The sequence below is a fragment of the Terrisporobacter mayombei genome, assembly GCF_020748465.1.
GTDB lineage: Bacteria > Bacillota > Clostridia > Peptostreptococcales > Peptostreptococcaceae > Terrisporobacter > Terrisporobacter mayombei.
In genome coordinates, this window is sequence record NZ_JAHZMP010000001.1 from 1 (window position 1) to 57,671 (window position 57,671).

Here is a 57,671-nt window from a genome sequence, read left to right on the forward strand (position 1 = left end):
GTGTCCTTCTAACGGATAGTATACCATCTTCTATTCTTAACCCACAGTTCTCAGTAGATGGTGGATCAACTTTCCAACCATGGACAGGAAACCTTAATTTAGGAACATTATCGCCAGAAGATGTAAGGACTATCATAATAAGAGGAACAGTAAGTCCAACAGCAACAGGCATGATTATAAATACAGCAACAGTAAGCTCACCTACACCAGATCCAAATCCAGATAATAATGTTTCTACTGTAGAGACTCCAGTATCAGCCGTAGTAGCAGACATTGCTGTAACAAAGCAAAGTAATGAGCCAGTAGCTATTCCAGGAGAAATATTCAGCTATACGATTATAGTCACAAATTTTGGACCATCTAATGCGCAGAGTGTCCTTCTAACGGATAGTATACCATCTTCTATTCTTAACCCACAGTTCTCAGTAGATGGTGGATCAACTTTCCAACCATGGACAGGAAACCTTAATTTAGGAACATTATCGCCAGAAGATGTAAGAACTATCATAATAAGAGGAACAGTAAGTCCAACAGCAACAGGCACGATTATAAATACAGCAACAGTAAGCTCACCTACACCAGATCCAAATCTAGCTAATAATACTTCAACGGTAGTGGTAGAAGTAAGTCCATCAGTAGCCGTAGAAGCAGACATTTCTGTAGTGAAATTAGCAAATAGAGAAAAGGCTTGTGTAGGAGATAGCTTGGAATTTACAATAATAGTATCAAATGCAGGCCCAGCAGATGCTCAAGACGTTACTTTGATAGATAACGTTGCAAATATTCTTAGGTTAGCAACATTTTCATTGGATAAAGGAGCAACCTGGAATCTATGGAATGGACGCATAGTAATTGGTACATTGCCAGCAGGCAGTACAAGAATTATACTTTTAAAAGGAAGAATAAATCCAACTTGTAACTGTGAATTAATAAATATTGCAGATGTTATTTCAACAACAGCAGATCCGAATACTAATAATAATACATCAGTAGTTTTGGTAGATATTAAAAGAGAATGTTGCGATAAGAAAGAATGTTGTGATAGGAAAGAATGTTGCGATAAGAAAGAAAGTTGTGGCAAATCTTGGTTTTAATTTAAAATAATGATTTTGTGTAAAGTCAGTAGCATACTGCTACTGGCTTTTTTATATTTAATCTTCTTCTAAATCATCATCATTTACATAAGTTAAATCATCTTCTAAACTTGATATACTTAGCTCTTCATGATTGATAGAACTATTTTGCATCAATAATTTTATTTTATCCGTTGCCAAAAATCTATTTTTCTTATAAACATAAAAATTTCGTAAGCTATTGATAATCAATAACTTACGAATATTATTCTAGATTGGAACCTACGACACACTGTTTAAAACATGAATAAAGTAGGATCGAAAATTATATATAAATAAATATGTAAAAAATGTTACTGAAAAGGTAATTACATACAAGTCCAATATTTCAAAAACTTCTTAAGAAGCATAATATTGGTCAATCTATGTCTAGAATATGTAATTGCTGGGATAATACACCGCAAGAATTTTTCTTTGGGCAAATTTTTTCCAATAGCATTAATATTTTCTATTTATTTTAACTGTCATAAATTTCTGATATTTTACATAATTTAGAAAAATATAAAAATCTTTTTATTTATTTACTTCTTCATAAGCATATTTTTCTAATGTATCGCTTCCTATATAATATTCACTCATACGATAAGTTTGTGTATTTACCAAATATGATACTAGATAACACCATTCATTATTATAAAAAACAGGTCCATCAACTATACATGCTCGTTCATCTTCGCCTTTTTCAAGTATTTTATTTATTTCATCTTTAGAATACTTGCCCTTCTTATCTGAATTACTTGAAGTACTCTTATTTGAAGTTTCTTTCTCCTTGGAAACTTCATTCTCATACTTTGCACTTTCCCCTGATTTCTTTACATATTTTATTCTTTTTTTATTTCCATTAGGAGAATATTTATATAAAGTAAAGTCATTAGCATCAACTAAGTAGATAAAATCATTTATAGTAAGCATTTCTCCATGTTCATCTAAGTACACTCCTCCAAATACGTAATTTTGCAACTTAAACTCTTCATCTTCTTCGCAATAACTTCCACTTGGTGAGTAAACATAATATATCTCATTCTTACTTTCTTTTGTTTTCTCATAAAGTTTTTCTCTTGCTTTGTCTATATCAGATTTTATTTTATCTAAGTCTAAGTTGGAAGCTTCTTTGAAGTTTGTAGCTAGCATATTTTCTAGCTCAACTTCGTTTATAGTTGATTTGATTTTGTTTTCACATTCATCCTTGCTTAATAAATTCTCTTCTATTAAATAACTTTTATTCTCACGATTATTTAGTGTAAACTTTATCTCATCTTTATTTTCTTTATTTAATAATACATTTAACTTATATTCACCTTTTGAATCAGACTTAAAAGTATAATCAATTTCATAACCATCTTTACTTAATTTTGTGTTAGCTAATTGTAAACATTCTTCTTTATCTTCTTTTATATAATAAAGTGTAGTTTTTTCATTATTAAATGCAAAAATAAATGTCTTTTCTACACCATAAGCATATTCTTTATTATCCCATCTATCACTTGCAACTCTATAGTACAGATACTTATTGTTTATCTTCTCACATACTAAATTTTCTGGTTGTGCTACTTCTTTTGCACCTTCTTTGCTACATCCAACAAATAAAATCATCAACATTGAAACTAAAAATAATATAACACTTTTTTTCATGACTTCTTCCCCTATTTTCCCTTTATTAATATTTTCAGAATACATTATATTTTGCTATATACTTTGCTTTATATATATTTTATTATTTAATCATTTCTAACTTAGTTAACTTATATGTTTTATCAATTTCGTTAAATATAAATTCGTATTTGTTGTTAAATATTTTTTCTTTATACTCATCATCTTGTGTTATTTCATATACTTCTTTTACAGTTACACTACCTTTTCCTTCGTCCTCATTATAATCAAAATTAATGATTTCATGATTAACATATCTTTCACTTACACCTTTTTCATAGAACTTAGGTACATTATTCTTTTGCTCATTATATAAATCACTGCCAACACTAAGGAAGTCTTCTATATATGAAAAATCATTATAATTTACTGCATCTGCAAAGTAATATAAATAATCATACATTAATGTGGAAACAGCATCTTTCACTTCGTCTGATGATGGTGGCTTAGTATATTCGTAGCTTAAGTATATATCTAAACTTTCATCAACTTGTACCACATTACTTTTTATGTTCTTTCCTTTGTGTTTTAAAATACCATATACAGTGTCTCCATTTTTTAGTCCTGATATTGTATTAATTTCTCTAGCCGTATTACCTGTGCTTTTGCTGTTTACGTAAACAATAGCATCTGGTTCATCGCTATTTATTTTATTGTTGTTAATAGTTCCATCTATATTTATGTAGTTTTTTAATTCTCCGTAGAAAAGATCTATTTCTTTAGATGCTTTTGTCTTTGCAAATTCATTATTACATGATATCACTAGCTTATATTTTCCTGGTAAAAGTGGTCCTACTTCTCCACCTTTTAAATTTTCTTCTATCAATTCTTCGCCATTATATAGCTCAATTTTTACATCTTTATATGGTGATTCTAATTCTATATATCTAGGGTTTAAACCAATATAGCATTTTTCTTTAAACAATACTTTCTTCTTAACTATAGTAAATGGATTATTATTTGTAGCTCCTTCCACTGGGTACATTTCTCTTAAGTATTGGATATCATTATTTAAATTTGAAGGATTCTCTTTATAATATTCTATTATTGATCCTAGGCTATCTTCTGTTATTTTTAATCTTTTGTCACTGGAAATCATTATTTTTTTTAGCTTAGAAGGATTGTTGTTTATTATTGCTTCCTCAAATTGATTTATTACTTTTTCTTGGGTTTGTGGTATTGAAACAACTGTTACCCCTGCAATAAATAGTACTGAAATTGAAAGTATTAGAGTTTTTTGTAGTTTGTTTAAATTTTTAACTTTATCTATAACTTTTTCACTTTTTTCTTTTAGAAATGACGTTGCTTTTTTAGAATTTTTAGATACCTCTGTACCTATATGACTAAATGTTGTATCTTCAACATTTTTGTATGTATTATTAGTATTTGTATTACCATGATTATCATTTTCTTTTTGTAAATTTATACTGCTTGTATTTTCTATTTTATTACCACATTTATAGCAGTATTTTTCGTTGTTGTTTACTTCTGTATTACATTTATTACACCTCATAAATATATCCCCTTTCCAAGTATTTTAAATTTTATTAAGTATCAATTAAAAAGGACATTGAACGTTAAATTCAATGCCCTTATAATTTCATTTTAATAGTAATAAGACATTGCCCCAAACATTGAGCCAAATATAACTACAGATAAAAATAAGAGTATGATTGCTATAATTGCTGGTATTAAAAGTAATACTATTGGAAGTACAATATTAGTACCACCATTTTTGTTTATCAATGCCTGTCTATAACTACTATCTGCACAATTGATTTCTTGGAACTTTTTATTTATGTGGTCTAAATATAATGAATTGGCAAAAGTACCTACCCCTACCCAAAGGCATATATCCAGTACCCATCCTATAACAGGAACAAATGATAATAATAAACTTGCTAAAAAGTATAATATCCCTTGTACATACATTTTTCTATAGAACATCCAATAAGCACCAGCTAAGAATGCTGACCAGTTCCAAGTTTTTTTATCTCCAGTCATTCTAATTTGATCAAATTTTTCTAAATAGAACATTTGATTTTTAGAGATAAATGTGTTCATTTCTTCTTCACTACAATCAGCGCTAGAATAACTGCTTCTAGAGTTTTCCCCTTGTGAATTATTTTTGCTAAGTTCTACTTTTTTTAGAGGCTTTCCACAACTATTACAAAATGAACTTGTAGCTTGATTTTCTTTGCCGCACTCCGTACAAAAAACAACGCCTGAATCTGTTGATTGCATATACATCTTCCTTTCTTAATAAATTACTTCAAAATAAAGCTATAAATTTTTATATTAATTATCTACTGAAAATGTTACAACTTTATTAACCCGAGAGTATAATAGCATATATTACTTTCTAAATTTGTCGTAATTTGTATTTTTTTCATATTTTTTTAATAAAAACAATGTTTAATATCGTAAATAGTTTTATTTTAGCAAATAAATATCCAGCCTAATAGTTTAAGCTGGATATTTTTCTTCTATATTAATTAGTTTTCTTCTTCTCCTCACTTGTAGGATAAATCTTTGTTGTTACATTCATATTTTCATCTAACTTTTTCTTATTATCATTTAATGTTTTTAGCAATGCTCCCTTGTTATTTTGATCATACTCATTATTAACTAGCATCATTGTATCTTTTATGTAGTCCTTCATAACCTTAGCTATATCATATATATCAGCATTATCAGGGTCTGATTTGCTGGCAATGTATGATGCCAAATAATAATTATCTTCCAAGTCATCTGCTAATTTTTCATTTTTGTACTGATCAATTAAGTAATTCATTGCTTCTTGTTTTATATCTTTTGACGTATTACTGTATAAATCATCTAAGGCTACTAATTTATCAATTATCTTCACTTTATCTTCTGTTTTTTCTAAATCTGAAGTTATTTCTTTTGATTTGTTAGCGTATTTAGCCACTTCATCAAAAGAGTTTATATTTAAATCCTGAAGTTTTTCTTCATTTTCTAATTTGTCTTTGTTTGCTTCGTATGCTTTGTTCACTTCTTCTGGTGTTTTTAAGTCTGCTAAATCAGTACTTGAATTAGTGGAGTTACATCCTACTAAGCCTAACATTAAAATACATAATATACTTTTTTTAAAAATTGATTTCATAACATCCCTCCATTTTTTTCCAAATTATGTTATCTAACAATTATTATATCATTATGTGCTAATTATTATGGGAGTATTTATAGTATTACTACTTTGTATACTAACTTAATAACTTTACTTCCAAAATTTAAGGGTGTATCTTTTTTCATACACCCTTACATACTTTATTATAAACAGCTAATTCTTAAGTACCCAGCCAAAATATATGCATAAATTACTGCTATAGCAACTACCGTAATAAACATTACTAATAATGCCCATATACTAACTCCACCTTTTCTAAGCAGCTCACGTTCTTTATCCTTAGGATCAAGATTTATTATTTTACTTAACTTCCTATTACAATGATTTAAGTAAAGATAATCACCAAAAATACCACAAATTAAGAATAATATCCAATTAATCCCATGTACATTAAAAAGGCTATTTAGCAATATTTGTAATACTATTACACCTATACCAAGGGCATACATCTTTCTGTATACAAACCAAAATACACTAACTAAAAACGCTGCCCAGTTCCAACTATATGGCTTATTTTCTTCTCTCATCTTTTCAAACTTATTCATATATGTTTGTGCATTGTCTTGAATAAAATTAACCATATCTTCATTTTGGAAATTCATTTCTATTTTTTCTTTCATAATTGCACCCCCTTTATATAATAGTAGGAGTCTGTTTTATATTTAACAACTTACAATATTGTAAAAAAAATAGACCTTAGCTATAATAGCTTTTGGTCTACTTCCTTTTTATTCATCTTTATATTTATATGTTTTAATTTCTATTTTAGTTTAAATGTTAATTTAACAGGATTATGATCACTATACATAAAATCTTTATCCACATTTTCAGCCCTAGCTTCAACATTGTCAGATACAATAAATCCATCTAAAACTGAAGTATAGTTAACACCTTTTTCATAAGGAATATCGCAACTTCTACAAGTTGGAACTTCTGTATTATTTAAAGATTTTACAACACTCATTCCTTTTACAATATTCTCGTCATTTAGCTTAAATACCCAATCAGGAATTTTTTGTTTACTCTCAAATGCATTTATAGTTTCTCCTAAAGCGTGATTAAAATCTCCGCCAACAATTACGTAGTTTCCTTTTTTATATTCTTCTTCCATGACTTTGTTAAGCAACTCCAGCTGACGCGCTCTTATAGCACCGCCTTTATCATAAGCAGACATATGATTATTTATAAGAACTAGCTCCTTATTATTTTCTACTGGATAACGTACCATTGTAAAGCAACGATCCAAGTCGAAGAATTTAGTAAAAAAGCTTTCATCTACTGGATAACTTTTTCGTGTTGCTGACATAGCTTTGTATTTTGACATAGTAAGTAGTCCTGCCTCAACACTTCCATGTGGTTCATTTAAAGGATATAACATATATGGTGCATGAAAATTCAGTGCAAATATGCTTGAGTAATTTGGAAGTTTTTTCTCGAAACTTTCCTTTTGGTTTATATTGTAACTACGAGTTGCATTTACATCCACTTCCTGTAATAATGCAAAGTCTGGTGAAAGTTCTTTTACTATTTCTGTAGATCCATTTGTATTTTTTAAAGCATTTTCTTCGCTTACTGCTCTTGAATGTTTTCCAACAACGGCAGTTCCATCTTCCATTTCTCCAGTATCCATAAAGAAGGAATAATCCTGGTCATAAGCTCCAAAGCCAATGTTATATGTAACAGCTGAGTAATCTTCACCTGTTTTTAGGGTTTCTTTTTTATTGTTTGTTATTTCTAATGATTGATTGTCTTCTATTCTATAGTAGTTAATTTGCATATAAGCTATATAACCTACTACAAAAATTACAAGCGCTAGTAGTAAACCACCTACACCAATAAATACTTTTTTTAAGACTTTTATGTTCTTCGCCCCCCTATTGATTTTTTCTAATACCATTATTAATATTATACCAGCAAATTCTTATGGAATATAAAAAATTTAATACGAAATATATAGCAATGATTTTACACTATATCTATGATAAAATATGACTAAGATATTCACAAATATTAGTAGGAGGGATTTTGATTGGCTAGAAGAGATAGAATCAATTATTATGTGGATTTGGCTGATGTAGTATCTAAGCGTTTTACTTGCTTGAGAAGACACTATGGTGCTGTCATTGTAAAAAATGATGAGATGCCTATTTTTGTGAAAGTTGTAGAAAAATAATAATAGATATTTCAACTGACTAAATATAATAAGTTTTATTTAAGCTAATAGAAAGAGCGCTTACCCAAAAAGGTAGGTGCTCTTTCTATTTCATCAATAACTTCAGATAATCAATTGAATATGAATAAAGTTCATATAGAAAATAGTACCGAAACTAATCCTACATAAAAAAGACATCTAAATTTTAGATGTCTTTTTTATTAGTTATCTGTTTTCTGGAATAAATGATTAAAATCATCTTCTGATAAATTACTTATATCTAATTTATTTTCTACATTATTACTTAAAAGATACTTTAGTGCAGAAATATGATATACACCCTTATCCCAATCTTTACCTGTTAATTCTAAAAGTTCGTTTGAAACAAAAAAGTCAACTCTATGATTCACATTCGGCTTAAATTCTACTAATGTTGATGCTAATTCTAATAAACCTTCTTGTTGATCTTCATTTATTTCTTCATAAGTATATACACTTACAACGATTAAATTCCTTTCATCATCCCATATTTCTCCATCTTCATACGCAGGCTTCAAATAGCTAAAATCATCTAAAGTTCCTGCTCGTCTGCAATCTTCTAATACTATAAATCCAATTTCAGTACTGTTAGATTCATGTTCCTCTTGAATCTTAAATATCATATGATTTATAGAGTTAAAATCTAATTGTAATAAATAATAATATTTTCCCAAATTTAACTACGCTCCTTTTATACAAATGCTAAAAATGCTCCCCCAAGCATGTATTGAAGTTATTGCAAAAAAAAGCTATTCCTACAACAGGTATGAAAATTCCTATAGCTATTATAATATTTTTCTTAAAATTTTATAATAATAAAATTATGAAACATCATATTTTATAAATGACATAACCTATCTATTTGCTTTTACTGAAATATGTTCTATACTAATTCTGATTACTTTAGTAGCTTTACTTGCCTTTTGCATGTATTCTTTTCCCTGTTCAATATAATCTGGTGCATACCTATTTAATATTTCTAAAAAAGCCATATTTTTTTCATCATCAGAAACTTCAGCTGCCCTTCCAAATACAATTACACTCTCATATTTTGTAGTAAATTTATCAGGTAGAATTTGAGTTTGACCAACTACGCAAAAAGATACTTTATCATTATTTTTTATATTATCTAATTTATGTCCTTTTATAGCACAATGAAAATATATTGAACCATTAATGTAAATATGATTTATTGGTACGCCATAAGGATACCCATCTTCCCCTACAGTTGAAAGAACACCATAAGTATTGCTATTTAAAATTTCGATAGCTTCATCATCTTTCATTTTTCTATCTTTTCTTCTCATTTCTCTAATCATTATAACTCTCCTTATCATTTTAAAAATTTCTTCAATAACTTTACAGTATAAGTATCCTGTACCTCTAGAAACTTTTTTAACTTCTTTAATCCATAATTAATAACTTAAAAATACACCTTTTGTAACTCTACTAAATGATTCTTATGAGCCTGTAAATATTCTAAAGTAGTGATAGCCTTTAAATCAATTCCTTTAGATACTTTATCCACTTTTAACTCACAATATATTAAATTTGTTCGTAGAATCTAATCGATAAATTGAAATTTATCTCTGTATAGAATAAAGGAAATGTAACATATCCCCATTATAATACTGTGTAATAAATTCATCCTCTTTTACCATGCCAATACTTTCAGCAACTCTTATAGAATCGCTATTATCAGCTTTAATGATTGAATAAACCTTGTCCTTATTAAGATGTTCAAAGGCGTAAATTTTACAGCCTGTTGCAGCTTCTCTTGCGTAACCACAATGCCAGAAATCCTCATTTAATAAATATCCTATTTCAAGCACTTCATTATCTTTATATGGTTGCATTGTTAAACCTGCTTGTCCTATCATGCGACCTGTTGATTTTAATATCATAGCCCATAAACCAAACCCGTATTGATTATACCGATTTTTTTGACGGTCAAGCCATATCTGCACATCTTCGTCTATAAAATCATGTTCATAAGCATACATAACTTTAGGATTTTGCAGAATTTCTGCTAAGTCTTGAAAATCATCCTGCTCCATCTCTCTTAAAATTAAACGCTTCGTTTCGAAAATCATTTATATTCCTCATTTCCAAATTCCTATTTATCAATATAGTAGCAAAAGTATCATTATTAAGCATTCTATTGAAATTGTAAAATAACTCTATCTTAGTACTCAAGCAACTCTGAAAGCGTTATTTTTATTTCTCATACTAATTTTTCTAATAAAATTTTCCTGTTAGCTCATCAATAGCTATTTCGATAATTCCTGTCCCTTTTATTCTTCCTTCAGATATTACACTATCACTTAAATGTGGTGTAAACTTGTTTATAAATTGCTTCAACACTTTTTCTTTTTTAGTAATATCTTCTACCATTATAGCTTTTCCTTTGATAACAGCACTTTCAAATCGTGTATTTGTTCCACAAGGTTGACCATTTTCTGCTAATATCAGTTCTCCCATTTTATAAATTGTCATGCTTACATTCCCATTTTTTTTGATATTTTCAACTTTCTCACCTAGTGGTAAACCATGAACATATATTTTATCATCATAATAAACATAATGAACAGGTATAACATATGGCTTCCCTTCTTCTCCTATAGTTGCCAGACTAGCTACTATATTTCTATCTAATAAACTTACTACTTCTTCTTTAGATAATTGATTCTTTTTCATTCTGTTTTGCATATATATCCCTCCTTATTTACTTTTTTATTAATTGTATGTTAAAATTGGATTATTTAAAAGAGCCAAAAAAGATTTTTTTATAGTACCAATTTGAAGGAGTATAAAGATTATGATTAAAATTACAACATCTACTAATGAACCTCTTTATAAACAAATATATCTTCAATTAAAAGAGGATATTTTATGTGGCCATATGTCATATAATAAAAGATTACCTGCTACCAGAACCCTTGCCCAGCAATTAAACGTATCTCGAAATACAATTAATATGGCTTATAGACAACTAGAAATCGAAGGGTTTGTTTCTGCAAAGCAATCTTCAGGATATTATGTAAATAAAATTTCTACTCTACATCAATCATTACCTAAATATTCTAAAAATACTAATAGAGAGGAATTTAAACCTAAAATTAAATACAATTTTCAACATGGTACCATAGATTCTACTACTTTTCCCATCTCTAAATGGAAGAAATGCTTAAATTATGCTAATGATGTTATCTATGACAGTTCAAAATTTACATCTATAGAAAAAGAAGGATTGTATGAATTAAGATCATCCATTGCAAATCATCTATATGAAGCTAGAGGTGTAGATTGTACTCCTGAAGAAGTGGTAATAACAAGTGGTCATCAAAATTCCCTTGAAATATTATCGAAGTTATTTATTAATAGCGAATATTCCTTTTCCATGGAAGACCCGGGATATAATGTAACACGAAATGCATTTGAACATTTAAATTATAAAATGAACTTTATTTCTTTGGAGGATGATGGTATCTGTATAGATGAAGTTAAGACACTAAGTTCTACATTATTATGTGTTACCCCTTCGCATCAGTTTCCAATGGGAGCTGTTCTTCCTATAACTAAGCGTATAGATTTATTATATTGGGCAAATGAGAATAACAGTTATATTATTGAAGATGACTACGATAGCGAACTAAGATATCACTCATTGTTAATTCCGTCTTTATATTCTCTAGATATTAATAAGAGAACAATTTATTTAGGAACTTTTTCAAAGTCATTATCGCCAGATTTAAGAATATCATATATGGTTTTACCGCCACCTATTTTTTCAAAATACCAAGAATCTTATAAAATATGTTCTAATCCTGTTTCAAAAATTATTCAATTATCTATGTCAAAATTTATTAGGGATAGTGATTATGAAAAACACTTAAATATGATTAGAACTTTTTATGGAAAAAAAAATAATTTATTGATTTCTTCTATATTAAAATATTTTAAAAATGATGCTGAAATACTTGGTGGCGATGCTGGGTTGCATATAATAATTAGATTTAAATTTTCATTAGATAGAGAGAAGTTAATAAAAAAAGCAGTCTCTAATCATATACTGTTATATCCTTTAGATATATTATGGGCTAACCCTAGTCAATCCCCTGATAATCTTATCATTTTGGGGTTTGGTAGTATTAAATCTGAAGATATGGAAGATGCAGTAAAACAATTATATAAGATTGTTAATGATTCTATTTTATAATATAAGTAATATACAATTTATAATTTTAAAACTGTCTATTTTAAGGGGATCACTTTAAAAAAATGATACCCCTTTCATCTATTTATCTTGAACTAAACTTCTTAACTGAGCATATGAAATATTGTATTTTCTTCTTAATATTTCCCCATTTACTCCATTAAACTCCTTCACTATTTTTCTGTTTCTTTCACGTATAAGTAAAGTCTTGTGCATTGGGATATATATACTTGCACCTCCATATATTTTTGACAGCTCTATAAGGTTGTCCATGCCTATTATATCTACCATTTGTTGTAAGTTTACTGGAATATCATCTATTAGTATATTCATAATATCACCCCTGTTTTTATATATTTATTTATAATATTATTTCCTACTAGGTATTTTATAAGTGTTATTTTGAAAGGTTTCTCAATCTATGATTATTGCTATCTTTTCCAAAGAGCACCACATTTTCTCCTGCCATTTCTATTATTCTACTTCCTACTGCTTCATCAAAATAAAGAATTTCTTCTAGACTTTTTTCTGTGGAGATTATTAAAGGTTTTTGTTTCAAATATCTGGTGTTTATTATTCTGTAAATATAATTAAGATCTGTGGCTGTGGACTTTCCTTTTAAAAAATCATCCATAAAAAGCACTCTTGGATTTATGTATTTTTCCATTTCTCTCATGTGATTTTCCTCGTCCATAATACTTTGTTTCAAGTTTACAATCATGTTGTTGTACTCAACATATTTGCAAGTAATATTGTCACTTATAAGCTTTAGCATAGCCGCTATACCTAAATGAGTTTTACCCACGTCTGGCCTTCCACAGATTAACAAAGACGAGTTATTATTAGAAAAGTCGCAGCAAAATTTCATTACTTGGTGTTTGGCTTTTATTTGATAGGGATTTTCACAGACGTAGTTTGCAAAGGTCTTTTTCTTAAAGGCTTCACTTAGACCGCATTTTTCCAGCTTTTCAAAAGCTTCTTTTTCAGCTAAACAGGAACAAGGCATGGCTACATCACTGCTTTTCTCATTTGTCACAAATACATATCCCAAGTCTCTGCATTTTGCACAGTTGTAATTGTCTGGAGTACAATTGCCATTTTCAATAAGTTTTTTCACTCTTTGTAGCAAATTTTTATTCATTTTTCCCCCTAACTAACACCCAGTTTCTTCTCCAACTCTTTCATCTCCCTTATGAGATTTTCGTCTATTTTCTCATCTTCACAGGTGTTGTATTTCAATTTATTTTTGCTGTAATTTTTGTTAAGTTGTTCCATGTCCTTTGCTTTTAAAGCCTCCAATGTGTAAATCTTTTGCTCATCCCATTTTTTGATTATGCCCTTCAAATAGCCTGGTGTGGTGTTGCTTTTGTCTATGCAAATTTCTATGGCTCTATTAAACAAGGTCCAATGGATTTTCTCTGAAATTTCAATGAAATACTGAGTATTTGCAGGATAAATAGGCCCTATGTTCTGTTCATAAAGCTTGCTTATTTTGCCTAAATTTTCGTCTACAGACCTACTAACACACTTGCTTTTGGAATTTTTCTTGTTGTGTTTTTTTGACTTCTTGTGATTTTTTGCATTTGAATTTTGCCCTAAATCTTTATCTAGGTCTTTATCTAATTCTTTCTCTATATCTAACTCTTTCTCTATATCTATATCTAGCGTTACATTTTTGTTACAAAAAGTTTCATCTTCAATTTCCTCATTATTTAACTCTGCTTTTTTGTTTTCTCTATACTTTCTCACACGTTTAGTACTCTCACTTTCACCACCAGTTAACTCTTCAACTTGTGCCAGAACATACTCTTCCTCTGTTACACAATCAATAAGATTTGCTCTTTTCAAAAAATCCAAAGTAGCTTTAACATCTTCCACATCTTCATCTATAATTAATGCCAACTCTTCCTCAAAAGTGTCCTTCAAATTATCATAGAAAAGCTTATTTCCATTTTTCAAAGAGTTTATAAGCATTTTTTGATAAATAATAATATAAGTAGCTCCTTTTTCCATTTGTCTTAGTATTTTTATTTCCTTTTGTCTGTAAAAATCTTCTTGTATTTTCAACCAAAAATATGTTTTCGCCATTTTATCCACCTCATTCTAATAATTTAATTTCTTCTTTTATTATTTTTTCATCAATTAATAAATTTCTAAAAAATTCTCTTCCCCTTGAATTGATCAATGTTTGCATTCCGTTATGTCCATTTTCTGTTGTAAATTCTCTCAAATAAAAATATTCCATAACCTTTGCATAAGGTTTTATAATTCCTTTTTTGTCACGATAACAATAATTATTAAGAAGTAGCCAATTTACAAATAAGTTTTCTCTAATACCATAAAGTTTTGATGTATCTCTAAAATTAGTCTTTAAATTTCCTGGTTTTTCTTCAATTACATAAGCATTATCATTATTAAAATTGGGCTGATTGTTATAAGCTGTAAAAGTTGTGGAGTTTTTGAAATTGTTTTCAGTAATTTCCAGCAAACTCCTAAGGGCCACTTGAGCAGCTTTAAACTTTTTCTCCACTTTTATGAAGTAAGTCCTTGCCTCCTTACCTTTTTCACTGCGCTGAATCATGGCTATTTCCTTTGCCATATCAACATTCATCATATAATCCACCACAGTTTGCTGTCCTCCTAGGGTGTTTGTTTTTTCATAGACTTTCTGGTAATCTTCATTTTCCACAAATCCATAGTCAACCATCCTCGGATACCAAATCCTAAAGTTTGTTTTGATTTCTAAAAAACCATGTAAGTCTCTAGCACTTATCAATACGTCACTTTCCTCAGTAATACTTACGGGTATTAAGTTTTCCAATTTTTCTTCCATACTTTTACCTCCTTACTTGTACAAAAAAAGCCATCATAATTAAAAAAACTTATGATAGCAAATTTTGTCCATTTATTTAAATTATTTAAAAGATATATTGTTTAAGCAATCCATTGCAAATACTTCACCTTCACATTCTAACTGTATTCTAAACTGATTGTATTTTTCATATAGCTCTTTGAAGGTATCCAGGTCTTTTCCATATGTGTTTACTTCCAAAATAACAAATTCACCAAAGACTATTTCAATCAATGTGTTTTTTTCCAGGCTTACCACATTCACCTTAACATAATCAGCTGTAAAATAAATTGATTTGTCTTTGTACTGCAAAAATGAAATGTGTTCTTTTATCTTTTCCATATCCTCTAAATATTGATTTTTATTAGCATAGACTTTCACCATAGTTGGATAATCCAATGAGCCTGTATAACTGGCTAATGTAGTATATCCCACATATGTAATATCCTTTTTCAAATTCTTTTCATCAAAAATTTTGTCACAGTGTACTCTAAAAAACTCGTTGTAGTAAAACTTTAATTCTTCAGCTTTTTCCCCAATGTCTAAATCTATAAATATATTGCTAAGAGCTTCATATCTATTGTCATTTTGTTCAATTGATTTTATAAAACGATTTATGTCTTTTTTTTCTTTAAATTGTTTAGCATAACAAATAGCTATATTTGAATAGTCAGAAGTAAGATTAGGTAGGATTTCTATATATTTATGATAATATTCAATTGAGTCTCTCAAATTATTACTTATTTCATCAAAAGGATAATTATAATAATTAGCGCTCCCACTATTTTTTACTTCAAGTGCTTTTTCAAACGTTTTCAACGCTTCTTTATTCTTACCAAGTTGCCCCAAACACTCCCCTTTTAATATAAGTGCATAAAATTTATATTTTTTATAATTACGTAGTTTGTCACAGTATTCTATTGATTTTTCATATTCATTTAACAATTGGTACAGTAGAGCACATGTAAATAAATAATTACCATCTTGTTCAAATATATTTGAAAATGATAAATAAATATTTAAAGCTTCTTCGTACTTATTTGCTTTGTAAAGTTCATTTGCCTTTTGTAGTTTTATTTTTTTATCTATTTCCTCATTACTTTCACAAGTTTGTCCATTTTTTATATGCTTTTTATTTATAGAATATATATATTCACAGTATTCCTCATAATCAATTACCCAGTTTAGTGCTTTAGTAATTAATTCAAAAGTTTCTTTCCTTGCAACACGCTTTTTGCTTTCTATATTTTTTATAGTACTTTCAGATACTCCAGATTTTTTAGACAGTTTTTTTATGGAATATCCTAGGGCCCTTCTTCTTTTCCTAAAATCGAACTTCATAACTCCCCTCCTTTTTATTATGTTTTATAATATAATTATACTAAATCTTTTCGCCAAAAAAGGGGTAACTTAGGGGTAACTTTGTATGAAAATGTTTTATTTTACACTCTAAATTCAATTCTAAAGCTTGGCTCTTTTAAACTTACATATTTTTATATTCTTTAACTCTTTTACTAAATAATTTTATTCATATTTATTTTTTCTTTATTTCACAATTTTCCACTACTATATAAACAAAGGTTAGTCATATCCTAAGGGATATATCCTTGCACAAAATTTAAGGAGGTAATAATATGGCTGTAGTTTCAACTCCCAATGCTTCTTCTATCAAAGTTAAATTTGATCATGGAACAGATTTAAACGGAGATAGAATTGTAAAAACAAAAACTTTTTCAAGCATAAAATCAGGTGCTTCAAACGAAAATATTATGGATGTGGTAAATACCATAGCTGGATTGCAACAACATACTCTAAGTGGCACAAATAGAGTGGATAACTCATCATTATCAGAGTAAAAATTTACTCTGACCATAAAGTCAGCGAATTATCATAGTTATAACTTGAGATAGTTCGCTGCTAAAATTTTAGGAGGTTAAATTATGAATGAAAAGAAACTTTTAATGACTTTTAAAAACACTTTAGGTAATAGCTTTTCTATTACTGTGGACGATCCAAGAGAAGACTTGGAAGAACAAGATATAGTAGACGCTATGAATTTAATCAAAGATAAAAACATATTCCAACCAAAGGGATATGACATAGTTGCCTGTGTATCTGCCAAGGTAGTTAATAGCACAACTACTGAATACGACTTAGAAGTTTAGTCAGGTGATTTAAATGGCTGATTTACAATCTCTCATAGCTAACCTTGGTTTTCCCATAGCAATTTCTCTCTATTTGTTAGTTAGAATTGAAGGGAAACTTCAAGCTCTGACAGATAGTATAAGCGATCTGTCTCACAATATTACTAATATTACCAATAAATAAAGAAAAGGTGTGTATCTTTTTAATGAGATACACACCTTTTTAATTTGGAAGAAATATAAAAATATTAACTGTCAAGAACTGCTCAACTATAACAAATCCAAAGACAAAGTTATTATTGCTATTTTTCATAATTTAATCTAATCAGCTTATAATGATCATTCTAATTTCTTAACATTTTTTTTTAATATATTTACAATCGATATTATTAAAGCTATTACAATTATTTTTACTAAAACAATATTATAAACAGAGTTATATAAATAATTATCAAATAATTGACATACGATGACTACGATTATCATATCTAATATAAATGTTTTTGAAGTATATTTTTTATATCTCATAATTTAATCCCCTTTTATATATATTTGTATAGTTATCTATTCTTCCTGCTCCAGGAGACAGTCCATCTAATCAAAACAGCCTATCAAAAGAGTAATAGATAGCATCTGAAAAATATCTTTTTAATTAGATACGCACCTTTTTAATAAGTATATGCTTTATTCTTTATATCTTTTTAATTTAGAACAAACATGAGTAATTATTATAAAAGCAAATAAAACTATGAAAATAATCTTTCCCAGAATACCTCTATAATCAGTTATCTTACAAAAGGTAAAGAATACAAAATAAATTGTCCAAAGTATTTTATTATAATAATCCATTTTATTTTTTGAATTCTTGATCTCTGAACCAAATAAAAATATGCCAAATATTCCAAGTATAATTAATAACATCAATATTCTCCTAACCCACTATTTTTTATTCTGTATAAAACAATATTATCCTAAAAGCAATATATAGCAATGTTCCTGAAACAATGGCATTTACTAACACTCTTTTTAAATCTACTTGTATTATTCAGCTTTGATAATATAAAAGATATTAAATAGTTTCCCAAATAAGTAATGATTATAGAACATAATATACAGGCTAAAAAAAGCCACATTTTTGAGCTCCCCCATTCTCCAATTTTAAATATTTCACATCTTTAAAGTATAATACTTAAATCCATCCTTATTATATGTTGTAGTACCCATAACATTTTCTTTGGTAACTACAAAATTTTGGCTTGTCTTATTTCTATTCTTATCAGGTTTCAAGGAACCATCAGAAGAATTGCATCCACTTATCTCTGCAAAGCATGCTATTTTTTATTATTTGTTTTTGAAAATATAAAACGTAAAGCACAAACAATTATTAATAAGAATATTAACCTTTCCGTTGTATAAGTTTTCTTTATTTACTACTTCTTGTTCTTTATTTGTTGTTATACAAGTAGAAACATAAGCTTTATTGTTTATACTTTTTTAATTTAGAATGAATATAGTTAAAGATTATTAAAATAATTAACAAAATTAAAATAATCTTTACCACATTACTTCTATTATAGGTTATCTTACAAAACAATAGAATAGCATTAAGAGTTGTCATAAGTATATTATTATAATACTCCGTTTTATTTTCTGATTTTTTAATACGTGTACCAAAAAAAAATGTACTCAATATTAAAAATATAATTAATTCCATCAATTTCCTCCTATATATTCTTATATCTAATAATCTCCTATGTTTATTAAGATTACTCAATGTACATAGGAGATTATCATACCTTCAACTTTTAATTATATCACTGTAGCTAATGTTACGATCCTAGTAGTTCAGTAAGCCCAATGTCTACTCATTCCAACATTTCTACAACATGAATAAACAAAATTTTCTATCTTTTCATTTACCCAATCCAAATTATTGAAAACATGATTTATTGCAGATGCTATAGTTCTTACAGCTCCATAACTTGCTGCTACCTGTAAATCTGCCACCGCCTAAATTAAAAGCAAATACTAAACTTACTATATAAAATACAATACAAAGTAAATTGTAATCAATGCCTGTAATAGTAGTATAAATACTACCAAATGCAGTTATTTGAGAAGTCACCCGTCCAAAAGGAACTACTATCGTCATAATTCATCATATTTAGATTATTTTTAAATTTGTTTAAAAACAAGAGGCTATCGAACTAAAAAATAGTGCGATAGCCTCTTGTTTCTACTTTATTAATACCTACTAAATTAACTTTTTTATTTTTGGGCTTCCCAATCAGCTGGGTATGTTACATATATAAATCTAGCATAATCTTTAACTGAGAATTTTATACTACTTCCTTTTGGAATAAGTATTAACTCGCCAGCTGATGCTGATACTTTTCTACCATCTATTATTATATCTAATGTTCCTTCTATTACATAATCTATTTCATCATAATTAAGCGTCCAGTCAAATGTAGTTTCTTTCATTTCCATTATTCCACAACCTAATCTTGGGCTTTCTTCTAATGTAAATAAATCTTTAGTATAAACTACATCTTTACTATTTCCTGTATGTAATCTATTAGCTTCACTAACCTTTACAGTTGGTAATTTTATAGATGTTATTCCACTTATATCTTTGTGTCTTATAAAATCTACACCATCATTACCTTCACTTAATTTTTCTTCTATTATTTGTCTTACTAATTTTTCTAATAAACTTTTATCTATATTTTTTATATCCATTTTATGCATTCTCCTTTCTTATTGTTTTATTTGCTATAAACATAGCTACTATAACTGCTGTTATTCCTCCAACTAATTTAGCAATTATCATTGGAGTTAACATTTCTTTGTTAAATCCTGCTGTAAACCCTAAATGATCTCCAAATACAAATGCTGCTGATACAGAAAATGCAACGTTTATTATTTTACCTTTGTTATCCATATTTTTCATCATACCAAACATAGGTATACAGTTAGCTAAACTAGCAACCATTCCTGCTGCCGATACATCATTCATTCCTAGTAACTTGCCTAGTGCCATTAATGGTTTATTAAATACTTTTGTTATAACATATACTAATGGGAACGCTCCTGCTAAAACTATAGCTATATCTCCAACTATTACTAAACCTTCTTCAATTGGTTTCATTCCTGGTATTACAACTATGCCTGTTAAAGCTTCAAATATTGCAGCTGCAAATCCTACTGTTATAACTATTACTACTCCTTTTCCAAAGTATGTAAATCCTTTTATCATAGCATTTTCAAACTTTAATAATCCTATTGCTATAATTACTGCAAATATTATTATAGGTATTAAGTTTCTTATAACCATCATAACATCAAATCCAGCTACTAATCCTCCAACAAATGCTCCTATTGGTATCGTTATTATACCTGCAAGTATTCCTGTTGCTAAATACTTTTGATCTTCTTTTTCTATTATTCCAAGTGCAACTGGTATTATAAATACTATAGTAGGTCCCATCATAGCTCCTACTATAAGTCCTCCAAACAATCCTGCTTGTGGGTCTTTTGCAAGTTCCATTGCAAGTGGCGCACCACCCATATCATTTGCAAGTAAACTTCCTGCAAACATCGCTGGGTCTGCTCCTAATAAATCAAATACTGGTACTACTACTGGTCTTAATACATTTGCTAAAACTGGTGATAAAGATATAACCCCAACCATAGCAAGTGCTAATGCACCCATTGCCATTATACCTTCTTCAAATTGTTCTCCTATACCAAATTTATTTCCTATACACTTATCTATAGCACCTAATACCATAAATACTGCCATTATAAAAATAATAATTTCATTTACGTTCATAGTGTCCTCCATTATATTAAATTATCTATTATTTGTTTATTTAATGATGGTATTATAGAAGTATTTATTATGTACTTTTTATTTATAACTTTGCATCCTTCGTTTATACCGATTTCTAAATCACTTAAATCTCCGCTTACTATATAAACCAATTTCCCACCTATTGCAAAAGATACTTGTAGCTTAATCAAAGATACATCACTAGATTTCAGGGTTTTATTAAGGGCTTTAAGTCCTGAGCATACTTTATTTGTTTCTACTACTCCAATAGATTTTATACTTTCTAATTTTTTGTATTTATTTTTGAGCCCATTTATTATATCTAAACTAACAGAGTTTATTATAAAGCTATCAACTATATATTCGTCTCCTTTTGTCAAACCATAATCTATGGACTCTTTTATATAACAAGTTTCTCCTAATATCATTATTAAAATTTTTCCTGGACATATACTTTTTAAGTATATTACTTCAACTGATGATTTTTTAACTATTTCATTAGAAACTTCTATACCTTTAGCTATACTTTTAAATTCTATAGCACCAATACTTTTATTAATCAAAAAACTCTAATGTATCAACTATACCTACTATAGTTGCATCTATTGGAACATTTTCTTTGTCTAATGAAACCCTTGCTGATGAACCTTTAGTTATGAAAACTAAATCCCCACTACCTGCTCCTGCATTGTCTGCTGCAACTAAAAATCCTTCTTTATATGTGTCTTTTGTTTTTAAAAGTTTTACAACTAAAAATTTTTGTCCACATAATTTTTCATCTTTTCTTGTTGCCCAAACATTTCCTACTACTTTACCTATCTCCATAACAATTCACCACTACATTCTTTTTAGTTTTAAATGATGTATTCTTATAAAATCCTTCGCTAGTGGAGTTACTATACTTTTTTTATCAACTAATACATTTTTTATTCCACTTATCATAGGTTTTTTTAAATCGCTTTCTGATATAAGTTTTTGATTTGTTAAATTTAAACTAAATTCATCATTTATTTTTATATCTTTTTTTGTTTTACTTAAATTTTCTTTTTTATCATCATCTAAATATATAAAATTTATATCTTTTATAATTTCAACACCAAAATTTATTATTTCATCTTCATAAGACATGTATTTATTGTATAAAGCTTTTGGTGCTGTTTTTTTATATCTTTTATATTCTATACCATCTTCTAATACATATACTTTTTTGCCTTTCATTAACATTTTAAGTATAAATCTTTCTTCATCTGATACACTATGACCTACAGCTAGGTTACAAAGTCCTCTCATGCAAAGTTTTGATATTATAACTATTTGACAATCTCTTATAGATTTTTCAAAGTTAACTACTTCAAATCTTTGCTTTAAAAACTTAAACTGTTCTTTGTTGTTATCTTCGTATAATAAAACAGCTTTAGGTTTATTTTCTATTTCATTTATAGAATTTATTTTTTTATAAATTTCTTCTACTATAGTATTTATCATATTTTCGTAGTTCATATTCTTTTCCTCCCTAGAGGTTTAATAAAATTTCACAATTTTAGCCATAGTACCTTTACTAAATCCGCATGCATTAGCTTCATCATAGTCTATATGCATATAAGTTTTATATTTGTCACTTACCCTTACGACTACATCATCAAATATTAAAGGTCTTTGTCCAAATACTTTTACTTTAACTATCTCATTATCATTCACATTAAATTTAGTTGCATCACATTTTGTAATATGTACATGTCTTTTAGCAACCATAAGACCTCTTGGTAGTTCAATTTCTTCTTTATCTGTAGAAATTTTTATTCCTAAAGTACCTTGTAAATCTCCACTTTGTTTTATAGGTGGTTTTAGTCCAAGAGATAAACCATCTGTTAGAGATATTTCAACTTGAGTCTCTTTTCTACACGGACCTAGTACTACAACATTTGTTATACTTCCTTTTGGTCCTTTAATTGTAACTCTTTCTTTACATGCATACTGACCAGGTTGAGATAAATCTTTTATTTTAGTTAATTTATATCCTGTTCCAAATAATTTTTCAACATCTTCTTCACTTAAATGAACATGTCTTCCTGAAGCTTCTACTTCTATAAATATTTCTTTTTTTACTCTATCTGTAACTTCTTTTACTATTTCATCTAATAGATTTTGCATAATGTCCTCCAATTAATCATATTTTCCTGTTCTTATTTTATAAATCATAATCCAGAACAATGATGATAATCTATTAAGTGCTTTTATTATATCTTGTCTTTCAACTTCACCATATTCTCCTTTAAAAGCTTGATACGCACTAAGTTCGACTTCTCTTGTAGCACTTCTTAAATCATTTATAGATACCACTATTTCTCCCATTTTGTATGACACAAATTCATGATCTATTCCAAAATACTTTTTGGGATAATGAGATTGTTCTCTTATCTCATGCTCGCTTAAATCTAAAAGTGTAAAGTCTTTTAACTTTTCTTCTAAAACTTCACATCTCATTATATTTCTTACAAAATTTAATATTTCTTCTAAATCTTTTATTAATTTAGACATATTATGCTTTTGGCAAAGTATTTGGCTTTGAATTATTTTAGATTCTAATGAATCAATTTTCCCTCTAAGTATTATTCTTTTATGATCTTTGAATACTAATAAATTTCCATGTAAACTAGTCATATGTTCTGGTTTTTCATTTAATTTAGCACCAAATACACTTATATATTTGTACTTTTTATTTTCAACTAATTCATCTTGTTTAGTTTTATTAATATTTTCTATATTATCAACGTATTTAATTTCTATATTTTCTTGAGATAAATATGATTTTGCTGAAGGAGTTATTATTTGATTTTTTTGTACATAAAATTCTCTTATATTATCACTATTTTTTGATAATTTTTTTCTTACTTCACTTTCTGTTAAAACAGCCATTTTATCATACTCCTATTTATATAAAAAGGGATGACTAAGCATCCCTTTTTTATCAAATTTTAATTATTATAAAGTATTGTTAGAAGATGTTTTTGGTAATGTTTTTGGTAATATAGCATCTACTTCAAAGTGTGGTCTTGGTATTACATGAACTGATAATAATTCTCCAACTCTTTCTGCTGCTGCTGCTCCTGCATCTGTAGCTGCTTTAACAGCTCCTACATCTCCTCTTACCATAACTGTAACTAGTCCTCCACCAACTTGTTCTTTACCAACTAGTTGTACATTTGCAGCTTTAACCATTGCATCTGCTGCTTCTATTGCTCCTACTAATCCTTTAGTTTCTATCATTCCTAATGCGTTTGCATTTGCCATAACAATGACCTCCAAGTTTTATATATTTTCATAGTTTTTATAATTTTTATTAGTTTAACTCTTGTACTATCTTTTTAACCAATAGATTTATTAATTCTTCTTTATCCATAGAACAAAGACTTGAAGAATCCACCTTAGGTGCATTTTGTCTAAGTTCATCTATTTCTTTTACTCCATATGCTACCTTTTTAATATTTATTAAATCAAGTGGTCCTACATTGTTTGAAGTTGAACTTCCGCCTATAGCTCCACATCCTAATGTTAGAGCTGAAGCTATATTAGTTGAACCACCTATTCCTCCAAGAGCTGAAGGTGTATTTACCATTATTCTAGATACCGGCATGCTAAGTGCAAATCTTTTTACTAATTCTTCATCTTTTGCATGCATTGAGAATGTATGTCCTGCTCCTTCATTTAATAAGATTTCTATACATCTTTTCTCCACGTCATTAACATTTTCTTCTACATAAAATGCAAGTATCGGTGCAAGTTTTTCTCTAGAATAAGCTACATCATGCCCTACTTTAGTTTCTCTTGCTATTAAAACTTTAATACTAGAGTCTACATTTTCTAAATTTGCAAGTTTTGCTATTACTTGAGCACTTTTTCCAACTATTTGTGGATTCATAGTACCATTGGCTCTTAATATAAATTCAGATAATTTTTTAGCTTCTTCATCATTTAATAAATATGCTCCTTGATTTTTAAGCTCATTTATAACTTTCTCTTCCATAGATTTTTCAATAACTATTGATTGTTCTGATGCACATATAACACCATTATCAAAAGTTTTAGAATCTATAATTCTTTTAACTGCTAAGCTTACATCACAACTTTTATCTATAAATGCTGGACCATTTCCAGGACCTACTCCTATTGCTGGTGTTCCTGATGAGTAAGCAGCCCTTACCATTGGTTCTCCACCTGTTGCTAATATTAATTTAGTGTCTTTATGTTTCATTAATTCATTAGTTGCTTGTAGTGTTGGTATTGTTATACATAATATAGCATCTTCAGGACATCCTGCACTTATAGCTGCCTCATTTATTACTCTCACAGTTTCAAGTATACATTTTTTAGCATTTGGATGTGGTGAAAATACTATTGTATTTCCTGCTTTTATAGATATCATAGCTTTATATATTACTGTTGAAGTTGGATTGGTTGAAGGTATAAGACCTGCTACCACTCCTACTCCTGTTGCTATATCTATAGTTTTTATATCTTTATCTTCACCTATTATTCCAACTGTTTTTGTATCTTTTAATGTTTCATAAACCATTTTAGAAGCAAATATATTTTTTACTATTTTATCTTCATACTTTCCAAATCCAGTTTCCTCATTTGCAATTTTTGCTAATTTATCTGCATTTTTATAAGCTTCATCAGATATTGCTTTTACTATATTATTTATTTTTTCTTGGCTCATTTTACTAAGTTTTTTTTGAGCTATTGTTGATCTTTTTAAAAGATTTCTTACCTCTTGTATAGATAATAAATCTTTGTCTGAAAGTGTCATATCTATTTATCTCCTTTACTTAGATTTTCAATTATCTGTATTAATTCTTCTTTTTTTAATGAATTTAAATCTTTGTTAGTAAAAGAGCTATCTAATTTTTTTATTAAAGATTTTAATTCCTTTACTTTTAGCTTTGATAAATATTCTTTATCAAATTCCTTTTTTTGCTCTTTATCTTCTATCTCTATATTTTTTATATCTTTTTTTTCATTTTCTATATCTAAGCTATTGTTTAAATTATTTAAAGAAGAATCCAAATCTTTAGCCTTTTCTTCTTCTAATTTTTCTTCAATTGGTTCTTCTTTTATAAGTGGTATTTTTGTATCTAAATCTTTAGGCTCTTCTTTTATATTTATTTTAGGTTCTTCTTTTTTTAATAAAATATTTCCTACAGATTTATCTATTCTTGGTATTACATGAGTCGATCTTAATTTTCCAATTTGTAATACAGCATTTTCGGCCGCTTCAACTGCTGATTTAACTGCACCTACATCTCCACTTATTATTAGTGTAACTATTCCACTTCCTACTTTCGTGATATCTAATAAATTTACATTAGCAGATTTTAAACTTGCATCTCCTGCTTGTATTGCAGCAACATATCCTATAACCTCAACTAAACCTATGGCGTTCATTTATATTAAAATCCTGTTGGATTATCAGCTACTGATTTTACTGCTTCAGCAAAAGCATCACATGCTGCTTTACAAGCTGATTGAGAACCTGTAAGTAGTGCTCCTGCAAAGTTTGTTTCTGTTGGTGGTTCAAATAATACACACATAGATACGTCTGCTGCTTTTAGAGCTGCATCTAATCCATACATAGCTTCAAGTGGTGGTGCTACTAAATAAGCTAGTGGCTCACCTTCTTTTATTCCTGCTGTTTCAGAAAGATATGTTCCTGTTCTTGATACACAATAAGCATAGTATGCTATTGAATCATCTTCATTAGCACTTATAAAAGTTGAACCATTTTCCATAAAATCAACTATTGCATTTAATCCACTTCTTACTTCTGCTGGACTTGGTCCTGCTATTATACCTATTACTTCTCCAGCTAATTTAGTTGAAGCATTTGCTGCTCCTGCATACATAGATTTTGCATATACTACATCAACTTCGGCTGATTTTGTAGCTTCATCAAGTGCAGTATATGTTACATCATCACTATCTGAAGTTATAAGGCCTAAACTTTTATGATGTGATTTTAAATTTAATTTTTTCTCCATTTCCGGACTAACATTTGATATTATTTTAATTCCTAATATATTAGGACGAATTACATCGTTTTTCATATTTCATACTCCTTTAGGTTATTATTTTAGGTCTATTCCTGAAGCTTTTTTATCTAACATTGTTTTTATAAGTTCAGCTATATGAGCTCCTGCTTCAACTGGGTTTGTTCCACCTTTGTGAATATTTGATATAACTGTTCTTTTGGCTTCTGACATTCCTATGTATGGCTTATATGCAATATATGCTGACATTGATTCTGCTGTAACTAATCCTGGTCTTTCACCAACTAACATGCATACAACTTCACAACCTAATTCTTCTCCTAAGTGGTCCATTGCTCCAACTCTACAATGTTTTATAAAAACTAATTCCCCACATTCTATACCATACATTTTTAAACCTTGCTTTATAGCTGGTACACAATCTCTTAAATTTGCTTCTATTGCTGATGAACTTAGTCCATCTCCAACTACCATTAATACCTTTTGATTTGTTCCTATTTTGTCTTTTAATCTACTTATAGTTTCTTTTGAGAACTTCCTTCCAAGATCTGGTCTTGTTAAGTATTCATCTTTATCCTTACATAATGTTTCTATTTCAAACATATTATTTTCTTTTATAAAATCTTCACTTACATATGAAAATACTGCATCTTGTGCTGCTGCATGATCTGCTCTAAATCTTAAAATCGTTTCTGTTTTATATCTAGCACCAGCTTTACCTATTCCTATTCTTGCAGGAGTTTTAGATTTCATATCTAAGTAACTTTCTGCATCTTTAGGATTAGTAACTAATAATTGTTTCTTTATATCTACTTTTGTTATATCATCTATACATGCATTGTTATCTACTGTACAGTTAGTCATATTACTTACCTGCTTCACTGTTTCTTTTATAGTATTTTTATCTATATCTTGTACCATTTGACCAACTAATTGTTCTACTAATGCTTTTAATTCTTTTTCATTCATATAAAATACCTCCTATCTATAATAATGATGATGCATCTGAAGCTATATCAGTTAACTTGCCATTCTTAGAATATCCCATTTTTTCTAACCAAGCATCAAATTCTTTTATTGCTGTTAATCCAAACATTTCTCTAAGCGATGCTGTATCATGATATCCTGTTGTTTGGTAGTTAAGCATTACATCATCTCCATGAGGTATTCCCATAAAATACGTACATCCTGCTGCTGTTAATAATATTGCTAAATTCTCTATATCATTTTGGTCTGCTTTCATATGGTTTGTATAGCAAACATCAACTCCCATAGGTAGCCCACTTAATTTACCCATAAAGTGATCTTCAAGACCTGCTCTTGTTACTTGCTTAGCATCATATAAATATTCAGGTCCTATAAATCCAACAACTGTATTTACTAAAAATGGCTCAAACTTTTTAGCGAAACCATAGCATCTAGCTTCCATTGTTACCTGGTCTATTCCATGATGAGCTTCTGATGAAAGTTCTGAACCTTGTCCTGTTTCAAAGTACATTACATTAGGACCTGTAGCAGTACCATGTTTTAGGGCTAATTGTCTAGCTTCTTCTAAAGTTGAACCATCAAATCCAAAAGCTTCATTTCCTTTTTGAGAACCTGCTATAGATTGGAATATTAAATCTGCTGGCGCACCATTTTTTATTGCTTGCATTTGTGTTGTAACATGTGCTAGTACACAAATTTGAGTTGGTATTTCATGTTTTTTCTTTACTTCATCAAATCTTTTTAATACTTTTGTAACACTTTCAACTGAATCATCAACTGGATTAAGTCCAAGTACTGCATCTCCTATACCAAAAGTTAGGCCTTCTAAAAGTGATGCTAGTATTCCATCAGGATCATCTGTTGGATGGTTTGGTTGAAGTCTTGCTGATAATGTTCCCGGCTCACCTATTGTTGTATTACAATGAGCTGTAACTTTTATCTTTTTAGCTGCATAAACTAAGTCCATATTTGACATTATTTTAGTAACAGCTGCTATCATCTCAGAAGTTAAACCTTTTGATACTCTTTTTATATCTAAACTAGTTGTATTACTATCTAACAACCATTCTCTAAATTCTGATACTGTGAAGTCTTTTATTTCTTCATATATTTTTTCATTTACACCATCTTGAATTATTCTTGTTACTTCATCTTCTTCATAAGGTACTGCTGGATTATTTCTTATATCCTCCAGTTTTATGTGTGATAAAACCACTTTTGCTGCAACTCTTTCTTCTGCTGAATTTGCTGCTATTCCTGCTAATTTATCTCCTGATTTTTCTTCATTAGCTTTGGCCATTACATCGTATAAGTTTTTAAACTCATATGTGTGTCCAAATAATTTTGTTCTTAGAATCATCTAGTTACCTCCGTTTTAATTAAAAACTAATGTTTTTATTACTACAGGTAATACCTTACCTTGAGCTACTGGTTTTCCAATGTCGATATAATCTCCATTTTCAACCTTTATACTGTCTATACACACAATATCATTTTGATAATTTAACAGTGCATAAATTGCTTGCCCTAATACTTTTGCCATATCATTTTCTACAATTACTATAAATGGTAAATTATTTTTCATTATCTCTTGCATTCCATTTACAAATCCCTTTGCATACTCTTGCACTTCTAAAAATGAAGGACTTACTTTACCTGTTATAGCAATAGCAACTCTTTGAATATCATTTTCTAATTTAAACCAATTAAGTTTGTTTTTTATTGCTTCACTTATTCCATTTGCATCTTTATTTTCTTCTTCTAGTGATAATTTTAAAACTGGTAAATTTTTTATAGGGAAAGTATCACTAGTATACGTAATTGTACTTCCACTTATATCCATAGTATGAGAACCTGCTCCTACTACTGTAGCTCTTATAGTTTCTTTTGATTTTATTATGTTGATTTTATTTGTATATTTAGAATTTTTTATTGATTGACCAAGTAATATTCCTAAATCTCCATATTCAAAGTAATCATTTATTTCACCATCATAATAAACAAAATCTGCTACTCCACCAGAAAAAGATATATTTTTAATTCCTTCATTTAATTTTATAGACTTATTAGTTACTATAAAGTTAAATAAAGGTGTTTTCTCTTTTAGTCCTATACTTTCAAATATTAAATCAGTCATTATATCAACTATTGGTTTTGTATTTTCAATAGTTGCAACTGTTCCTATTTTTAAATTAATATTTTTATCTTCAATAATCTTTTGTATTTTAGAAGATATATAAGTTATTTTTTTTGTTTCTTTATCTATTTTTATAAGTCTTCCACCTATATCAAGACATCCTGTGTCTACAACTTCTCCTCTTTTAAATAGAGCTAAGTTACTAGTGCCACCACCAATATCTATATTTACAACAGTTGTAGAATTTTCTTTTGAATAAATATGAGCTCCAGCACCTTTTCCAGATATTATACTTTCCAAATCAGGTCCTGCTGTTGCTACTACAAAATCTCCAGCAAATCCACTTAAAGTATGTAATACATCATTTGCATTTTCTTTTCTAGCTGTTTCTCCTGTTATTATAACTGCTCCTGTATGTATATCTTCTTTATTTATATTTGCTAATTTGTATTCTTTTTGTACTATTTCTTTTATTTTTAATTTATCTATTTCATTATTTGAAATAAGAGGAGTAAAATAAACTTTGCTTTTATATATAATTTCTTTGTCTACTATACTTATTCTAGGCACTGAAAAATTTGATGCAGTATTTTCAACTATTAGTTTTGAAAATATCAGTTGAGTAGTACTTGTACCAATGTCAATACCAACACTTAATAACTCTTCTTTCATATTTTCACCTCCTTAGTTTAAGTATTTTTTAAACAAACAAAGAGGCTCAAAGTCACAATAAATTAAGTAAATAAAATAATTTTATTACTTATCTTATCAATAACTTTAAGCCTCTTTGCTTAATTAAAACTACTACTTTGTAGATGAGTTATTATTATATTAATTTTTCATTTAATGTTATAGGTTGTATAGTTTGTTTTACCAATTTATATTCTTGAGTTATGGCTTTTATATCCCTAGTTGTCATTACTGTATTTAATGTTTTTATTACTCCTGGTTCATTTTTTTTAAGTGCTTTTTTTCCTACAACATTTTCATTGTAGATTGATTGATATTGAGGCTTTCCATGAGCTACTACATACGCTTCATCTTTATTAAAACTTAAAACATCTATGAAAACATCACTTTCATAAAAGTTTGACATTAAATCTAACGTTTTTGAAACTTCTATTATTTTTTCTATTTCTTTGTCATTTAGTGATGTCTTTTCTTCACACATTTGTTTTATAGTTGAATTTGACTTACATAATGAACACATTATTGATTATCGTATCCTATTATAATCATCTTAGCAATTTCAAACATTGTAGTTCTTTTATCCATGCTAAGTCTTTTTATTTTTGTATACGCCTCATCTTCATCAATTTTAAACTCTTTTATGAGTATACCTTTAGCTCTTTCAATTACTTTTCTTTCAGTTAGCTTCGAATTTACTTTTTCTAAATCATTTTTTATTTTTTTAAACTCGCTTACTTTACTTAAACACATTTCTATTGTGGGTATTAATACTTTTTTACTTACCGGCTTTACTAAATATCCAAAAGCACCTATATCTTTGGCTTTTTCGATATATTCTTCTCCTTCAAATGAAGTTAATAAAAGTACTCCACCTGCAATATTTTCTTTAGCTATTATTTTACCTACTTTTATACCATCTAGCATTGGCATATCTATATCCATTATTACTAAATTAGGTTTATGTTTTTCACACATTGTAACAGCCTCGAATCCATCACTAGCTTCACCTATTATTTCATACCCACGTTCTTGTAAAATCTCTTTTAAATCCATTCTTATCATTGGCTCATCATCAACTAATAATATTCTTTTGTCCATTGACTTCACCTCACTTAAGAGTTTATGTTTTCTAAATAGTCAAACAAAGGTTCTAAACCAACCTCATCTACTGTATCCACTTTAAATATTTGACTTACACCAGCTAATTTTAGTCTCTCATAAGCTGTATCTATTTGTCCTTTATTTACTTTATTTGTTTTTGTTATTATACCTATGACATCTTTTGAAAACATACTAGCAAAGCCTGGTGGTATATAATTTTCTTCTTGGGTTGGATCGTATACTAGAGATATAACTTTAGCATCTGCTGATGTTGTTATTAATGCATTGTATAATCTTCTATTTTCAATGTATTCTCCTGGTGTATCTATTGCACTATTGTAAAGATCTACTGATTGAGTTTTTTTATACTTTAATTGTAATTTATGAAGCTTTTGACATAGTGTTGTCTTTCCACTACCTGTTTTTCCTATAAATATTATTTTCTTCATTTTAAGTCCTCGTTATTTTTGTTGATGAAAAGTTCAATATTTCACTTAATATATGTAAAACTTCATTTAATGCTGATTCTACAGAACTTACATCCCCACTTATAACTACTGATCCACTAAATCTATCTATAAATCCTAAAGATACATCAGATGCCTTTGTAGCAACATCTGCAGCTATTATAGATGCTTCACTTGGAGTTATTGTAAGTATTCCTATAGCGTCTTTTTTATCTATAACTAGCCCTAATTTTTTGTATATATCTTCATTTGGATTAGCTACAATATGTGCCAGTGTTACCTGCTTTCCTGGAACATATTCTTGAATTACTCTTTGCCTGTCTTTATTCAAATTAATCCACTGCTTTCTTTATGTTTTTAAATTAATTCAAGTTAATCACGCCGTTGTGATAATATTTCTTGATTTATTATTACCTTTATATATTTAATATATTCATGGGTTATTAACTTTAATTTTTAAAAAAAGAGGCCTCCAAAAGACAATATAAATACTATCTTTTTAGAAGCCTCATTGCTTTTTTACCAATAACATCTTTGTGATAAGTTAATTACATCACTTATTTTTGGTGTCAATATGTATTTGACTTTTTTGAAAAGCATTTTCCTATTTTGTCATAATTTTTACTATTTTGTGATTATTTAATTTTATTAAGTATATCTATTATATCTCTTTGAGTAGGTTGTTTCGGATTTGTTTTTGTACATCCATCTTTTATAGAAAGATCTGCTATTTCTTCTTCTAAAGAATTTATATCAGTTAAATTAACTTTACACTGCGTTAATTTAGTTGGAATATTTAATTCTTTTTGTAATTTTTTTATCTCACTTACTAAGTTTTTAACCCCTACCCTTACACTAGAGGTGTTAAGTCCTAATAATTTTGATATATTAGCATATTTTTTTGAAGCTACTGTGTAGTCTGTGTTTGTATATCCTTGTATATTTGCATTATATTCTATTACATATGGTAATAATATTGCGTTACATCTTCCATGTGGAATATGAAACTTTCCTCCTAATACATGCGCTATAGAATGATTTATTCCTAGAGATGTTTGGTTAAATGCCATTCCTGCTAAACAAGATGCATTGTGCATTTTTTCTCTAGCTTTTATATCGTTTCCATCTTTATATGCTCTTAATAAGTAATCAAACGTTAATTTTATAGCTTTTTCAGCTAATGCGTCAGAGAAATCGTTTGCTTCAGTTGATACATATGCTTCTATTGCATGTGTTAATACATCCATACCTGTATCTGCTGTTATAAAATTGGGTACAGTTCTTACAAGTTCTGGATCTAATATTGCTATATCAGCAAGTAAATCATCTGATACTAATGGATATTTTTCTCCTTTTTGTTTATCTGTTATTACTGAAAAAGATGTTACTTCTGAACCTGTTCCACTTGTTGTTGGTATAGCTATAAATTTTACATCTTTAGATTGTATTATTTTTTTTGAAAAGTCCATAATAGCCTTTGATGCATCTATTGCTGAACCTCCACCTAGTGCTATTATTATATCTGGATTAGCATTTTTTACTACTTCTATTCCACTTACTATAGTTTCTATTGGTGGATCTGGTACTATATCACTAAATATCTCATATGAATCTTTTTCTAAATTTACTAATATTTTATCTATTGCTTTTGATTTAATCATAAATGGGTCTGTTATTATTAATATTTTTTTATTTTTTATTTCTTGTAGTACTTTTAATGAACCTTCTCCAAACTTTACTTTTGTTTTTATTTCAAAGTTGTACAATTTAATCTTCCTTTCTTTGAATTTATTTATAAAAACAAAAAAGCTCCATAGGTTAATCTATGGAGCTCCATTGCTCTTTTAGTACTTCTTTGTACTATTGTCTTCAGTATAATATTTATTCTATATAAAGTAAATGGTATTTTATGTTATATTTCGCTACAATCATATAAAATCTTTATACTTTCACTTCATAGATAAAAAATTACTACAACAAAACAAAGAAATATATTAAACTTACCTCTATCTGATTCTTGTCTAGTAGAATTTGGTGTCTGTCATTGAAAATAGTTTTGATTTAAACGTATCTAGTAAAAGTTGTAAACCACTATAATTTATAAATGCTACTGAAAAATAAAATGATTTACATTCTTTTAAACTCTTTTTTAACTCATTTAATAAATTAGTTTGTTGTGAATTTATAAATAATTCATTAGTTTGCTTCATTATATATTTCTACCCTATTTCTTCTCTTTATCAATTATATCATCAAATATATTAGCATCTTCAATTTCATCTGACACATATTTTTCAAATTTATTTAAAATGGATGATAACTTTTCTTTTCTATATTTATATCTAATTTTAAAGAAATCTTCATCTTCACCATAATCTTTTCTCAAGTCTTTTTCTAATTTATATATTTCCTCACAATAATTAAACCCTATGATTGCACGTGATTTTTTCAAGGCTTCATTATTTAGGGTTGATACGATATCATAATATTTTCTTCGGATATGCGCTAAACAATAAAGTCGTTTAGCATCACTGACGCTATTGTATCCGTTATATCCGTCTGTCTGAAGAAATCCACAATAACCATTCAAAAATGATTTTGGATAAGAACTAGATCTAGTTTTCTGATATTCATATAAAATAATAGAGTTATCATTTCCTCCTGTTTTATATAACCACATATAACATTTAGATCTCGATTCTTTTCCCTTTGCATCAATTACCACCAAGCTCGTTTCATCAGCTTGTATATAATTTGATTTTAGTAATTCCTCTTTCATTAAATCATATACAACTTGAAATTCCTTAGCAGAACTTATTATCCAGTTAGACAAGGTCTGCCTAGATAGATTAGCCCCTAACATCTTGAAATAATTTTCTTGCCTATTCAATAATATGGATACTATGATAATTATTATTGGTCCTTTTGAACGGACGGAAATATTAAATTTGCTACACCTAATTATTTTCTCCATAATTTCCCCTCTATTTTTAATAAAATCTCTTATATTTTTATTATTAATTATACTTATTTTTTGGCATACGTTTCATTCTACCTTTATTGCAAAGCAATTTCTTTACAAAATATGTTGCTGCTTTGCCTGAAAAATATTTTGCTGCTCTTACAGCTATCCATTTTGCTATTCTCGTAAGCCACTGGCGATGTTCCTTCTTGTCCTACTACACTTGTAGTGCTTCCTTGAATGTCTTTGTTATAAGTATAATACTTAAATTCATCCTTATCGTATCTTGTAGTACCCATAACATTTTCTTTGGTAACTACAAAGTTTTAGCTTGTCTTATTTCCATCTTTATTTTATTTAGATGATGTCAGCTTATTCAGCTCGCTATATGTATAATTTGTTGTTCCATCTTTTGTCTTTAACTATTTCAATTGCAACTTCATGATTAGGATAAAATTCTAGTGTTACTTTTGCAAAATCATAAAATTCCTCATCACTTAATGGGGATGTTGGACACCCCCAAAATACATCAAGTGCCCATATTTTAATATCAATATATTCAGGAAAAAGATTAATAACTCTTTTTATATGCCAGTAAATAATAGAATAGTCATCATCTAGAAATGGTTTCATAAACATTAAAATTTGGCATAATGTCATATGCTTATCTGGAGTCTCATCCCTAGATATTGCATACATTAAATAACAATAATATTCCTTTGTACTTAATTTTGGAAAAGTATCTAAGATACTATCAAAAGTGTATCCCCCTGCTATACTTTCAAATATATCATAGGCTCTACTGTATAGTCCCTGCTTAATTAATAATCTATTTTTCATCTTTGCACCCATCCATTACCTATTTTAAAAACTTTATTTTTTAAATATCCAGTTGCTTCAATAATTTGATTTTTATACTTCCATTACTTTGAATACTCCATTTTCCATTTTTAATAGCCTTATAAGTTAAGCGCTTTACATTGGCATTACTTGGATTTTTTAACCCTCTATTCCAATAGTGTTTTGATATATTTACATGAGTATTCATTTTAAACCTAGTAAGACCACTAATATTTCTATATGACCCTCTAAGTAGCCCTGCTAAAGCAGCAACATCAGCGACAAATACTTTTCTAGTTATTCCTTTTGACCCCAATTTATTAGCTAACCAATTTCCTAAGTAACTTCCTCCTACAGCTCCTATATAAGTATCCCTAGTTATAAAGCTTCCGTTCTTAGGGTCATAATATCTAGCATTTAAATAATACAGTCCTGTACTTACATCATAAATAACAACTGTATAGCAAATCTTATTAAAGAATGTACTATCTCCCTATATTTCTTGTTACCCCAAAGTCGTCATAATCATAAGCCACTGGTGAAGTTCCATCTTGTACTACTACACTTGTGGTACTTCCTTGAATGTCTTTGTTATAATTATAATACTTAAATCTACCCTTATCATATGTTGTAGTACCTATAACATTTTTTTTGGTAACTACAAATTTTTCGGTTGTATATAAAACAACTCCATCTTGATAGAAGTAATTTACTACATTGTTTCCTTCTTTCTTTTGGATTCTCTTACCCTTTCCCTTGTATAGGTTTTCTTGATTTACAACTTCTTTATCTACATTTGTTGTGATGCAAGTAGAAAGTCTGTTGTCTACATCATAAGTATTTTCTACTATTACCTTTGTCACCCTGTCTTTTTCCATAGTTTGATTTCCGTTTTGTCATAAGAGTAAGCCTTATTTTGTGCCTTAAACCACAGTACAGACAGTAAACAATATCTATGTTTCTTTTCTATAAAAAAAGATCATCATTCTCTTCATCTTCTTCTTGATAAAATTTTATTATATTTTTCTTTGTTAATTTATTCTCTCTTGTTATCTTATAAGCAATAACTTTTTTATCTGAGTCTTCATCCAACACAGGTTATTTTAGCCACAATATAATACTTGTCATATCATAGTTTTTATATGATACTTTAAATATTTCTTCTATTACCTTTACCATTTCTAATGTTGAAAAACAAGGTAATTTTGTTGGAACTCCTTCTGTAAGATAACTACGTACTAATGTTGAACCATCATATTCATTCTTTTCAAAACGTCCAAATTCTATTTGGTTAAAACTATCTGAACTCTTAAAAACGAATTCTGCTAATACTTCAAATATTTTTTCTATTTCAGAATATTTATCTTTAATCACTATTTTTCATAATTTTTCCTCTGTTAATAAAAATAAACTTCAATATAAAATTTAAAAATCATTTTTTAGAACTGCACCCCCTGAGACTAATTTTGAGACGGGTAGTGGCTCAATTGCTAACTACTTCATAAAATCTATAACCAAGTCTTGTGCATATACTTTTATTATATCGTATCCATCTGATTCTACTAGTAATTGAAATTCTATCCTATCGTCATAATCTATTTTTATACAACATGAATCAATAAATCCAGTGCTATTAGCTTCTACGTTCTTCGTTCCCTTAAACGTAACCTGTAATAATTCAGCTTCTGGTTTATCCTCATTAAATTCAAAATAATTAGAACCTTTTTCTATATTAATATAAAAATCACTATCATCTTTCATTCCAAAATCATTTACAGTGCACTCTCTAAAATCAAAGTTTTCAACAAAATATTGAAGATCCTTTGATAGATTTAAGTTTTTAGCTTCCTTTAGTCTATAATATTCATCTGTAATTACTTTACTCATTGATATTAATTCATTAAATCTATAATAATAGCCTATATCCTCATTATCCATCCATTGTTGTAGAATTTTTAATTTGAATTCCTCACCTTTTTTTGCCTTTGATCTTTTTAAATATTCATCTATATCATTTTCATAAGATATGCTTTTTATTTCTTCTATTATTAATTCTTTAGCCTCTATAATATAGCATAATTCATCTCTTTTAATTTTATCTTCTGGTTTCAAATAATCTTCTTTATATTCATTATTTTCTTGTTGACAAATTGAAAATATAATCCTAAATCCACCTTTTATTTCATATAATTCAACTTTAGTAAACATCTTGTCTAAAAAAATTTCTGTATCATAAAGTAAGGATTTAAAAGTAAACCTTAAGTAATCAAATTCGCATTTTGTCTTTGTACAATCTAACTCAATTATATGTTCATTGAAAGAATCGTAGCTTTCATATTTAACAATAGCTCCATTTAATAAATTATCTTTTAATATATGTCTGTATTTTGGAGCAATAATAACATTTTCACTATGTTTTTCTCCATATTTATAATCTAATTTTATATTGCTTTTTCCATATCTACTTTTTTTATACATATTTATATTGTCTTCTTTCATTTATTTTTATAGTAACATTTAAATTTAATATCTATTTAAGGTAAAACTCTTTTTTTTATTAAGCATAGAAATTAATATAAAATAGATATAATAACTACAATATACTTACCTTAGTTAAGTTAGTCTTTAAGTTTTAGCAAAGTGTCATAAGTATACTATTTAATTTTCATTTAAATTATATAGTTCATAACTTATAACATTTTTACTTTCATCTAAATTACTAACAAGTTTAAGTTTTACAAAATCGCCTATTTCATAAAACTTATATATTTCTTCGTCATTTATTTCATAATTACTATCTTCATACTTCAACTCCACAATATATGTATCCGGTAATTTAGCTGGTGACATACTTCCTCCTATTGATGAAAATAGTCCTTTAGAAAACCCTTTGTTGATTATTTGCATATCTACTATTTGGGTTTCAGTATATTTTATTTTTGATTTCAATCGTCTTATAGCTATTCTTTTTTTTATTTCAATTACTAACAAATATGTAATACTTAATATTACAATTATTGGCCATAATAAATCATTGATTGAACCGTTCATATATCCCTCCTCTATAAGTATCCCTCGTTATAAATCTTCCGTTCTTAGGATCATAATATCTAGCATTCAAATAATACAGTCCTGTACTTACATCATAGATTCCACCAGTATAACAAATCTCATTAAAGAAAGTACTATCCCCTATACTTCTTGTTACCCCGAAGTCGTCATAATCATAAGCCACTGGTGAAGTCCCATCTTGTCCTACTACACTTGTTGTACTTACTTGAATGTCTTTGTTATAATTATAATACTTAAATCTTTCCTTACTGTATCTTTTAGTACCTATAATATTTCCTTCAATGCCTACAAAGTTTTGACTTGTCTTATTTCCATTTTTATCTGCTGTATATAACACTACTCCATCTTGATAGAAATAATATACTACATTATTTCCTTCTTTCTTTCGGATTTTCTTACACTTTCCGCTGTATAGGTTTTCTTGATTTACAACTTCTTTTTCTCCATTTGTTGTTATACAAGTAGAAAGCCTGTTATATACATAATCAATACTATATAAATAATAATTTTAACTATTATAAGATATCTTTCTCTAATATAATATGCGGTTACTTTGTCATATCATATGACTTAGCTATTTTCTCTATGACTTCTTTATTAATTGATTTATCTAAAACTAAAAATGTAGTATTATAATATCTGCTATAAAAATTTATAAGGTAAGAATTAATACTTTCACCATTAAATTTGAATCTACAATGTTCATAATAACTACTATTAGAAAAAATATATGATTCGTTATCAGTATAAGGAGGTATAAAAATATCTTTTACGCTTAACGCATTTCCTAAATCATAATTTTCTAAATAGTATCCATTATCAATATCTTCTTTAGTATTTATATCATTTGAAGCAACTTCATATTGAACTAGATAAATATTGCAATTGTCTTCTTCAATAGATTTATCAGCAAAATATAGTAATCCATCTTTTGTTGTAGAGCAATACCAATCTTTAGGAACTTTTATAATTCCTATATTTTTAACATTTATTTCTTTATATTTGCTATACTCTGTAAAATATTTATATGCAAAAAGCATTAATATAGTAAGTATAGCAACAACTACTCCCCTAATAATCTTTCTTTTTTTCATATACTCCTCCATAATATAATATTGGATTGTTTAGCTTCCGTTCTTAGAATCATAATATCTAGCATTCAAATAATATAGTCCTGTACTTACATCATAGATTCCACCTGTATAGCGAATCTCACTAAAGAAGCTACTATCCCCTATACTTCTTTAATAAAAATAATAAGCATATAATTCAAGATACCTAGCATTTAACGCAAAATTGACACACCCCACCTCTATAGCAATGGGAGTGTGCCAATTAAATTCTAACTAGCTACATTCATGTTATCTAACATTGATTGTACTTTTATAATCTTATAAGGATTTACATACTGTGGATTTATTGTTAATACTATCTTATCCATCTTTTTTAAATATAAGACAAATTTTATTTCTCTTAACTTTACAGTAGTATTGCGAGTATGTATAACCGAAGAAAACCTTTTCTCGCTTTTTTCTTTCATCTCTTCTATTCCTTGTAAATCATAATTGATTTCTGTTTTTAATATGTCTTTTATATAAACCTTGTTTTCGTAATCACAAAGATTATACTGAATATAGTCATCTATTATTGCTATATATCCATTATTTATAAAATCCACATATTTGATTTCCCCTAGTTTCCCCAATTCATCTTTTATTGAATTTTCATAAGCTAACCTTTCTTTAACGTTATCTTTCCTACTTAAGTCTTTTGTCTGAACTAATGTTGCCATAAAAACTACAAATACAAATAAACCTAATAAAATAAATACCATTTTTTACCCCTTTACTAACCCTTTATTTATATAATAAACGTTTAATCAAACAATTGCAATTTCAACAGCACTATTAATTTAAATATTTGAAATTATTCTTTCATATTTCTTATCAGAATCTTCCACTATTCTAATTTTGTTATTTTCTATCATATGCTCAATTCTTGATGCATACCACCAATCCTCAATACCTAATTGATAAATCCCCAATATCTCACCAATTAACCCAACTTCTTTTATATGTTTAAACTTTATGTGTTTGTAAATCAAGTGATCATAAAAATCTACTGGAACTCCTATCAACTGACCATTAACTACTGCTCTCAAAGGACTGTTGTCTTCCACAAGTTCTAACCAATTATTCGCAAACATTATTATTTCTATTTTGGACATCTTTTTTTCATATTTAATAAATTCACCAAATTTTTCAGGTACAACTCCTCCCCATTTCTCATATGCCATAACACTATTCTGTATTTGTATATACTCAGGTAACTTCACAGTAAATATCTCACTTGAAATGTCTTTTAATATATTACATACGTAGTGAAAACCACACATAGAATATGGAGCATTGCTGTACCATATTCTGATTGGCTCTCCTTCTAATGCATACTTCATAAACCTCTTATGTTCATCTATATACTTTCTTCCAACCTTTTTAAGTTCTTCTAAGGTTTCTTCAGTATTATCATAAACATTTTGTGTATACATATCAAATATAAGTTCCTGTCTATAAGGGCTCTCTATATTTTCCCTAATATCACCAATATCTAACATTAAAGCAAGACAAATAACTTTATCTGTGCTTCCTGAAATAACTCCTTCTTCTATTGCTGCTTTCATAGATGCTGCTTCACTTTCTCCAAATAAAACTTCTATCATAAATTTCTCCTCTTTAGTAATTTAAACGCCAGACATAGTATAAATTTTTAATTATTAACTTTAACTACTATTAGGGCATAAATAAGTAAAATTATTAAAGCAGTTACATTTATAATATCTTGAAGATTGGATTTGTTAAGAAAAAAGTTTGCAGCAAATATAACTCCAGTAATTATAAGTAAAAAGTTATAGCTATTGAAAAAAAATTTTTTCATAGAATACCTCCAGATATATATATATTCAAATTTTGTAACTACCAAATTTTGGACTTAAATCCTAATTCTATTATACAATAAATATAAATAAACTCATCTTAAGATTTCTTATAGTAATTAAATCCCGCTGTGAGTAAGTATTAGTTATAGATTATAAAGCGTAAAAAAGAATACCCATAATGGATATTCTTTTTTGTATTTCATCTTAAATTTATTTAAAAGCAATTATTACATTTGTACCTTCATCTATTTTACTTTCAATATTTAAACTTCCCTTGTATAATTTAATTATCTGAGCTGCAATAGATAAACCTATTCCAAAACTATTGTTATATTTTCTCGATTCATCAACTCTATAAAACTTATCTGTTATTTTTGGAATATCTTCTTCAGGTATACCTATTCCATTATCTCTTATACAAATCTTTATATTATTATTATGATTAAATATGCTGATATGAATTTTCTTTTCTTCTTTATCACAGTATTTTATAGCATTATCAATAAATATTATTAAAAGCTGCTTTAGATGTTCTCTCATCATATATAATTTTAGATTATCTTCTATATCATAAGTAAATTTTACATCCTTATTAATAATTTCAAAATCATAAATTACCTCATTAACAACATTTTTAATATTTACTTCCTCTAAGTTACTATTTCCTACTAATTCATTTTCAGCCTTGCTAAGTTGTAGCAAATCATTAACTAACTTAGTTAGTCTTTCCACTTCATTTAAACTAACTTTTATGGATTTGTCCAAAGTCCCCTTATCATTTTTGCCCCATCTATCAAGCATTTTCAAATGACCATTTATTATGGTAAGTGGTGTTCTAAGCTCATGAGATGCATCATTTACAAATTGTTTCTGCGCATTAAAAGAGTTTTCTAATTCATCCATCATACTGTTAAATACTATATTAACTTTGTCAAAATCATCTTTTTCGTCGTGTATCTCAACTCTATTTGATATTCCTTTTTCTTTTATTTCTTCCATGGTATCCCTTAATTTTTTCAGCTTGTTGACAAACTTTTTAGATATATACATACCTGCTAATATACTGATTATAATTACTAAGAGAACTACAAAAATCATTATATGAAGCGTGGCTTCTAAATAATCTTTAAATACATCTGTTTTATTGAAAATATAAATATTGTTTTTAACACCATTAATAGTTACTGGAGCATTTAAAATTACATTATCATATTTAAAATTAAGAAGTATCTTTGATTTAATTCTATAAGGATTGTCAAATTCTAAATCACTTGGTATTTCACTCATAGAATTATAAATTATTTCTTTGTTTTGATTATAGATCATTACATCTAAATCCATGGTATCAAATAAATTATCATAAGATATGTTACTGTTAGTATTTATAAGCATGGAAATTTCTTTGTATTTAGCTTCAATATCATCTTTTTCATACTTTACAGTCCATACTCTAACTACTGCAAGTTGAGCAATCATCATAATAACAATTATACTAACTATTGCTAAAAATGTAAGAATAGACATTTGCCAAAAGGTAGACAGCTGTTTAAATTTTTTCATATTATCTTATAACATATCCAATTCCACGAATAGTTTGAATATATCCATCATTTTTTAATTTACTTCTTAAATGTCTTATATAAACATCTACTACATTAGTTTCAGCTTCATAATCATATCCCCATATGTTTTCTAGCAAATTGTCTCTACTTAAAACTTTGTTTTGATTTTTTAATAATTGAACAAGTAATTCATACTCTTTCGCAGTTAAAACAACTTCTTCGTTATCTTGTTCTACAATTCTTGCCTCTAAGTCTATTTTTATATCTTTAAATTTTAATTTATTGCTAACTTGTTTTATTTCATTAACTCTTCTTAATAATGCTTCTATTCTTGCCAATAACTCTTCTATGGCAAATGGTTTTGAAATATAGTCATCTGCACCTATTTGAAGACCTGATACTTTGTCCATTACGCTATCTCTTGCTGTTAACATTATAATTGGTGTATTTTTCACTTTTCTTAATCTTCTGCACACCTCTAAACCATTTAATTTAGGTAACATTAAATCAAGTAATATTAAATTATAATCATTTTCTAGAGCTTCTTCAAAACCTTTTACTCCATCATCACAAACTTCCACTTTATAGCCTTCATATTCTAGCTCCATTCTAACAAAAGATGCAATATTCTCTTCATCTTCAATTAGCAGTATTTTATACACAAAACCACTCCTTACTAATTTATATCTTAACTATTATTAATCTCTTTCAAATTTATCTCTGTGATCGTCATTTCTAAAATCGGCATGGTGTATATCTATAATTGCACCACTTTTTGAATCTACTTCCACTTTATTTAGCACATTGTCATTTCCCTTTATCTCAAAATCATAAGCTAAAGATAAAGATTCTTTATCAATGTCTTTTTTTACTTTAATTATTTTTCCTGGTACTTTTTCTAATGCTATGTTTTCACATTGTGATTCAGTATAGTGTATATTTGATTTTATATAACTGTACCCAACATATGCACCAGCTCCACCTAATATAATCAAACAGCTCAATGTTATTATTATAACTTTTTTTGCTTTTTTAATCACTGCTTTTTTATCAAAATCTACTATTTTATCTTTTGTATTTCTCATTTTCATCCTCCAATATTTATATCACTTACCTGATAAATATCATTTTAACTACTATCAATTAAACAACTGTTAATTGGTTATAAATATTAGATTAAAGTTTTATTAATTTTTTTTAATCTTTTCTTTTACTTTATCTATAATTAAATTAACTTCATCTACCTTAAGAACAATTATACTTAATCCATATACAATTGCTCCTGCACCTACAGATAAGGCTAAAGTAATTGCTTCATTTATAAATCCACTTCCTAGTATATTTCCTAAAAACTTATATACAACCAATGTAACTATAGCCATCATTGCAGCTGAAAGTATTGATTTTAACATTACTATTAATATTGATTTTCCACCAAATGGTCCAATCTTTTTTCTTAGACTAATAAATAATAATGTTATTGTAATAAGGGCTGATATACTAGTGGCAAAGGCAAGACCAGCCAATTGCATATTTGTGAACTTTACAAAAAGTAAATTTAATACTATATTTGTAAACATGGCAATAATACCATTTGTCATAGGTGTTTTTGTATCTTGTAGAGAATAAAATACCTTTCCTAATATATCTCTAAGACCAAATCCTATCATACCAATAGAGTAAAATACTAGAGCAATTGCTGTCATATGAGTTGCCCTTGCATCAAACTCTCCCCTTTGAAAAAGAAGTTTAACTATAGGATTTGCTAGTATTATTGCACCTACAGATATTGGTATAACCAACAAAGAAACAGTATTCACTGACGTTACTATTGATTTATTAAACTCTTTCTTATTATCTTCTGTTGATAGTTTAGATAATACAGGATATATTACAGATGAGATTGATACTATAAACATACCCATAACAAATTGGTTAAGTTTATTTGCATAATTTAATGCAGATATACTTCCTTCAACTAATGTAGATGCAATCGTTCTATCTACTATTGTGTTCATTTGGTTAACAGCAACACCTATTAATACGGGCATTATTAACCATAACATTTTTTTCATTTGTTCATCTTTAAAATCAACATAAGGTCTATATCTATATCCTTTTTTCATGGCAAAAGGAAACTGGAATAAAAATTGAAGTGATAAACCTATAAATGCACCCCAAGGTAAAAAATTGGGATTTATTTTTGCACTAGCTATTATCCCTACAATTATTAAAATATTGTATGGTATTGACATAAGACCTGGAATTACAAAGTTATCATTTACTTGTAAATAAGCCATCATTATATAGCTCATACCTAAAAATGTTATCCCAAGAATCATTACTCTTGTAAAGTATGTAGCTTGTCTAAGGGTTTCACCTTCAAAGCCTACTGCAAATAGTTTTACAATCTGTGGAGTAAATATAGCTCCTATTATTGAAAGTACTATACATATCATTACTACTATATTAAATACATTATTTGTATATTTTTTTGCACCATTTTCTCCCAATTTTGATTTTACATCACAATAAATTGGAATAAATGCCGTTCCAAGTGAAGTACCTATGGCTGTAAATATAACAGCTGGAATATTCATGGCTACTAAGAAAGCATCACTGGTACTTGATGCTCCATAAACTGAGGCTAGAGTTAATTCTCTACCAAATCCAAGTATTTTGGCCAATAAAGTTGCTACCATAAGACCTAGAGCTGCTTTTGCTACTTTTGACATATCTTCTCTCCTATTGATTCATCTTTTTTCTTTTTTTACTATAAAATATTGCTATTACTATAGCTAATAATATCCCCACAATTAATGAATAATTTTTAACCATATAAGCTATTAAAGATAAATTATCTCCAAGAATATAACCTAAAAATATTAGTATGGTGTTCCATATGCTTATACCTATAGTTGAATACAATATGAAAATACTTATATTCATTTTATTTATACCTGCAGGAATAGATATCACTGTTCTTGCTATAGGCACTACCCTTGCTAGCATAACAGATATTTTTCCGTATTTATCCATCCACCACATGGATGATCTAATTGAAGGCTGCGTTTTAGGATATTTTTTCATCATATGTTTTAGTAGAGGCTTTCCAAAATATAAGCCTAGTAAATAATTTGTAATACTGCCAACTATTCCTCCAGCAACTGACACCATAAGGGCTGAGGCAAAATCAACATTTCCTCTAGCTACCATTATACCTATAAATGGCAATACTACCTCACTAGGCAGTGGAAAGTTTGCATATTCAAGCATAACTACTAAAAATATACTTATTAATCCATATTGTTCAATTAGATTTTCTGCTAATATGTTAAAATCCAAATCTTACCCTCCTAAAATTCATCTAATTTCTTCCCTTATATTAATTTAAATCTTTTATATTAAAGTAATATGGAAAAAAGATTAAAATTTCATTAAAATTAACCAAATAAAAAGTGCCTATCTTTTTAGTGAGATACACACCTTTTTTCAAATTACTTATACATAATTGTACTTTTCCTGTAAAACCATCTAATAAATCATATTCTGTTCTATTAATCATTAACATTTTTTAAATTTTTAATCAAAAGCATTCCCATAGCACCAATAGCACAAATTGCTGTAATTATCATCCAAGCCACAAATATACCACAGGCATCAATTACATCTCCCATTATCATGGGGCCTAAAGCATATCCTGTACCTGCTATCATGGGGAAAATTGAACTTATCCTTCCCCTATGAGATGGAGGTGTATTATTTGCAATAAATGCTTGGGCATTTGTTGCTATAAGAACTTCACCAATAGTTAAAGCCAATGTGGCAGCAAAAAAAGATATTCTATAATATGCAAAAGCGTAGATGATAAAACTCAATCCATATAACATTCCACCAGCGCTCATAATATTCAAAGTTCTGTATTTTTTAGTCAAATAAGTTAATATAGGTGTAAAAGTTATTACTATAAGACCATTAAACCCACCTAAAAAACCATAAAGTCTAGCTCCATTGTCATTAAATAATTCCCCTAACTGAATAGGTAGTGTAAATACCCATTGACTATATGCAAATTGAAACAATAACATCATTAAAGGAAATAAAAAAAGTATGGGTCTTTTTAAAATAACACCTATTGTTGATCTTTTTATATCTTCTTCTTCACAGTCTAACACAACTTCCTTTTGTTTATTTGGTTCTTTTATATAAAATATAATTAACAAAAGTGCGACTACAGTTGTAACAGCATCACCTATAAAAATCAAAGGCAAATAATCTTTGTATAAAAATCCTCCAATAATAGGTCCTATGGAAAATCCTATGTTTACGCCCATATATAATAATGAATAAGAACTCTTTCTATTGCTTTCATTTGTTAAATATGCATTTAAGGCATCGTAGGCAGGCATTGAGATAGAATAAAAACAAGAAGATAGTATCATAAATTTAGCCGTTGTGATTGATAGTGGAATTATTCCACAAATTATTAGCATTATGATGCCCATTATCTGAAATATGGTTATTACCTTTTTTCTTCCTATGGTATCTGTTAGTTTCCCTCCTATAATTATACATGGCACTTGACATACTGCCATAAAAGTAACAAATTCACCAGCTTCTCCTGCACTCATCCCTAGTTTTTGCGTTAGTATTAAAGACATTAAAGGTTGAACAAATGCACCTAGTGCATTAACTATTTTCCCTAAAAATAATATGTATATTTCTCTTGGTAGGCCTTTGTAGGTACTTAATAGGTTTTTCATCTTACCACCCACTTATTTTCTAATCTTACTATTAAGTTTAGTTTATACGTGACTACCATACAATTATTTTTCTTCAAGTTTTAATACTTTTTTTATACATTTATCATGCTCAAATATATTAACTAAAGGATTTTCAACAACATAATCTGGCTTTGTTTTAAACTCTTCGTTACAAGTTCCATCAGATGTCACTCCCATATTTTAGGAAAATTTAAATATGTAGCCACTATTAGGCAACATTCCAAGAAGTGGGTCATAGCCGATTCCATCTCCACCTGTTGTTTCACCTATAAGTGTGGCAACCCCTGATTCTTTTGCAAAGGATGCAAGTGTTTCAGATGATGAATAAACTCCTTTATCAACTAATAAATATATATTTCCTTTAAAATTTATAGATTCTTCACTTGGCTCCACTTTTATAGTATTTTTGCAATAATATTTGAAATCTTTCTCAACTTCTGGAGGCAAGTTAGTGAAAGGTTTTGTATCTAAATCTTTTACTTCACCAAAATCATTTTCATATTTTAATTTTGATTTTTTTATAAAATTATTTAGCAAATAAAACATCCAGTAGCCACTATCTCCTCCACCATTTCCTCTTATATCAATAACCATAGCTTCGTAGTCCTTACATTTATCTAAATATTCATCAATTAGTTCAATATCCATATTCATACTGTAATAATTTATCATTTGAGGTATACGAATATATCCTATCTTTCCTTCCTCAATATCTTTAACAGAGGCATTTTTCACACCTTTTATTTCTTCATTTTTTCCTTCATCCACAACTGCTATTTTTTCATTTTTATCAACATTGTATCTAGCTAAGGCTTTTCTGTTGTTTATTACTGGTAGTTGAACTTTTTTCTGCCAACCTTCGTTCATAGTATAAAGTTCTCTAAGAAATCTAAATTGTTTAGAATTTGTAATCATATTTGTATGTCCGTTGTTTAATTCACTAAGCATATCATCTAAAACCATTAAAAACTCATAATCTGTCTCAGTGTTTTTTATTTTTTGCAAATATTCTTCTTTTTTACTTAGCCAATCCACATTGTTCAATCTTTTGTTTACTTCTAAAAAAGGATAATTTTCTTTTATTGTATCGTATAAATAATTAAAGTCCTCTATCTTCTTTTGCTCTGTTAATGATATGTCTGCATGTGTTTCACTGTTATAGATCAAAAATATAGTTCCAATTAATATTAAAAATACTATTGCAAATTTTTTAACCCTTTCACTTCATACCCCCTATTTTAATTGTTCTTTTATATATAAAAACAATAATATGTAATAAAGATTGTAGCATATTCACTGCTTCGTAGGCATTAATTTCACCATATTTAATTTCAAAAAAATAGGAGCTGTTTTAAATTTACTTTAATACAGTTCCTATTTTTTTGAGTATATAATTATTATTCTACATTATTTATTTTTAAATATATTACTAGTTCATAATTAGAGTTTTGATTAAAGATATTATCAATATTTGCACTCTCTATATTTTTTACTTTATCACCTTTTATATATCCTATAATTGGTGATTCTTCCTTAGTAGTTAGTTTTTTCTTTGCTTCAATTCCAAATAAAGCTATTCCAGAACTATTTGTTTTAAAAAAATCGCAATCAACTTCGCAAAATGTTGATTCACCTATTGATATTTTAATTTTTTCATTTTCTTCATATACACTTAAGTTAAGTTCATTTGTATTCTTATCCAAATCCAAAGTTCCATTGTACAAACTTTCTTCTTTCAAAAATTCCCCCTTTTTAAATTCTTTTAAGTATAAACTAATCTTGTATTTTCCTTTATTAATATTCTTTATATAATAATCCAAGCCCATTCCACTCACATTTTGTTCATTTAAATAATTTGCATCTATAGTTATTTCATCACTTATATTATTAGATTTACATCCTACTAAAAAAATAGTTACTACAAACACATAGCTTAACAATAATATATATTTTTTCATATATCCCCCTTAAAATCATTTAGAATTTATAATTACCAATACCGCTCATTTTCTCTTATATCTTCAACAAAATTATATAGAAGCCCTTCTGCTTCCTCAAATTTTGCTTGTTTTCAACTTTTGCTTTTTATTTTAATCAACATCATATTTTTTAAATTCAATATTATTGAATGTTATAAAATATTATATTACAGCACAAAAAAAGTAGCTCATTTTGAACTACTTTATATAAATATTAATCTCTTTCACTTATCTCTTTTGTAATTAAATATTTTGAAATATACATGGCTTTTATAATTTTTGTTAGCCTAGTATGATTTCCTGTACCTTCCACTGCTTTTATCTTTGCTTTTTCACATTTGCTGATAATTGATGAAACTGGAGCCATAGCTTTTTCCATCTCTTCCTTTGTATATTTCTCTTTAATATTTTCTTCTTCTATTAATGATTTTGATATATACAATGCTTTTATCCTATTTTTAAGAAGTGTATGTTGTGATGTACCTTCTTCAAATTTTGGATGCATCTTTTCACAGTTTTTTATAGATGATGTTACAACATTTAATGCTTCTTTTAATTCTTCTTTTGTATATTTGTCCATATTATTTCACCTCAAATTCCTACATACTTGTGCATACTTATAAAATCATAATATATATTGGATTTAATTTCTCTAATCAAAATAAAACAATTCTTCAAATTTTTTATCAAGTGCTATACATAAAATTAATGCTAACTTTGCAGTAGGATTAAACTGCCCTGTTTCAATAGAGCTAATTGTATTTCTTGAAACACCAACCATTTCTGTAAGTTGACTTTGCGAAAGTTTCTTTTCTCCACGAGATTCTTTTAATCATAAAAAATCACTCTATCATAATATTTGGTATATACTCTGATAGAGTGGTTTCATTAAGCTCAACTAAAAATTACTATTTATCAAATAGTATCAAACGTTTCTTTATTTCGCATTAGATTAATATTGCTCACTGTAACTATTCGATAAATTGGAATTTATCGATTATTATAATAAGTTATAATAATATGTGTTATGCCAAAAAGTATTGCTGATAAGATTAATAATACTTTTCCTTGTATTATTCCACTTAGTAAAAATAGTATCGTTGGAATAATAGCAAGTAGTATTGCTTTTTCGATTGACGCCTTTTGAAAATATAAAAACCATACAAAGCAATATAATATTGATAATACAGCGATTGAAGACACATATAAAACCTTTCCTTTAGTAAACCAATAACCATAATCTAATAATGGTATATTAAAAATCATTAAACCCATTGACCCAAATCTTCCTATCTGCTCAATAAGTTCAACTACCTTATTATTATATTTACTTTCAAAATTTTTCTCTTTCATTGCAAATATAACATTAGGTATCATAATTATTATCATAGCAATTAATCCATATATATTTAACCAAGCCATTTACATATCTCCTTCACAAATTCCTGTTTATCTATATGATATCGGAAATGCCGCTACTTCGCATTATATAACTATTGCGTACTTAATTAATTAAAAATTTTTACCTAAAATGATATTGAAAAATAAAGAAAATATGGAATATTGAATATAGCAAATAATAATGCTATTTTTTTTATTTGTTTTTGATCTATATATTTATTTTTGTATACTTCTTTTAACGAAAATCTATAAACAAATAAATAATTCATTATACCTATTATGATTATAAGCATTAATAAAAAAATCAAAGAATATATGTTATCAAAAGGATTTGTTGCAATTGCTAATGATTCTTTTATTATAAAATATATTGTTTTATTTAGATTTTCAAAGTCATCAATAAACATAGGAATACGCATTATAACAATACCAATCAATTGTGATAACCAAGTTGAAAAACATATTTTAAAACTCGATAGTTTATAAATATTCTTTATTTCTTTCAAATTCATTTTCATTACTTTTAAAATAATAACTAATATTATTGAATTAAAAATAAAATTAAATGGCAATACTAACACCCATAAAAAAGGAAATATACCAAAAATTTCAATTAACAAAATCTTTTCTGGTAGATCATGATCTTGTTCATATTCATCTAAGTCTTTAAGTTCTATGCTTGACGGGATATTTAATTTATTTTTTTCTTTATCAAATTCAATATTTGTCAAAGGTCCATATTTAACTACTTCCTTAGTATCTATTATGTAATATACATTTAAATTAGTCTTTGCAACTATATATCTATTTTTATCATGTCCTACTTGCACTACATATTCATTCTCATCATCTACTTTGTCTTCATCAAACTCTTTAAATTCTTTTTCACTATCTACTGAAGGTATTTTTATTCCATCAAAATCACTGTCTTCAGGATAAATAATTATATCCTCTGCTGAGCTTCGAATTACTCTATATCCATTTATTAACTCTATTTCATAATCCCCTAGACCTGCACACCCTACCATAATTAAACCCATCAATAAAACACTTATTAATTTCAAATTCTTTTTTATCATATATTACTCCCCCTCTGCAAATCCTCCTGTTGTTTTACTTCCAGAAACTAGGTATACTTTTCCTTCCGATGTAATATCGTGCTCTGAAATTGCTTGTGTAGGTAGATTAATAGTTAAATCTTCTCTTAATATAATTTTCCCACCCTTATTCATCTGTGGCATTATATCACTTCCCTTTAACTAAATTTTGTATTACTAACTCGTAATATATAGCTATTGTTCATTTCGCTTCATTTTACGAGTTTCTACTTACCTATCAATCAGCTAAATTAGAACTCAAACTTCAATTTTTTATTTTCAAAAATTAAACATATGCAAAAAATTATTTCAAATAATATCATCATAATAGCGAGAATAACTGGTGTAAAATTAAGACCTACAAGTAATGCTGATATTGGAATAATAACAGATAAAACAAAATATGTTTCTGATTTATACAACCAACCAAAAGGCATAAGATGAGCTCCAAAAATTATTGCCATAACCATTAACATTTTGTCTGGTATGGTAGGGTATATCCACATGGGAATAAGTAAGTATACTATTTGATTTACTGAAAATAATACGCCTAAACTGGTCAAGGGATTTTCCTTATTTTGAAAATCCACTTTAATTACTTTTGAAATAACATATGAAATTGGTAATAATGGTGCTGTACAAATAAATGTAAATAAATTTTTAGTCAATATGTTCATTGATGACATATGTACAAGTAAAATTGCTCCCCATATAATAACTGAAGCGATAATAATATGAAGCCCTCTCTTTTGCTTTATTGCACAGTCCAACCTTAACTCATCTAAATTCATTTTCCCCTCCTAAAATTCTAATTTTTTCTTTAATACATAATTTAAAACCATATTTATACTTTTATTTATATTAATTATAGCCTAACATAATAAAAATTTTAGATTTTGATTTTAATGGTATTTAATATTCCATTACAAATAACTCTATCTTAACTTTATAATATTTACTAAGATAGAGTCATTTCAAATTTATTAATATTTCATATTTTAACCTAAAACTATGTTTAAAGATGTTGTTTAAATTTAACCTAATTAGAGAGGGAAAATATCCCTCTCTTTGGTATGTAGCAAAATGGTAGTGTATTACTTTTTATTATTTTTATAATATCTTACACCAATATATCCAATTACAATTGCTACTACAACTACAAAGTAAATCCAAGGAAAAGTTTCAATACCCATACTTATTCCCCCCTTTTTTATTAATAATTAAATAGCATAGATTTTATAGTGTATAATATATATACCAATTTTACCCTAAATATATAACCATCTATGTTATATATCCCTTTTTAAACTTCCTCGTTCTATCTATTAATAATTTTTAATCAATATTTTTTATCTGATCAAGTATATATGGGTCTTTTATCTTTTTATCCTGTGCAAACAAAACTATCTTTGACATAATCTCTGCACTTTTTGGATCTTCATCTATAAATGGTAAGAAAATCTTTCCTCTATGACTAGAATGCACTGCCACCACATTTATTGCACTTCCTCCAATTTGATGAACAACTCCACTTCCTAGATGAACAGAATACTCTCCCCTATCTCCTTTAACTATGGCAAATCTATCTTCAAATATTACGTTATCAAGTTTGAATAATTCTAAATTAAATTTAAATATTTCTCTTCTCATTTCTATGGTAGACATACTAGTTTGAGGATCTACTCCGCCAACATGAGCCACACTTACGGCCAAGTCAGTATCACGCATAACTTCACTAAATATAATATCTGGAACCTCATTTATTTTTATAGGTTCAAAAGTCTTTCTATTATAAAAAGTTACACCTTCAAGAGTCGGAGCTTCTATGTCACTTGGACTGAACCAATCTGCCACTGCATATATGCTTGATACAATGTTTTCTTTGTAGTAAATCTTTTGCAGTCCATCTTCATAATCACAAATCCAATCTCTACTTTTTAAAGTTGACACTGTTTTTCTAGTTTGAATTTGATTTCCTGCATATCTTAAGCTGGTGTCTTTGTTAAGTTCATCAGAAGTTTTCACATATAGTTCTCTAAATACTTGTTTAAACGGCTGTTTTATTTTATTTTCAAATATGTACTTTTGGTATTTATGTAAAACTTCATTTTTATATAAATCATAAACATGAGCCACTCTTATGCTCTCTTTGTCATCTAACTTAAATTCTGTTCCTTCAAAATTTTCAAGTCCATTTTCACATATAAATCCTAAAGCTTCATTATTATTTATAAAAACTAAGTTCCTTAAAATAGGATTAACCACTGGATTATTTATTAGATTTTTTATTTCTTCAAAATAAAATTCTTCTTTATTTTCCATTGCATCTTCCATCATTTTTCTAGTTCTTCTGTATTGTTCTTTTAAAGCTTTGTCTTTTTCTTTTAATGTGATTATGTAATCATGTTTTTTATATTTTGCTGGTATAGCTTTCAACTTTTTATCATTTTTCACACATTCTATGTCACTTTTACCATTTTCATCTATGATCATTTTTAATGAAATATCATCTATTATTTTTTCTTCAAAATACTCATTCATACTTTCCATTAGTTTATTTTCCATATTTAAAATAAGTCTCATAGAATCATTAAACCCGCTGTTAATAGCTAGATTTCTAATTGCCATTTCACAGGTTGTTTTTTCACTGGCTCTTCTTTGGGCACCAAATTGTTTACTTTCTTTTAAAAACTGATTTATATATTCATATCTTTGAAGTAAATCTTCTTCATTTTCCAAAGGAATAAGGCTATAAGCTAGTAATAAATCCTTATTTCTTTTATCAATTACTTTATTTTTTATTTCTTCTTTGTTCAGTTTCCCTGTAACTGCATCGGCAAAATGTCTAGCTCTTGTATGTTTTGCTCCATCAGTAATATATTTTGCAGCTTCATATAGCATTTTGAAGTTTTCTTCACCAAGGCTTTCATAACATTCTCTAAACCAAGTTATATCAAAAGCTCCACTTCTAAGTTCTTCTATTTCCAGTGGTGTGTATTTTTTAATCATTGCAACTGCTTTATCTTCTATATATTCGTCGTTCATATGAGCATAGAAATAATAAACGCCCTTTTTTAAATCCTTCAGTTGTAGATAATCAGATATTATATCTATCCAGTCTAGATTATACATAACTGCTTCTATTAATCTTTCTTTGCTTATGTTTGTGTTTTCCAAGTACTTTGCTAAATTATCTTTGTTATCAGTTTTTAATGGTTTACATATTTTTAGAAGATAACTTAAAACTTCTTTTCTTGAATTTATTTCAGAGTAATAATAGTAATCTCTAACTAGTTTATCATTACCTAAAGCTTTTAATATTCGTACAAATTTTTCGCTGGAAAATATAACTTTTATATTATTTATAATTTTAGAAAAGTCTGTAGGACTCTCTCCTCTATTTAGCTCCACATTCAAAATTGCATCTGTTATTTTTGTATATATAGGATAAATCAGATCAAATCTTTCTTCTTTAAAGTACTTTTTATATATTTCATATTCATCATCTAAATATCTTTTGTTACTTGAATCGTACAAGAAGTCTACTATTTTACTAAGTAAATTTAAATTTTGTTTAAATGGTAATTCTTCAAATAAAGCTTTGTATATGTCTTCTTCTTTTATTAATCCAATTTCATGTAATTTAATATAATCAAATATATTAGTTAAACTTTTAATTTCATATTCATCACATAATGTTTTAAATTTATATAACCTGTCTATTTTATATCTAAGCAAAAAGCTATCTAAATATTCTTTGTCACTTTCAAAACAATCAAGTCCTCTAGCAAGTACTTTCATTTTCTCCAATGACATAAACTGACTGTTAACTTTTTCATTTAAATTTACTAAAGCTTTTTTAGACATTTCAAATAAAAGTTTTTTATCTAAATAAGTTTCATATAGTACATCTATAATAAACACTATGGAACGTCTATATTTTACTTCACTTATATCTATATAAGGATTTTTCCCCAGTAAATTTTCTATTATATGAGCAGATCTCTTATATAATCCAAGTCTTTTAATTTCTCTTGTTGCATATAATTTTAGGTTCATTAATTTTTCGAAATTTCCTATATTTTCATTATAAAAATCAACCCATAAATCTCTATATGGAAGTCTTTCAACAGGTACTTTGTCATCATCATAATCCATGTAATCTATATCATTTCCTAAAATTTCTTCACATCCATATAAGTTTTTATATGACTTTGTTTTATTTTTTTCTATAACTAAAGATAATTTTTTAATAATCAATAAAGCTTCTTCTTTTTCCATAGTAAATATTTCTTTTATGTCCCTATCCTCAGCTTCTATTTCCAGCTTCTTTACTTCATATTCCACTTTTGTCATATCCATATTTATTTTAGGATCATATAAGTTGTATTTATTATCAGGCTTAGGCTTTTTAATATTTAGTAGGGAATTTATTATTA

The 57,671-nt window shown here is 27.8% G+C and carries 72 protein-coding genes and 3 pseudogenes (1 of these 75 running past the window's edge); 6 read left to right on the forward strand and 69 right to left on the reverse strand.

What is annotated here, in order from left to right; genetic code table 11:
* Positions 1-1,094: pseudogene (locus tag K0039_RS00005) on the forward strand (hypothetical protein); the annotation flags it as partial.
* 552 nt (positions 1,095-1,646) lie between these two features.
* Here K0039_RS00005 and K0039_RS00010 read toward each other — a convergent pair.
* The 6 genes from K0039_RS00010 to K0039_RS00035 form a co-directional block, all read right to left on the reverse strand.
* Complete coding sequence (locus K0039_RS00010) at positions 1,647-2,765, reverse strand: hypothetical protein (RefSeq protein ID WP_228103010.1); 1,119 nt, start codon at positions 2,763-2,765, stop codon at positions 1,647-1,649.
* A gap of 82 nt (positions 2,766-2,847) precedes the next feature.
* Positions 2,848-4,296, reverse strand: coding sequence for a TcaA NTF2-like domain-containing protein (locus K0039_RS00015; RefSeq protein ID WP_228103011.1), 1,449 nt, complete (start codon positions 4,294-4,296; stop codon positions 2,848-2,850).
* A gap of 92 nt (positions 4,297-4,388) precedes the next feature.
* Positions 4,389-5,027, reverse strand: a complete 639-nt coding sequence (locus K0039_RS00020) for a zinc-ribbon domain-containing protein (protein ID WP_228103012.1) — start codon at positions 5,025-5,027, stop codon at positions 4,389-4,391.
* Positions 5,028-5,274: 247 nt separating this feature from the next.
* Positions 5,275-5,910, reverse strand: a complete 636-nt coding sequence (locus tag K0039_RS00025; RefSeq protein ID WP_228103013.1) for a hypothetical protein — start codon at positions 5,908-5,910, stop codon at positions 5,275-5,277.
* A 167-nt stretch (positions 5,911-6,077) separates the two neighbouring features.
* Positions 6,078-6,554: a DUF2628 domain-containing protein gene (locus K0039_RS00030; RefSeq protein ID WP_228103014.1), complete on the reverse strand. Its 477-nt coding sequence runs from the start codon at positions 6,552-6,554 to the stop codon at positions 6,078-6,080.
* 140 nt (positions 6,555-6,694) lie between these two features.
* Complete coding sequence (locus K0039_RS00035) at positions 6,695-7,831, reverse strand: endonuclease/exonuclease/phosphatase family protein (protein ID WP_228103015.1); 1,137 nt, start codon at positions 7,829-7,831, stop codon at positions 6,695-6,697.
* A gap of 132 nt (positions 7,832-7,963) precedes the next feature.
* Between K0039_RS00035 and K0039_RS00040 the strand changes: the two genes are divergently transcribed.
* Positions 7,964-8,107, forward strand: coding sequence for a hypothetical protein (locus K0039_RS00040; protein ID WP_331476631.1), 144 nt, complete (start codon positions 7,964-7,966; stop codon positions 8,105-8,107).
* A gap of 200 nt (positions 8,108-8,307) precedes the next feature.
* On the opposite strand, the gene K0039_RS00045 is transcribed toward K0039_RS00040, so the two are convergent.
* From K0039_RS00045 to K0039_RS00060, 4 genes are all read right to left on the reverse strand, one after another.
* Positions 8,308-8,799 (reverse strand): hypothetical protein, encoded by a 492-nt coding sequence (locus tag K0039_RS00045; protein WP_228103016.1) that lies wholly within the window; start codon positions 8,797-8,799, stop codon positions 8,308-8,310.
* A gap of 180 nt (positions 8,800-8,979) precedes the next feature.
* Complete coding sequence (locus tag K0039_RS00050; protein WP_228103017.1) at positions 8,980-9,444, reverse strand: pyridoxamine 5'-phosphate oxidase family protein; 465 nt, start codon at positions 9,442-9,444, stop codon at positions 8,980-8,982.
* 264 nt (positions 9,445-9,708) lie between these two features.
* Positions 9,709-10,218 carry a GNAT family N-acetyltransferase gene (locus K0039_RS00055; protein WP_228103018.1) on the reverse strand — a complete coding sequence of 170 codons (510 nt, stop codon included), beginning with the start codon at positions 10,216-10,218 and terminating at the stop codon, positions 9,709-9,711.
* Positions 10,219-10,363: 145 nt separating this feature from the next.
* Positions 10,364-10,834: a pyridoxamine 5'-phosphate oxidase family protein gene (locus K0039_RS00060; protein WP_228103019.1), complete on the reverse strand. Its 471-nt coding sequence runs from the start codon at positions 10,832-10,834 to the stop codon at positions 10,364-10,366.
* 109 nt (positions 10,835-10,943) lie between these two features.
* Between K0039_RS00060 and pdxR the strand changes: the two genes are divergently transcribed.
* On the forward strand, positions 10,944-12,344 hold the full coding sequence (pdxR, locus tag K0039_RS00065) for a MocR-like pyridoxine biosynthesis transcription factor PdxR (protein ID WP_228103020.1): 1,401 nt from the start codon (positions 10,944-10,946) through the stop codon (positions 12,342-12,344).
* Between the two features lie 78 nt (positions 12,345-12,422).
* Here pdxR and K0039_RS00070 read toward each other — a convergent pair whose 3' ends face one another.
* The 5 genes from K0039_RS00070 to K0039_RS00090 all read right to left on the reverse strand — a co-directional run bounded on the left by K0039_RS00070 (position 12,423) and on the right by K0039_RS00090 (position 16,533).
* The gene (locus K0039_RS00070) at positions 12,423-12,674 is read right to left on the reverse strand and encodes a Mor transcription activator family protein (RefSeq protein WP_228103021.1); all 252 of its coding nucleotides are present in this window, start codon (positions 12,672-12,674) and stop codon (positions 12,423-12,425) included.
* A gap of 64 nt (positions 12,675-12,738) precedes the next feature.
* A complete protein-coding gene (locus tag K0039_RS00075) occupies positions 12,739-13,482 on the reverse strand; it encodes an ATP-binding protein (protein WP_228103022.1) in 744 nt (247 codons plus the stop codon).
* 8 nt (positions 13,483-13,490) lie between these two features.
* Positions 13,491-14,429, reverse strand: coding sequence for a phage replisome organizer N-terminal domain-containing protein (locus K0039_RS00080; protein WP_228103023.1), 939 nt, complete (start codon positions 14,427-14,429; stop codon positions 13,491-13,493).
* A gap of 10 nt (positions 14,430-14,439) precedes the next feature.
* Positions 14,440-15,174, reverse strand: a complete 735-nt coding sequence (locus tag K0039_RS00085) for an antA/AntB antirepressor family protein (RefSeq protein WP_228103024.1) — start codon at positions 15,172-15,174, stop codon at positions 14,440-14,442.
* An 81-nt stretch (positions 15,175-15,255) separates the two neighbouring features.
* Positions 15,256-16,533: a helix-turn-helix domain-containing protein gene (locus K0039_RS00090; protein ID WP_228103025.1), complete on the reverse strand. Its 1,278-nt coding sequence runs from the start codon at positions 16,531-16,533 to the stop codon at positions 15,256-15,258.
* Positions 16,534-16,826: 293 nt separating this feature from the next.
* Between K0039_RS00090 and K0039_RS00095 the strand changes: the two genes are divergently transcribed.
* The 3 genes from K0039_RS00095 (at position 16,827) to K0039_RS22750 (ending at position 17,520) form a co-directional block, all read left to right on the forward strand.
* A complete protein-coding gene (locus K0039_RS00095) occupies positions 16,827-17,048 on the forward strand; it encodes a DUF1659 domain-containing protein (protein ID WP_228103026.1) in 222 nt (73 codons plus the stop codon).
* Positions 17,049-17,132: 84 nt separating this feature from the next.
* Entirely contained in the window at positions 17,133-17,357 is a 225-nt protein-coding gene (locus tag K0039_RS00100; RefSeq protein WP_228103027.1) for a DUF2922 domain-containing protein, read from the forward strand.
* A 13-nt stretch (positions 17,358-17,370) separates the two neighbouring features.
* Positions 17,371-17,520 carry a YvrJ family protein gene (locus K0039_RS22750; RefSeq protein ID WP_228103028.1) on the forward strand — a complete coding sequence of 50 codons (150 nt, stop codon included), beginning with the start codon at positions 17,371-17,373 and terminating at the stop codon, positions 17,518-17,520.
* A gap of 155 nt (positions 17,521-17,675) precedes the next feature.
* On the opposite strand, the gene K0039_RS00110 is transcribed toward K0039_RS22750, so the two are convergent.
* From K0039_RS00110 to K0039_RS00365, 54 genes and pseudogenes are all read right to left on the reverse strand, one after another.
* Positions 17,676-17,864, reverse strand: coding sequence for a hypothetical protein (locus tag K0039_RS00110; RefSeq protein ID WP_228103029.1), 189 nt, complete (start codon positions 17,862-17,864; stop codon positions 17,676-17,678).
* Between the two features lie 156 nt (positions 17,865-18,020).
* Positions 18,021-18,257, reverse strand: a complete 237-nt coding sequence (locus tag K0039_RS00115; RefSeq protein WP_228103030.1) for a hypothetical protein — start codon at positions 18,255-18,257, stop codon at positions 18,021-18,023.
* A gap of 1,009 nt (positions 18,258-19,266) precedes the next feature.
* A complete protein-coding gene (locus K0039_RS00120; protein WP_228103031.1) occupies positions 19,267-19,488 on the reverse strand; it encodes a hypothetical protein in 222 nt (73 codons plus the stop codon).
* 116 nt (positions 19,489-19,604) lie between these two features.
* Positions 19,605-20,078 carry a EutQ-related cupin domain-containing protein gene (locus K0039_RS00125; RefSeq protein WP_228103032.1) on the reverse strand — a complete coding sequence of 158 codons (474 nt, stop codon included), beginning with the start codon at positions 20,076-20,078 and terminating at the stop codon, positions 19,605-19,607.
* Between the two features lies 1 nt (position 20,079).
* Positions 20,080-21,171 (reverse strand): ethanolamine utilization protein EutH, encoded by a 1,092-nt coding sequence (eutH, locus tag K0039_RS00130; protein ID WP_228103033.1) that lies wholly within the window; start codon positions 21,169-21,171, stop codon positions 20,080-20,082.
* An 11-nt stretch (positions 21,172-21,182) separates the two neighbouring features.
* Positions 21,183-21,734 carry a BMC domain-containing protein gene (locus K0039_RS00135; protein ID WP_228103034.1) on the reverse strand — a complete coding sequence of 184 codons (552 nt, stop codon included), beginning with the start codon at positions 21,732-21,734 and terminating at the stop codon, positions 21,183-21,185.
* Positions 21,727-21,996, reverse strand: a complete 270-nt coding sequence (locus tag K0039_RS00140) for a EutN/CcmL family microcompartment protein (RefSeq protein ID WP_228103035.1) — start codon at positions 21,994-21,996, stop codon at positions 21,727-21,729. The genes K0039_RS00135 and K0039_RS00140 overlap by 8 nt, the downstream gene beginning before the upstream one ends.
* A gap of 12 nt (positions 21,997-22,008) precedes the next feature.
* Positions 22,009-22,671: a TIGR02536 family ethanolamine utilization protein gene (locus K0039_RS00145; protein WP_228103036.1), complete on the reverse strand. Its 663-nt coding sequence runs from the start codon at positions 22,669-22,671 to the stop codon at positions 22,009-22,011.
* 21 nt (positions 22,672-22,692) lie between these two features.
* A complete protein-coding gene (gene eutD / locus K0039_RS00150; protein ID WP_228103037.1) occupies positions 22,693-23,322 on the reverse strand; it encodes an ethanolamine utilization phosphate acetyltransferase EutD in 630 nt (209 codons plus the stop codon).
* Between the two features lie 12 nt (positions 23,323-23,334).
* On the reverse strand, positions 23,335-24,087 hold the full coding sequence (locus tag K0039_RS00155) for a cobalamin adenosyltransferase family protein (RefSeq protein ID WP_228103038.1): 753 nt from the start codon (positions 24,085-24,087) through the stop codon (positions 23,335-23,337).
* 66 nt (positions 24,088-24,153) lie between these two features.
* Complete coding sequence (gene eutM, locus K0039_RS00160; RefSeq protein ID WP_228103039.1) at positions 24,154-24,462, reverse strand: ethanolamine utilization microcompartment protein EutM; 309 nt, start codon at positions 24,460-24,462, stop codon at positions 24,154-24,156.
* Between the two features lie 49 nt (positions 24,463-24,511).
* Positions 24,512-25,981: an acetaldehyde dehydrogenase (acetylating) gene (locus tag K0039_RS00165; protein WP_228103040.1), complete on the reverse strand. Its 1,470-nt coding sequence runs from the start codon at positions 25,979-25,981 to the stop codon at positions 24,512-24,514.
* Between the two features lie 2 nt (positions 25,982-25,983).
* The gene (locus K0039_RS22115; protein WP_272491539.1) at positions 25,984-26,616 is read right to left on the reverse strand and encodes a BMC domain-containing protein; all 633 of its coding nucleotides are present in this window, start codon (positions 26,614-26,616) and stop codon (positions 25,984-25,986) included.
* 5 nt (positions 26,617-26,621) lie between these two features.
* Positions 26,622-27,275 carry an ethanolamine utilization microcompartment protein EutL gene (gene eutL, locus K0039_RS00175; protein ID WP_228103041.1) on the reverse strand — a complete coding sequence of 218 codons (654 nt, stop codon included), beginning with the start codon at positions 27,273-27,275 and terminating at the stop codon, positions 26,622-26,624.
* A gap of 21 nt (positions 27,276-27,296) precedes the next feature.
* Complete coding sequence (eutC, locus tag K0039_RS00180; protein WP_228103042.1) at positions 27,297-28,187, reverse strand: ethanolamine ammonia-lyase subunit EutC; 891 nt, start codon at positions 28,185-28,187, stop codon at positions 27,297-27,299.
* 16 nt (positions 28,188-28,203) lie between these two features.
* Complete coding sequence (locus K0039_RS00185) at positions 28,204-29,565, reverse strand: ethanolamine ammonia-lyase subunit EutB (RefSeq protein WP_228103043.1); 1,362 nt, start codon at positions 29,563-29,565, stop codon at positions 28,204-28,206.
* Between the two features lie 15 nt (positions 29,566-29,580).
* Entirely contained in the window at positions 29,581-31,014 is a 1,434-nt protein-coding gene (eutA, locus tag K0039_RS00190; RefSeq protein WP_228103044.1) for an ethanolamine ammonia-lyase reactivating factor EutA, read from the reverse strand.
* Positions 31,015-31,168: 154 nt separating this feature from the next.
* Positions 31,169-31,552 (reverse strand): histidine kinase N-terminal domain-containing protein, encoded by a 384-nt coding sequence (locus K0039_RS00195; RefSeq protein WP_228103045.1) that lies wholly within the window; start codon positions 31,550-31,552, stop codon positions 31,169-31,171.
* Positions 31,552-32,130, reverse strand: a complete 579-nt coding sequence (locus tag K0039_RS00200) for an ANTAR domain-containing response regulator (protein WP_228103046.1) — start codon at positions 32,128-32,130, stop codon at positions 31,552-31,554. Before K0039_RS00200 ends, K0039_RS00195 begins: the two co-directional genes overlap by 1 nt.
* A gap of 14 nt (positions 32,131-32,144) precedes the next feature.
* Positions 32,145-32,582, reverse strand: coding sequence for a EutP/PduV family microcompartment system protein (locus K0039_RS00205; protein ID WP_228103047.1), 438 nt, complete (start codon positions 32,580-32,582; stop codon positions 32,145-32,147).
* A 1-nt stretch (position 32,583) separates the two neighbouring features.
* The gene (locus K0039_RS00210; RefSeq protein ID WP_265589378.1) at positions 32,584-32,931 is read right to left on the reverse strand and encodes a BMC domain-containing protein; all 348 of its coding nucleotides are present in this window, start codon (positions 32,929-32,931) and stop codon (positions 32,584-32,586) included.
* A 304-nt stretch (positions 32,932-33,235) separates the two neighbouring features.
* A complete protein-coding gene (locus tag K0039_RS00215) occupies positions 33,236-34,366 on the reverse strand; it encodes a 1-propanol dehydrogenase PduQ (protein ID WP_228103048.1) in 1,131 nt (376 codons plus the stop codon).
* Positions 34,367-34,621: 255 nt separating this feature from the next.
* Positions 34,622-34,810 carry a phospholipase D-like domain-containing protein gene (locus K0039_RS00220; protein ID WP_228103049.1) on the reverse strand — a complete coding sequence of 63 codons (189 nt, stop codon included), beginning with the start codon at positions 34,808-34,810 and terminating at the stop codon, positions 34,622-34,624.
* Between the two features lie 14 nt (positions 34,811-34,824).
* On the reverse strand, positions 34,825-35,574 hold the full coding sequence (locus K0039_RS00225) for an IS66 family transposase (RefSeq protein WP_228103050.1): 750 nt from the start codon (positions 35,572-35,574) through the stop codon (positions 34,825-34,827).
* Positions 35,575-35,657: 83 nt separating this feature from the next.
* Positions 35,658-35,861, reverse strand: coding sequence for a hypothetical protein (locus K0039_RS00230; protein WP_228103051.1), 204 nt, complete (start codon positions 35,859-35,861; stop codon positions 35,658-35,660).
* 85 nt (positions 35,862-35,946) lie between these two features.
* Positions 35,947-36,402 carry a hypothetical protein gene (locus tag K0039_RS00235; protein WP_228103052.1) on the reverse strand — a complete coding sequence of 152 codons (456 nt, stop codon included), beginning with the start codon at positions 36,400-36,402 and terminating at the stop codon, positions 35,947-35,949.
* A 40-nt stretch (positions 36,403-36,442) separates the two neighbouring features.
* A complete protein-coding gene (locus tag K0039_RS00240) occupies positions 36,443-36,718 on the reverse strand; it encodes a hypothetical protein (protein WP_228103053.1) in 276 nt (91 codons plus the stop codon).
* 42 nt (positions 36,719-36,760) lie between these two features.
* Positions 36,761-36,871: pseudogene (locus K0039_RS23810) on the reverse strand (RHS repeat-associated core domain-containing protein); the annotation flags it as partial.
* Between the two features lie 16 nt (positions 36,872-36,887).
* The gene (locus K0039_RS00250) at positions 36,888-37,280 is read right to left on the reverse strand and encodes a hypothetical protein (RefSeq protein ID WP_228103054.1); all 393 of its coding nucleotides are present in this window, start codon (positions 37,278-37,280) and stop codon (positions 36,888-36,890) included.
* 88 nt (positions 37,281-37,368) lie between these two features.
* Positions 37,369-37,497, reverse strand: a complete 129-nt coding sequence (locus tag K0039_RS21860) for a hypothetical protein (RefSeq protein ID WP_265589380.1) — start codon at positions 37,495-37,497, stop codon at positions 37,369-37,371.
* A gap of 3 nt (positions 37,498-37,500) precedes the next feature.
* Positions 37,501-37,776, reverse strand: a complete 276-nt coding sequence (locus K0039_RS00255; protein WP_228103055.1) for a hypothetical protein — start codon at positions 37,774-37,776, stop codon at positions 37,501-37,503.
* 120 nt (positions 37,777-37,896) lie between these two features.
* The gene (locus K0039_RS00260; protein ID WP_228103056.1) at positions 37,897-38,901 is read right to left on the reverse strand and encodes a hypothetical protein; all 1,005 of its coding nucleotides are present in this window, start codon (positions 38,899-38,901) and stop codon (positions 37,897-37,899) included.
* A gap of 159 nt (positions 38,902-39,060) precedes the next feature.
* Positions 39,061-39,453 (reverse strand): hypothetical protein, encoded by a 393-nt coding sequence (locus tag K0039_RS00265; RefSeq protein WP_228103057.1) that lies wholly within the window; start codon positions 39,451-39,453, stop codon positions 39,061-39,063.
* Positions 39,434-39,811 (reverse strand): RHS repeat-associated core domain-containing protein, encoded by a 378-nt coding sequence (locus tag K0039_RS22215; protein ID WP_228103058.1) that lies wholly within the window; start codon positions 39,809-39,811, stop codon positions 39,434-39,436. The genes K0039_RS00265 and K0039_RS22215 overlap by 20 nt, the downstream gene beginning before the upstream one ends.
* 211 nt (positions 39,812-40,022) lie before the next feature.
* Positions 40,023-40,568: a hypothetical protein gene (locus K0039_RS00275; RefSeq protein WP_228103059.1), complete on the reverse strand. Its 546-nt coding sequence runs from the start codon at positions 40,566-40,568 to the stop codon at positions 40,023-40,025.
* 248 nt (positions 40,569-40,816) lie between these two features.
* Positions 40,817-41,308: a hypothetical protein gene (locus tag K0039_RS00280; RefSeq protein ID WP_228103060.1), complete on the reverse strand. Its 492-nt coding sequence runs from the start codon at positions 41,306-41,308 to the stop codon at positions 40,817-40,819.
* Positions 41,309-41,386: 78 nt separating this feature from the next.
* Entirely contained in the window at positions 41,387-42,193 is an 807-nt protein-coding gene (locus K0039_RS00285) for a DUF1835 domain-containing protein (RefSeq protein ID WP_228103061.1), read from the reverse strand.
* A 47-nt stretch (positions 42,194-42,240) separates the two neighbouring features.
* The gene (locus K0039_RS00290; protein ID WP_228103062.1) at positions 42,241-42,408 is read right to left on the reverse strand and encodes a hypothetical protein; all 168 of its coding nucleotides are present in this window, start codon (positions 42,406-42,408) and stop codon (positions 42,241-42,243) included.
* Positions 42,409-42,619: 211 nt separating this feature from the next.
* Positions 42,620-43,969 (reverse strand): sensor histidine kinase, encoded by a 1,350-nt coding sequence (locus K0039_RS00295; protein WP_228103063.1) that lies wholly within the window; start codon positions 43,967-43,969, stop codon positions 42,620-42,622.
* Between the two features lies 1 nt (position 43,970).
* Positions 43,971-44,633, reverse strand: a complete 663-nt coding sequence (locus tag K0039_RS00300) for a response regulator transcription factor (RefSeq protein WP_228103064.1) — start codon at positions 44,631-44,633, stop codon at positions 43,971-43,973.
* 36 nt (positions 44,634-44,669) lie between these two features.
* The gene (locus tag K0039_RS00305; protein ID WP_228103065.1) at positions 44,670-45,056 is read right to left on the reverse strand and encodes a PepSY domain-containing protein; all 387 of its coding nucleotides are present in this window, start codon (positions 45,054-45,056) and stop codon (positions 44,670-44,672) included.
* Between the two features lie 102 nt (positions 45,057-45,158).
* Positions 45,159-46,706: a murein biosynthesis integral membrane protein MurJ gene (gene murJ, locus K0039_RS00310; protein ID WP_228103066.1), complete on the reverse strand. Its 1,548-nt coding sequence runs from the start codon at positions 46,704-46,706 to the stop codon at positions 45,159-45,161.
* A gap of 10 nt (positions 46,707-46,716) precedes the next feature.
* Complete coding sequence (locus K0039_RS00315; RefSeq protein ID WP_228103067.1) at positions 46,717-47,316, reverse strand: DedA family protein; 600 nt, start codon at positions 47,314-47,316, stop codon at positions 46,717-46,719.
* Between the two features lie 212 nt (positions 47,317-47,528).
* Positions 47,529-48,734 carry an MFS transporter gene (locus K0039_RS00320; RefSeq protein WP_228103068.1) on the reverse strand — a complete coding sequence of 402 codons (1,206 nt, stop codon included), beginning with the start codon at positions 48,732-48,734 and terminating at the stop codon, positions 47,529-47,531.
* 63 nt (positions 48,735-48,797) lie between these two features.
* Positions 48,798-48,932, reverse strand: a complete 135-nt coding sequence (locus K0039_RS21870) for a hypothetical protein (RefSeq protein WP_265589381.1) — start codon at positions 48,930-48,932, stop codon at positions 48,798-48,800.
* A gap of 3 nt (positions 48,933-48,935) precedes the next feature.
* Positions 48,936-49,922, reverse strand: coding sequence for a S41 family peptidase (locus tag K0039_RS00325; RefSeq protein WP_228103069.1), 987 nt, complete (start codon positions 49,920-49,922; stop codon positions 48,936-48,938).
* A gap of 230 nt (positions 49,923-50,152) precedes the next feature.
* Complete coding sequence (locus K0039_RS00330; RefSeq protein WP_228103070.1) at positions 50,153-50,713, reverse strand: hypothetical protein; 561 nt, start codon at positions 50,711-50,713, stop codon at positions 50,153-50,155.
* 235 nt (positions 50,714-50,948) lie between these two features.
* Complete coding sequence (locus K0039_RS00335) at positions 50,949-51,314, reverse strand: hypothetical protein (RefSeq protein WP_228103071.1); 366 nt, start codon at positions 51,312-51,314, stop codon at positions 50,949-50,951.
* Between the two features lie 72 nt (positions 51,315-51,386).
* A pseudogene (locus tag K0039_RS00340) lies at positions 51,387-51,566 on the reverse strand (helix-turn-helix transcriptional regulator); the annotation flags it as partial.
* A 158-nt stretch (positions 51,567-51,724) separates the two neighbouring features.
* On the reverse strand, positions 51,725-52,156 hold the full coding sequence (locus K0039_RS00345; protein WP_228103072.1) for a hypothetical protein: 432 nt from the start codon (positions 52,154-52,156) through the stop codon (positions 51,725-51,727).
* 104 nt (positions 52,157-52,260) lie between these two features.
* Entirely contained in the window at positions 52,261-53,214 is a 954-nt protein-coding gene (locus tag K0039_RS00350; protein ID WP_228103073.1) for a DUF3997 domain-containing protein, read from the reverse strand.
* A 3-nt stretch (positions 53,215-53,217) separates the two neighbouring features.
* A complete protein-coding gene (locus tag K0039_RS00355; protein WP_228103074.1) occupies positions 53,218-53,376 on the reverse strand; it encodes a hypothetical protein in 159 nt (52 codons plus the stop codon).
* 107 nt (positions 53,377-53,483) lie between these two features.
* Positions 53,484-54,023, reverse strand: a complete 540-nt coding sequence (locus tag K0039_RS00360; protein WP_228103075.1) for a DUF7010 family protein — start codon at positions 54,021-54,023, stop codon at positions 53,484-53,486.
* Positions 54,024-54,567: 544 nt separating this feature from the next.
* Positions 54,568-57,671, reverse strand: partial view of a DUF4132 domain-containing protein gene (locus K0039_RS00365; RefSeq protein WP_228103076.1) — the 3' portion only. 1,879 nt of this gene lie beyond the right edge of the window; 3,104 of the gene's 4,983 nt are visible here — the last part of the coding sequence; its start codon lies beyond the right edge, outside the window; the stop codon is at positions 54,568-54,570.

Excerpts from the sequence above, each read along its gene's own strand:
- K0039_RS00010 (WP_228103010.1), bottom strand. The coding sequence starts at position 2,765 with ATGAAAAAAAGTGTTATATTATTTTTAGTTTCAATGTTGATGATTTTA.
- K0039_RS00015 (WP_228103011.1), bottom strand. The coding sequence starts at position 4,296 with ATGAGGTGTAATAAATGTAATACAGAAGTAAACAACAACGAAAAATAC.
- K0039_RS00020 (WP_228103012.1), bottom strand. The coding sequence starts at position 5,027 with ATGCAATCAACAGATTCAGGCGTTGTTTTTTGTACGGAGTGCGGCAAA.
- K0039_RS00025 (WP_228103013.1), bottom strand. The coding sequence starts at position 5,910 with ATGAAATCAATTTTTAAAAAAAGTATATTATGTATTTTAATGTTAGGC.
- K0039_RS00030 (WP_228103014.1), bottom strand. The coding sequence starts at position 6,554 with ATGAAAGAAAAAATAGAAATGAATTTCCAAAATGAAGATATGGTTAAT.
- K0039_RS00035 (WP_228103015.1), bottom strand. The coding sequence starts at position 7,831 with ATGGTATTAGAAAAAATCAATAGGGGGGCGAAGAACATAAAAGTCTTA.
- K0039_RS00050 (WP_228103017.1), bottom strand. The coding sequence starts at position 9,444 with ATGATTAGAGAAATGAGAAGAAAAGATAGAAAAATGAAAGATGATGAA.
- K0039_RS00055 (WP_228103018.1), bottom strand. The coding sequence starts at position 10,218 with ATGATTTTCGAAACGAAGCGTTTAATTTTAAGAGAGATGGAGCAGGAT.
- K0039_RS00060 (WP_228103019.1), bottom strand. The coding sequence starts at position 10,834 with ATGCAAAACAGAATGAAAAAGAATCAATTATCTAAAGAAGAAGTAGTA.
- pdxR (WP_228103020.1), top strand. The coding sequence starts at position 10,944 with ATGATTAAAATTACAACATCTACTAATGAACCTCTTTATAAACAAATA.
- K0039_RS00070 (WP_228103021.1), bottom strand. The coding sequence starts at position 12,674 with ATGAATATACTAATAGATGATATTCCAGTAAACTTACAACAAATGGTA.
- K0039_RS00075 (WP_228103022.1), bottom strand. The coding sequence starts at position 13,482 with ATGAATAAAAATTTGCTACAAAGAGTGAAAAAACTTATTGAAAATGGC.
- K0039_RS00080 (WP_228103023.1), bottom strand. The coding sequence starts at position 14,429 with ATGGCGAAAACATATTTTTGGTTGAAAATACAAGAAGATTTTTACAGA.
- K0039_RS00085 (WP_228103024.1), bottom strand. The coding sequence starts at position 15,174 with ATGGAAGAAAAATTGGAAAACTTAATACCCGTAAGTATTACTGAGGAA.
- K0039_RS00090 (WP_228103025.1), bottom strand. The coding sequence starts at position 16,533 with ATGAAGTTCGATTTTAGGAAAAGAAGAAGGGCCCTAGGATATTCCATA.
- K0039_RS00095 (WP_228103026.1), top strand. The coding sequence starts at position 16,827 with ATGGCTGTAGTTTCAACTCCCAATGCTTCTTCTATCAAAGTTAAATTT.
- K0039_RS00100 (WP_228103027.1), top strand. The coding sequence starts at position 17,133 with ATGAATGAAAAGAAACTTTTAATGACTTTTAAAAACACTTTAGGTAAT.
- K0039_RS22750 (WP_228103028.1), top strand. The coding sequence starts at position 17,371 with ATGGCTGATTTACAATCTCTCATAGCTAACCTTGGTTTTCCCATAGCA.
- K0039_RS00110 (WP_228103029.1), bottom strand. The coding sequence starts at position 17,864 with ATGAGATATAAAAAATATACTTCAAAAACATTTATATTAGATATGATA.
- K0039_RS00115 (WP_228103030.1), bottom strand. The coding sequence starts at position 18,257 with ATGTTATTAATTATACTTGGAATATTTGGCATATTTTTATTTGGTTCA.
- K0039_RS00120 (WP_228103031.1), bottom strand. The coding sequence starts at position 19,488 with ATGACGATAGTAGTTCCTTTTGGACGGGTGACTTCTCAAATAACTGCA.
- K0039_RS00125 (WP_228103032.1), bottom strand. The coding sequence starts at position 20,078 with ATGGATATAAAAAATATAGATAAAAGTTTATTAGAAAAATTAGTAAGA.
- eutH (WP_228103033.1), bottom strand. The coding sequence starts at position 21,171 with ATGAACGTAAATGAAATTATTATTTTTATAATGGCAGTATTTATGGTA.
- K0039_RS00140 (WP_228103035.1), bottom strand. The coding sequence starts at position 21,996 with ATGGAGATAGGTAAAGTAGTAGGAAATGTTTGGGCAACAAGAAAAGAT.
- K0039_RS00145 (WP_228103036.1), bottom strand. The coding sequence starts at position 22,671 with ATGAACTACGAAAATATGATAAATACTATAGTAGAAGAAATTTATAAA.
- eutD (WP_228103037.1), bottom strand. The coding sequence starts at position 23,322 with ATGCAAAATCTATTAGATGAAATAGTAAAAGAAGTTACAGATAGAGTA.
- K0039_RS00155 (WP_228103038.1), bottom strand. The coding sequence starts at position 24,087 with ATGGCTGTTTTAACAGAAAGTGAAGTAAGAAAAAAATTATCAAAAAAT.
- eutM (WP_228103039.1), bottom strand. The coding sequence starts at position 24,462 with ATGGCAAATGCAAACGCATTAGGAATGATAGAAACTAAAGGATTAGTA.
- K0039_RS00165 (WP_228103040.1), bottom strand. The coding sequence starts at position 25,981 with ATGACACTTTCAGACAAAGATTTATTATCTATACAAGAGGTAAGAAAT.
- K0039_RS22115 (WP_272491539.1), bottom strand. The coding sequence starts at position 26,616 with ATGAACGCCATAGGTTTAGTTGAGGTTATAGGATATGTTGCTGCAATA.
- eutL (WP_228103041.1), bottom strand. The coding sequence starts at position 27,275 with ATGAAAAACGATGTAATTCGTCCTAATATATTAGGAATTAAAATAATA.
- eutC (WP_228103042.1), bottom strand. The coding sequence starts at position 28,187 with ATGAATGAAAAAGAATTAAAAGCATTAGTAGAACAATTAGTTGGTCAA.
- K0039_RS00185 (WP_228103043.1), bottom strand. The coding sequence starts at position 29,565 with ATGATTCTAAGAACAAAATTATTTGGACACACATATGAGTTTAAAAAC.
- eutA (WP_228103044.1), bottom strand. The coding sequence starts at position 31,014 with ATGAAAGAAGAGTTATTAAGTGTTGGTATTGACATTGGTACAAGTACT.
- K0039_RS00195 (WP_228103045.1), bottom strand. The coding sequence starts at position 31,552 with ATGTGTTCATTATGTAAGTCAAATTCAACTATAAAACAAATGTGTGAA.
- K0039_RS00200 (WP_228103046.1), bottom strand. The coding sequence starts at position 32,130 with ATGGACAAAAGAATATTATTAGTTGATGATGAGCCAATGATAAGAATG.
- K0039_RS00205 (WP_228103047.1), bottom strand. The coding sequence starts at position 32,582 with ATGAAGAAAATAATATTTATAGGAAAAACAGGTAGTGGAAAGACAACA.
- K0039_RS00220 (WP_228103049.1), bottom strand. The coding sequence starts at position 34,810 with ATGAAGCAAACTAATGAATTATTTATAAATTCACAACAAACTAATTTA.
- K0039_RS00225 (WP_228103050.1), bottom strand. The coding sequence starts at position 35,574 with ATGGAGAAAATAATTAGGTGTAGCAAATTTAATATTTCCGTCCGTTCA.
- K0039_RS00230 (WP_228103051.1), bottom strand. The coding sequence starts at position 35,861 with ATGGGTACTACAAGATACGATAAGGATGAATTTAAGTATTATACTTAT.
- K0039_RS00235 (WP_228103052.1), bottom strand. The coding sequence starts at position 36,402 with ATGAAAAATAGATTATTAATTAAGCAGGGACTATACAGTAGAGCCTAT.
- K0039_RS00250 (WP_228103054.1), bottom strand. The coding sequence starts at position 37,280 with ATGGAAAAAGACAGGGTGACAAAGGTAATAGTAGAAAATACTTATGAT.
- K0039_RS00260 (WP_228103056.1), bottom strand. The coding sequence starts at position 38,901 with ATGAAAGAAGACAATATAAATATGTATAAAAAAAGTAGATATGGAAAA.
- K0039_RS00265 (WP_228103057.1), bottom strand. The coding sequence starts at position 39,453 with ATGAACGGTTCAATCAATGATTTATTATGGCCAATAATTGTAATATTA.
- K0039_RS00275 (WP_228103059.1), bottom strand. The coding sequence starts at position 40,568 with ATGAAAAAAAGAAAGATTATTAGGGGAGTAGTTGTTGCTATACTTACT.
- K0039_RS00280 (WP_228103060.1), bottom strand. The coding sequence starts at position 41,308 with ATGGTATTTATTTTATTAGGTTTATTTGTATTTGTAGTTTTTATGGCA.
- K0039_RS00285 (WP_228103061.1), bottom strand. The coding sequence starts at position 42,193 with ATGATAGAAGTTTTATTTGGAGAAAGTGAAGCAGCATCTATGAAAGCA.
- K0039_RS00290 (WP_228103062.1), bottom strand. The coding sequence starts at position 42,408 with ATGAAAAAATTTTTTTTCAATAGCTATAACTTTTTACTTATAATTACT.
- K0039_RS00295 (WP_228103063.1), bottom strand. The coding sequence starts at position 43,969 with ATGAAAAAATTTAAACAGCTGTCTACCTTTTGGCAAATGTCTATTCTT.
- K0039_RS00305 (WP_228103065.1), bottom strand. The coding sequence starts at position 45,056 with ATGAGAAATACAAAAGATAAAATAGTAGATTTTGATAAAAAAGCAGTG.
- murJ (WP_228103066.1), bottom strand. The coding sequence starts at position 46,706 with ATGTCAAAAGTAGCAAAAGCAGCTCTAGGTCTTATGGTAGCAACTTTA.
- K0039_RS00320 (WP_228103068.1), bottom strand. The coding sequence starts at position 48,734 with ATGAAAAACCTATTAAGTACCTACAAAGGCCTACCAAGAGAAATATAC.
- K0039_RS21870 (WP_265589381.1), bottom strand. The coding sequence starts at position 48,932 with ATGGGAGTGACATCTGATGGAACTTGTAACGAAGAGTTTAAAACAAAG.
- K0039_RS00330 (WP_228103070.1), bottom strand. The coding sequence starts at position 50,713 with ATGAAAAAATATATATTATTGTTAAGCTATGTGTTTGTAGTAACTATT.
- K0039_RS00335 (WP_228103071.1), bottom strand. The coding sequence starts at position 51,314 with ATGGACAAATATACAAAAGAAGAATTAAAAGAAGCATTAAATGTTGTA.
- K0039_RS00345 (WP_228103072.1), bottom strand. The coding sequence starts at position 52,156 with ATGGCTTGGTTAAATATATATGGATTAATTGCTATGATAATAATTATG.
- K0039_RS00350 (WP_228103073.1), bottom strand. The coding sequence starts at position 53,214 with ATGATAAAAAAGAATTTGAAATTAATAAGTGTTTTATTGATGGGTTTA.
- K0039_RS00355 (WP_228103074.1), bottom strand. The coding sequence starts at position 53,376 with ATGCCACAGATGAATAAGGGTGGGAAAATTATATTAAGAGAAGATTTA.
- K0039_RS00360 (WP_228103075.1), bottom strand. The coding sequence starts at position 54,023 with ATGAATTTAGATGAGTTAAGGTTGGACTGTGCAATAAAGCAAAAGAGA.